Raw genomic sequence first — 47,376 nt, 5'->3', positions numbered from 1 at the left:
GGAACGACGCACGACCCTACGGGTCGTAAAGACGATAAAGCCCTACGGGCTTTCAACCCCATTCCTTCGGAATGGGGTTGGGAATTCCTCCGGAATTCTCGCACCACACCGCAAAGCGATGCGGCCGGGTCCGGCGCCTGCGGGCCCTGGGGGTGACGGGAGGTCAAGGGAGAGTGGAGGCCTGCCCGCACGGCTCCGCAGTGCGGGCAGGCCTAGCCTCGGACGACACGTACCGCAGCATTCGACCCGCTGTCACAGACAACTACGCACCAACACGAGGGGGTCGGTCGTCTCGACCGGAGCGTGAGCTGCGTGCATCATTCTCGGCCGTAGCTAAGAACTGGACTCAGCACGCACCACCTTGCATCACTAACAGTCCGGGGTAGAGACCGTTAATTTCGATGGTCCCCGCCGAATGCTCAGACGTACGCACGTGTGGTGAATCAGCGAACCTGCGCAGTACTCAACCAACCTGCGCAGTGCACCCCTGCTCCCAGTTTTTACAGACGGCGACGCTGGCGCCCTCATCCCCCGACAGGTATGCGATGCCACCTCAGTTAGCAGAGCCTGAGAGAGACTTCGGGATGCAGCGGCAGTTCTTCACCCCATCGTGTGGCTCGTCCTACCTGCGCATTGCTCAGATAGGTCGGCCGTCCTCCACTGAAGGAGAAGGCGGCCTGCCTGCGGCCTCGCCTTGGATCGACAGAGGGGGCGGGGTGCATCCGCGTCATGTGAGCGTGCGATTTGTGGGACCCGACGGGGGCATGGCCCAGCTGCCGTGGCGGACTAGGGCCGGGGAGCTCCGGCCCATGGAGTACCCGGCCGTACGCGGCTTCCCCGTACGGCGCGGACGGCTGCTGGCTCCGGGATGGTGGTGGTCCGCGACCACCGGCCGTCTCATCGGATACGGGAGCGCTGCGATGCGGGACGCGGTCATGCTGCTCGACCGGGATCCGCAGGTGGTGGGCATCGCATGCCGGCCGGTGGAGTTCGAGTGGGAAGAGCACGGAAGGCTTGTCACCCACGCCCCTGACCTGGCCGTGGCTCTGGCCGGCGGCACGGTGCACCTTGTGGATTGCCCCGGACGCGGCGGCCCCTCCAGGCGACTCGCAGGCCGGGCCCGGGTAATTGAAGCGTGTGCTCGGGAAGCAGGGTGGGAGCACCGGTTCGCGGTTGCTGCGGATCCGGTGGTCACGGCCAACGCACGGTGGCTGTCGGGCTACCGGCATCCCCGGTGCTCCGTCGGGATCTCCGCCGCCCGGCTGCGGCGGGCATTCCCCGTGCCCACCGCGCTGGGCACGGGCGCGCTCCGGCTCGGGGATCCGATCGCGACGCTCCCTGCCGTGTACCACCAGCTGTGGCACAGCCTGCTGACCATGGACTGGGACCGTCCCCTGAACGAGGAGACTCTCGTGACTGCAAGCCCTACCGGACGACGCCGGGGAGGGGAACGATGAAGCGGGTGGTGGACGTCGTCAAGGTCGGTGACCGGATCCGGTTCGAGGACCGGGTCCATGTCCTGGCCGGCCTGGACGGGACTCGCCGCCGGCTGCTCGCTGAGGGAGACGCCGGCGTGCGGGTGCTGCTGCTCACCCAGGTCCTCGGAGCTCCGGACTTCGATCTCCTGGACCAACCCCACTCCGCGCGCCAGCGAGTACCTGTCCACGGTCCGCTGGACGGGCTCGGCCTCGAAGTCCGTGAGAAGGCCCTGGCCTGGGAGCGGCACATCCTGGAAGTCGAGGCCGGACACGTCGGCCCTCGCCAGGACTGGCCGCCCCGGCCCGGGTACGACCCGGCCGTGCACTCGCTCGCCGAGCGGGAGGCGGCCAAGGCCGCCGAGCTGACCGCGGCCGGCCAGGCCGTCAGTGTGGCCACGGTGCGCAGGATGCGGGCCCGCTACCGCGAGGAAGGGGTGTGGGGGCTCGTCGACGGCCGCAGGAAGCGGGAGCGGTCGGTGTTTGGCCAGGCCGACCCTCGGGTGGTCGCCGCGATCACAAGGGCGCTGACAGAGCAGCGAGGGCGGTCTACCGGGACGCTGAGCCGGCTGCGGCGGCAGGTGGCCTGGCTGCTGCAGGACACCCACAGTCCCGAGGGCGTGGCCGTGCCGCCCGTGGCCACGTTCAACCGCCTGGCGCGGGCCGTCGCCGAGCAGCAAGGGCTGGCACTGACCGCAGCCGGCGAGCGGCGCAGGGCCTCTCGGCCCGTGCCGGTGTTCACACCGACGCACGCGATGGCACCCGGTGAGCTGGTGATGATGGACAGCACGCTGCTGGACGTGATGGTCGTGTGCGAGGACGGGCGGGCGCGCCGACCGGAGCTGACGATGGCGGTGGACGTGGCCACCCGCAGCATCACCGCGGCCGTCCTGCGTCCCAAGGGAACCAAGGCGGTCGACGCGGCCGTGCTCCTCGCGCAGACGCTCGTGCCGCAGCCGATGCGACCGCACTGGCCCCAGTACCTGTCCATGGCCGCCTCCGTCATTCCCCACACCCGGCTCGTCTCCATCGACGCCCGCATGCAGGGCGCGGCCGCCAGACCGGTGATCCGGCCGACGACCGTGGTCATCGACCAGGGCAAGGTGTTCGTCTCCCGCTGCTTCCTCGCCGCCGCCGAGCACCTGGGGATTTCCGTCCAGCCGTGCCCGCCCGCGTCCGGGCACGCCAAAGGACAGGTAGAGCGGGGTTTCGGCACGATCGGCACCCTGTTCGCGCAGTACGTCGCCGGATACACCGGCAACAGCCTCGCCACGCGCGGCAGCGCAGTCGAGGGCGAAGCGTGCTGGACACTGTCCCAACTCCAGGACCTCCTCGACGAGTGGGTCATCGACCTTTTTACCGACCGCAGGAGCTCGTGAATCGGCTCTGAACTGCGACGAGTCATAGACTACATGTCCGCTGATGGCGACTGAAAAGGACCAGGGACACTTCTCGCTCGACTCGGTCCGGTTCTCAGGGACTGGGGAAGCTCACCTTGCATCGCTGGCAGAGACTCAGGCGGTGCCCGCGTTCGGCTTGTCGAGGAGGGCCAATTCCTCTTCGGTCAATCGCAGGCTTCCGGCGGTGATGTTCTCGGCGAGGTGTGCCGGGTTCGTGGTGCCGGGAATGGCCAGCATGTGCGGACCGCGGTGGAGGGTCCAGGCGAGCCGTATCTGGGCCGGTGTCGCATGGTGGGCGCGGGCGACGGAGTGGACGCGCGCGTCCTGTTCCTGTTCTGCGGCTGCCTCACGCCGCAGGCCGGAGACCGCGAAGAACGGGACGAAGGCGATGCCCTGCTCCCCGCACAGGTCCACCAGCCCGCTCTCGTCGGCGCGGCGCCAGTCCAGGCCGTAGGAGTTCTGCACGCAGACCACGGGCGCGATCGTTTGGGCCTCGGCCACGTGCTCAGGCAGGACAGCGGAGAGCCCGAGGTGCCGGATCAGGCCGGCCTCGCGCAGTTCGGCGAGGGCGCCGAAATGCTCGGCGATCGAAGCTGTGCGGGGGCCGCCGGCGCGCAGGTTCACCACGTCCAGGCAGTCCCGGCCGAGCTGGCGCAGGTTCTCCTCGACCTGGCCACGCAGCTGGTCGGGGCGGACCGTGTAGAGCCATTCGCCTGAGGGATCGCGCGCCGGGCCGACCTTGGTCACCACGACCACGTCGCCGTACCAGGATGAGAGGGCGCGGTTGATGAGCTCGTTCGCTGACCGCAGTGGCGAGAAGTAGAAGGCGGCCGTGTCGATGTGGTTGACCCCCTGCTCGAACGCGCTGTGCAGCAGGCCGACGGCAACATCGCGGTCGATCGGCGTGCCGTCGGAGTTCCCCATCATGCCGTTGCCCGTCAGCCGCATCGCGCCGTAGCCGATGCGATTCACCTCCAGGTCCCCGAGCCTCCAGGTCCCTGCTGCCGCCGCTGTGCTCACCGTGCTCCTTCACCCGTCGGTTCGTCAGATCCCGGAGTATGGGGCCGTCACGGTGTGCTGCGACAGGTCAACGAGCTGGGCGAAACGTCACATCCCTATCGGGAACTAACGTTCTTCGCAGGGCCGTTGGACCTGACGAGAGAGCATCGGGCAGGGCGAAATTTCGGACCTTGTGCTGCTGTCCCGGCGAGGTGGCAGACGATGGTGGCTGCGTTCAGCGCGGCCGGACAAGGTGATCACCACCCCATGGGACGGCCCGTCCACCGGGACGGTGGACGGGCCGTGAAGTGCCTGGGCCGAAGGGATCAGGACTTTGGTGCTGGTTCGGTGATGTGGGCTTCGAGGTCGGCGACACGCCGGTCCTGGAAGCGCAGGTTGGAGCGGGCGGCCTTGAGGCGCTCGTCGAGGGTGCGGTTGTCGGTGGTGAGCTGGCGGACCCGCTGCTTGAGGGTGGTGTTCTCGGTGGTGATCCTTTGGATGGCTTCCTCGGTCCATTCGGCCTGCAAGTCTCGGATCTGGCCCAGGAGTTCGCCGATACGGGTGCGCTGGGCGAGGATCTCGGCGTGGGCGGCCCTGAGCGCATCCTCGGTGTTGAGGGCTCGTTCACGCCAGGTTGCCTCGTGCTCGTCGTCCTGGTCGGCGAGCATCTGGGACCGGCGTTCACCGGCCTCGGTCATCGCAGAGGCGACTGCCATCCTGGCCTCGACGTTGTCGTAGATGAAGGTGCGCGAGACGTCCGCTCGGCGGGCGACGGCGGCAACACTGACCTGGGCTTTCTCGCGTCGGAGCCGAGTGATGGCCTGGTGGACGCGCTCAAGGGCGGCTTCGGTCTTGCGTCGGCGGGCGGTCAGGGCCGCCGCGGTGCGGGGTTCGGGAACGGTGGCGGTGTTCATGCAGCGTCCTGTTCGGGGTCGTCGCCGTCGGCTGTGCACGTATCGCTGTACTCGTCCGGCTTGTCGCTGCCCGCGTGGGCGAGGTCGGTGGCGCGGAAGGCGGTGGACCACACGCGGTGGAAGTAGTCCTGGGGTTTGCGCAGGTCCAGGGCGAGGGCGTCGTCAAGAAGGCCAAGGCCGGCCAGGGCCTTCTCCAGGCCGTCGATGGCGCGGGCGGTCGGCTCGAAGTAGCGGTGGAGGTAGTCGGCGGTGGCGTCGTCCGGGGCACCCTCGGCCAGCAGCCGCCACTGCTCACGCTTGCGACGCCAATAGAGCAGGTCGGCGCCGGACAACACGAACTTGTCGCAGGAGTGGCAGTTGAGGCTCCAGGGGCAGTCGCCGCCGTCGACGACGGGCTGGAAGGTGCAGAAGCCGCCCTCGGCAGGGGTGCTGCGGCGACCAAGGTCGATCGCGAGGGCCATGGCATGCTCTCGGGTGAGCGGGGTGAGGTCCTCGGTGAGGACTTCGCCGGGGCTGGCGGCTCCGGGGCCGGCCACCCAGATGTGCTGGAGCACGCTCTCCAGGTCGGACTGCGCGAGATGGACGTAGTGCTCGGCCATGCGCTCGGAGACCTGACCGAGGTAGCGGCGGATGTGGGTCAGGCTCGCTCCGGCTTGCAGCAGGCTGGTGGCCAACGAGTGCCGGGCTTGGTGGGGCACCCACCGGCCGATGTCGAGATCGTTGATCCATGCTTTGAAGCCCCGGTGGAACCACTGGTAGGACAGGGGCCGACGGCTATCGCTGTTGCGCTGGTTGCTGGGGAACAGTGGCAGATGGGCGCGTTCCTCGAGGGTCGGCGGGCGGTTGTGGCGAGTGGCGAACAACGCCAGGGTCTTGCGTTGTCGAGCTTCCAGCCGCTGATGGAGCTGTTCGGGGATGCGGATCGCGGCGTCGTAGTTGCCGACCTTCGTCTGATCGTGCCAGAGCATCGGGAGCCCGCCGTAGCGACCCAGACAATCCAGACGCAGTTTGATCACCTCGCTGCAGCGCCGTCCGGTGACAACGATGGTCTCCCAGGCGTCTCGGAGTCCGCGGTCAGCAGGGTCGTGGCAGGCAGTGAGCATCTGCAGGTTCGTCTCCGCGGCGAGCGCTTGGGCGACTTCGTCGGAGAAGGGGGTCCGTGTCCGGGTGATGACCCTGCCCGGAGAAGGCATGGCGGTGACGAAACCCCGGTCGAGGCCGAGACGTCCTGCCTCGCCGGATTCCAGGGCTTCCAGGAGGATCCGCCGGGTGCGGGTAAAGACCATCTGACGGGTGTACGCGGTCACGATGGACGGTTTGCCATGCAAGCCTTTCACTCCCAGGGACGGCAACCCGTCCAGCTCGCGAAGCCGTTGGTCAGCGGCGAAGTCGTGAACGTGGTGCGGCCGAAGCAGCCGTGGGTCATGACCACCGCCGGGGGCCTGGATCTCCAGGAAGGCGCTGAGTTCGGTGCAGGCTCGCCGGGTGCCGTCGAAGGTGTGACCTGAGCGTGGGCAGCTCGGGGATCGCAGTATCGCGGCGAAATAATCCCAGGCCAGATCGCGGAGCCATCGCTGAGATATCGAGGTCAGGTCGATGCGTGGCGACCGGTTGTTCAGCCTGCGGCCGAAGTGCTCCGTGTTCAGGTAACCCTGCTCGCGGGTCTGCTCCGGCGTCACATAGAGCGGGGTGAGCAGGTCGATGAGGATCCCAGCGAGGTAGGAGGCATCCCGGCCGGCTGTGGTCAGCCGACCCCCTTCCTCGTCCGAGGATCCGCTGTCGGCAGTCAAGTCGGTGAGCGAGTGAAATCCGTGGTCGCGGCAGTAGTCCGCCAGGCTCTGGATCTGGGTGAGTTCCCAGCGCCTGGCCGATCCACGGGCATGGACGAACAGTCCCCACTGAATCTCGGCTCTCAGGAGCGGGTGCAGGCCGCGGAGGTTGATCTGACCCGGTCGGGATACCGGCGCCGTCCTTGAGCACCACCACCGGAAGTCCGACTCGTTGTCGTATTCGACCGGTACTGGTGACCCGACCCGCTCGTAGCGGTTGCCCCACTGCGCGGGCAGCACCGCCCCGCCCGGCCGTCCCTCTCTGAGATAGCGCCGGCGGTGCCGATAGCAGAGCCCCAGGGGCGATTCCGCCAGGTCAGGGCAGACCACGGCTTTGCAACGTCCATATCCGGGCCGGGGCATCTGCTTGGCCAGCCAGGCATCGAAGTCGGCGGCGTCTCCGTGCCGGTCGCGGTAGTGATACCAGCTGAACTGATGGTGGTGACACAATTCCAAGGTCAACTGGCGTGACGGCCGCTCGGGACAGAGCCGGCACGGTCGTTCGCGCAGTTCCTCACCGTGCCCGACCAGATCGGCGGTGCGCAGGAAGTCCGCCCGGGACTGCTCAGCGCGCAGCCGCCGCCATGCAGCCTCGTGGGCACCGCAGAGATCTCCACGGCCCGCCCTCGGCCGCTCACAATCGGTGACCAGACAGATCCATCGGTAGACAGGGTGGTCCGGTGGGATCTCGACGATCTCCGAGCGGAACACTGGATGGAAGGAAGGAGAGTTGACCAGCGCAGTCATGATCTCGAACCGGTCCCGTCCCTCCCGGACATCCCGCACCGGGGCCAGAGCTGTCTCGGTCACCGCGTCTCACCCCAGACCGCGCGCAGAGCGGAGTCGAAGGCGGGGTCGTGGACGTCGACGTGTCCGTAGACCTCGTCGACCGTGGCAGCCGAGGCCCAGCCGCCGGCATCCCGGGCGATCAGCAGGTTGCCGTCGGCAGCGTCGAGGACCGCAGAAGTGAACGAATGCCGGAAGGCATGGGGTTTCACCAGCCCGAGCCCGGCGCGTTTCCCGGCCCGGCCGAGCATCCGTCGGGCCCCGACCGTCGCCCACGGCTGTCCGGCGCAGGCGCCGTGCAACTGGACCAGGAGCATGCCGTGTCCGGCTTCGCGCGGGTACTCGCTGGTGAGGTACTCGAAGTAGGAGTGCACCATCGCCGGACTGACCCGCTTGATCAGCCCGCCGGTAACCGTGCTGTGCTCGACCCGCCAGGAGTGCTTGGTCTTGGCCTCGGCCCGGTTCGGATTACCGGGCCGGTGACAAACGTGAAGGTGAGGGGCGCGACACTCGCCGCAGGCTGCATTCTCGCGCAGGTGCAGGTCCACCAGGTGCAGCCCGCAGAGCTCGCCGATCCGCAGGCCACCGTCGGCCAGCCAGGTCACCACCATCCGGTCCCGGGCCGAGTTCACCGTCGCCAGCAGCTTCTCCCTCGCCCCGTCGGGCAGCATCTTCGGGTGCCGGCGGTAAGGTCCCTTCGGCGCGAGCGGGTTCGCCGGCATCACGGATTTCACGTGCCCGAGCAGCGAGCGGCGACGGTCCACCCGTGACGGCAGTCGCGTGCCGTCGAGCTTCTCACCGAGGTCCACGTTGACGCCGAGGGATGCCTGGTGCAGGTAGAAGCCCTTCAGGCAGGACGCCGCGATCGACAGCGCGGACCGGCCGTAAGGGCGCTTACCCACCCGCCATGGCTCCCCGAGCGGCATATGGACCTCGGCACCGACGACGCCCATGTAACCTTCCAGATCGCGCAGTTGGACCGTGTCGAAGGCCAGGCACTCGCGCTCCAGCCACCGCAGGTGGTCCACCAGGTAGTACGCGTATGTCTTCTGTGTGCCCGAGCCGTCATGGCGGCGCAGGAACCGGTCCGCCTCAGCGTGGAGGGTGCCCTCCGGCCAGACGATGGTCCACGACCTCCATCCGCCCTTTCGCTCGATCCGCTGGACCCTCAAGTCCCCGACCACAAGGTGCCGTACCACTCGTCCTCCGTACCGACTCCAGAACATGACGAACGTCCTGAACCCGGTCGGTAAACGAGCCCATGACGTCCACGCCACAGGCTCGAACGGACATCACGAACAGCACAAATCACGGTCGGTAAATGCGGGTGGCAGGAACGGCGCCACGAGCGACTGCGGCACCCGCTCATGCCCCGCCTGACCCTCACTCCTAACGAGATGTGGGCCGCGCTGACCGGCATCGCCGGCCACGTACCCGTCCCCTTGACCGGAGCCGACTGGATCGAGCTGCTGCCCTCCAGGCGGTGCGCGATCGGCGACGAGGGCATCCGGTTCGAACACCGCACCTACGACGGGCCCGCCCTCAACGGGCACCGCCACCGCTCCACCGCAGCAGACGGCAAGTGGGAGGTCCACCACAACCCCTACGAGCCATGGCAGTGCTGGGTCAGACTCCCCCACGGCTGGGAACAGGTCGTCTGGATCCACCAAGGACTGGTATCCAAGCCGTTCACCGACACCACCTGGCGACACATCCGCAACGTGGTCACACGACGTGGCAGCCGTGCAGAACACGAAGAACATCTCGCCCGTCACCTGGACGAACTCCTACGCCGCGCACACGCCGCAGACACAGGCATCAGCGACGCCGGCAGCTCTCCCCCGGCCACCAGCGCCCCGGGCATCCTCGACGCAGCCGCCCGTCCTGGCGCCACCGCCAAACGCGGCAAGACCGACCAGCCCGCACAGTCACGTCGGAAAGCGCAGGCGGAGCACCCGAAGCGACGGAACACGAACACGGATCTGCCAGGCAATTCCGCCGGACAGGTGCCGGACGAGGGCTCCGACACCGCCCCTGAGATCGCCGACTCCGCGACGCCAGCAGCAGCAGCAGCCTGGAACATCTTCGACGCACACAAGGAGGCGCAGCAGTGGTGACGCCCCCCGGCCACGAGACGCACGACGATCCGTATGCCTCCCCCACCACCTGGCGCGAGTGGACGCAGTTCGTCGACACCGAACCACCCTGCCTGCCCGGGACCGGCCCTTGGAGCGCCGAGGAACGCCTGGACTACCACTCAGGATTCGTGATCCTGTCCACCCCCACCATGGCCAGGATCTCCCTCACCCTGCGCCGGCTGATGATTCTCAACCGGCGGCACAACGGCACCGCCCGCCGGGGACTGCTGATCTCCGGGCCGCCGACCACGGGAAAGACCACCACCCTGCAGCAGCTCGGCCGGTCCTTCCACCTTGCCGACCGGGCCCGCCACGACGGCTTCGGCGAGCGACTGCCGGTGGTCTTCCTGTCCGTGCCACCCGCCGCGACCCCGAAGATGTTCGTCTCCGAACTGGGGCGATTCCTCGACCTGCCCATCGGCAAGGCGATGAACCAAGTGCGGATCACCGACATCGTCTGCGCCGCCCTGCACGATCTGGCGACCCAACTCGTCCTGGTCGACGACGTCCACCTGCTCAACACTCGCACCCGCACCGGTGCCGAAACTTCCGACCAAATGAAGCACCTCAGCGAACGCATCCCCGCCACCTTCGTCTACGCCGGCGTCGCCATCGAGGCATCCCCGCTCCTGACGGGAAGCCGCGGCGCGCAGTTGGCCGGGCGGTTCAAGATGGTGCGCAATCCACCCCTGTCGTACGGGAGCACCGCGCAGCGCACCGCCTGGGAAGGCCTGGTCCGCGGCATGGACCAAGCCCTGCGCCTCCAAGCACACCGCCCCGACACCCTCACCCGGCACGCCGCCTACCTCCACCAACGCACCGGCGGCAGGATCGGCAGCCTGTCCGCGCTCGTCCGAGAAGCCGCCATCGCCGCCATCCTCAACGGCAGCGAGAAGATCACCAAGCGGCTCCTCGACGACATCGATCTCGACGAACTCGCCGAACAGGCCACGCGCCCACCGGCACGGGCCTGACATGACCCGCGCGCACCGAACTCTCCCGCGCCCCAGCATCTGGCGCGTGGCCCCCTTGCAGTGGGAGACCACTACCTCCTACGTCCAGCGCCTGGCACGCCGACATCACATGAGCACCGCAGAACTGCTTCACGCCCTAGGTATCCCCTGGCCGACAGCCAATGCCGAATGCACCAAGCCGCACGGCCCCTACACCAGCATCGAGCTGTACCTCAACGCCCCCAGCCGCTGCCTGATCGCCGCTTTCGCCGGCATCCCCGACGAACACCTCGCCCACGCGCTCCCCGAATGGAACCGCTACCGCGACAGGCCCGACCCCCAGACCGCTCGTGCCCGGCTCCGACTCGCCTCCGCTCACGCCGTCCCCGGCTGCCCCCGCTGCACCCTCGCCCGCACCAGCGATCCCCACCCCGTCCCCCAGTACCTCCCCGACACCCACCTCATCTGCCGCCGCCACCACACCTGGATGCTCGGCCGCCACACCCTCGCCGGCATCCCACTGCCGGCCGAGCACGCCGACCTCGCACGCACCCCCGAAATCCTCGCCGCCCACCACATGCACCTCCGTTTCCTCCGGCGCTGGGGCGCAGCCGCCGACCATGCCCTCGCACTGGCCATAAACCTCACGGAGACCTGGCGGCGCGCCGCACCGACAGAGGAACGCATCTGGCCCGCACGCGCCCGCCGCATCGGCAACAACAAGCGCACTCGCCTCTGGTACGCCCTCGCCCGGGAAGCGATCACCTACCCCGAGACCATCGCCCTCGCCCAGTTCTTCGCCCGCCACCCCCGCGCGCTCCTCGCCCGCGAACGCCCTGGACGCACCCATCCCCTCCACACCGCCATCGCCGCTCTCCTCGGCCGGCCCTGGCTCGAGGACCCAGCCTTGTACCCGGACCAGTTCGAGAGCCGCATCAGATACACACCCGGCCGCCACCCCTACCCCCGTGGCCGGTGGCCCTACCGGCACAACCCGTACGGGCCGGGTCCCACCGAACTCACCGAACTCGGCTACCAACCACCCCGCCCAAGAGCGAAACCTCACGGACCACAGGGCCGGTAACCTCCAGCAGCTGCCACTTCGAGTCCGCACGGGACAGCATCTAACGTGCGTAACTATGTTCGATTAGTGTGGTGTGCTGGACAGATCAACATCGGAATCGGGAGACTGACGGCATGGCGTCCTCCGCACACGAGGCATCGGCGTCCGCCCTGGGCTACCTCTTCCAGGCGCAGTTCGCCCTGCTCGAGCTGCTGCGCGGACAAGAGGACCGGCCTGATGGGGCGATCAGCTTGGAGCTCCACGACGACGTGGCATGGGATAAGGATGGGCGGCCTTTTGACCTGTTGCAGGTCAAGCATCACATCCGCGGCGTGCGCACACTCGGCGACAAGGACGACGATGTCTGGCGGACTATCAAGTCCTGGATGGACACTCACGCTCCCGGCGATGAGAACGGCCCTGCACTGACACTGGTCACCACCCAAGAAGCCCGCCCAGGAACCGCTATGGCTGCGCTCAAGGCGCCGGCGCCAGCGCCCGCCGAGGCACTCAAACTGCTGACCGTCGCGGCCAAGGAGTCGACAGCCACAGGGACCGCGGCGGCACGAGCATCGTTCTTGCAGCTCCCGCCTTCGCAGCGCGCCGTCTTCGTGCAGCGGATGAGAGTCATCGACGGCACCCCGTCCATCGACGACCTCGACGCGCAGGTACGGGTGAAGCTCAGAGCCGCGCTCCCCGATGGGCACGCTGACTCCTTCATGAAGCAGTTGTGGGCATGGTGGTACGAACAGACCGTGGACATGCTGCAGAAGCGGCACACCAGCGTCTCCGTGACCCGGCTGATGCAGCGCATCAGCCGCATCCGAGACGACTACACCTCCGACAGACTGCCAACGACGGTGGACCGTGCGGACTTCCCCGCTGAGGCTGAGGCCGAGCTTTCCGACGCACACTTCATCCATCAGCTGCGCTGGGTAGGCGCCGGGCGTCAGCTGAACAAGGCGATGGTGGACTACTACCGCGCCTACACCCAGACCGTGGCCTGGCTCGAAGACGATCTGGTCGACATCGACGAGCTGGCACGGTTCGAGGGCGACCTCTCCGACGAGTGGCAGCGGGAGTTCGACTGGATGCTCGACGGCCTGGGCGAAGACGCCACCGACCGTGAGCAGGAACAAGCAGGCAAGGCACTGCTACGCAAAACCCTGGACCAGACCCGCTACCGGATCCGTGAGGCGTACGACGAGGCGTTTTTCTCCCGCGGCAAGCACCACGAACTGGCAGACCGCGGCCGGATCGGCTGGCACCCCGACTTCGAGGCACGGGTAAAGGACCTGATAAGAGCCGCGCGTGCCTAGCTGGACGCGGCGGCCGCAGGCCAGCGCCGCCTTCCTCAACCCCGCTCTCGTAGCCGGGATCGCCGCTACCGCGGCACGCGACTACGAGCGGGAGGCCTCCGGCAGGCTGATGCCGTGGCCCATGGCCTTCGTGGTGGCCCCGCTGGTTCTGCACCAGCCCACACGGCGGGCGCTGCCCACATCGACGCGCACCCATCTGACGAACTGGGTGGCGGACCATCCCGTGCTCGTCGCCGGCCTTGCCCCACGCGCCAGCTCGCTCGGACCCGCCGTACGGGAAGGCCTGCGCTTCGGGCTCCGCCACCAGATGCTCGCCATCGAACAGGGCTGCCTCAAGGGCAGGCTCGCGAAGTCCCGCACCGAGGGCGAACTCGCCGAGCTCATCAAGGCGGCTTCTCTGATAGGCCGTTGGACTGCGAAGTCCGACAATCCTTCCACCGTATTCGCGCTGCTGGGCGTGAGACCCTGATCGGGTGCAGATCCGGTCGATCATCCTCTACAGCAAGAGCGGCGAGAAGCGCGTCCTGGACTTCCGGCTCGGTGAACTCAACATCGTCACCGGGACCTCCGAGACAGGCAAAAGCGCGTTGCTCGACATCGTCGACTACTGCCTCGGCAGAGACGAGGCGACTCTCCCGGTCAGCCCGATCTTCACCACCGTCGCCTGGTACGCAGTCATCCTGCAGCTGACTGACACCCGCATCCTCGCCGCACGGCCAGCGCCAAGCCCAACGGCCAAGTCCGTTACCAACGCCATGTTCGAAGTCGGCATCGACCTTGGTGTCCCGGAGCTGGCGGACCTGCGCATCAATACCGACTCCGCCCAACTGCGTCAGCAGATCGGACGCCGGATCGGTATCGGAGACACCCGCAGTGAACCCGCGGCCGGCAGCCTGGCCGCCCCGCTCAGCGCCAATCTCGGTCACGCCGTCCTGCTCTGTCTGCAGAACCAGGACGAGGTCGCTTCCAAGAGGGTCCTGTTCCACCGCCAGAACGAGCGCGGGATCCCCGAGAGCCTGAAGGCCACGATCCCGTACTTCCTCGGCGCGGTCCCGGAAGACCAGGCGGCACTCCAGCAGCAGCTTCTCCAGGCCAAACGAGCCCTGCGCAGCGCGGAGAACCGCCTCAAAGCCGCCCAAGAGGCAAACCAGAACGTGGAATCACAGCTGCAGTCCCTCCTGGGCGAAGCACGCGTCCACGGGCTCCTGGTCGACGACGCCTTCAACAGCCCGGACCGGGACGCAGTCATCGAGGCACTCCAGCAAGCCTCCTCCTTCCGGCCGGCCCGGCGCGACGGAGACGAAGAGCAGCGCCGGCAGGAGCTCGTCCTCAACGAACAGACTGCCGCCCTGCGCCGGCAGCTGCGATCCCTGGCAGAAGAACGCCAACTCCTGAACGACCTGGGGAGCGAGGCCGTGGGCTACAGCGGAGCCGTCGCCCGCGGCATGTCACGCCTGTCCGCACTGAGCCTCGTACCCGACGGCTTCCCCGGAGAACACAACTGCCCCCTATGCGGAAACGAGCTCGCCGAGCCCGACCCCACCGTCGGCGACATGCACGCCACCCTCGAAGACCTCCGGGGCCAGCTCGACACCGTGCAAGCAGTCCAGCCCCGCCGTGAACAGGCCCTGCGCGAGATCGAACTGACCGCGACGCGCTTGCGTGAACAGCTCCGTGGCGTCGAAGGCGCCCTCAGCGTCATCGCCGAACAGCGCTCCGAACAGGCTGGCCTCCTCGGACAAGCCGAAACCCAGGCCTACACCCGCGGCAGGATCAGCGCCTACCTGGGCCAGATCAGCACCACAACCGGCAGCATTCACCTCCAGCGTCTCCAAGCCGATGTCGCCATCGCCAAGGAACTCGTCCAAGGCCTCGAAGAACAGCTCGACAGCGAAGCCATCGACGACAAGCTTTCCCACAGCCTCGGCTACGTCAGCGGCAAGATGACCAGCCACGCCAGATTCCTCAGGCTCGAGCACGGCGACGGCCTGGTCCGCCTGAACCCGAAGAAACTCACCGTCGTCACCGATACCCCCAACGGCATCACCGAACTGCTCCGTATCGGCAGCGGCAAAAACCACGTCGGCTACCACCTGGCCGCCCACCTCGCTCTCCACCAGTACTTCGCCGCGAACAGCCGGCCGGTACCCCGCTTCCTCATGCTCGACCAGCCAACCCAGCCCTACTACCCCTCCGACATGGCCAAGGCCCGAGGCCGCCTGGAAGACCTTGCCCTGGACGAAGACCGTGTGACAGTCACCGGCCTCTTCCAGCTCATGCACCAGGTCGTCACAGAGCTCTCCCCCCGCTTCCAGATCATCGTCAGCGACCACGCCGACCTGCCACACCCCTGGTACCAGGCATCCGTCCGCTACAACTGGCGCAACGGCGAAAAACTCATCCCCACCACCTGGCTCGACACCAACCCCACCCCATAGCCCCCGCCACCACATACCGGGGATCGCTGAAGCTGCGCAGTACTCAACCAACCTGCGCAGCCCCGCCGGCAGCCAAAAACACCACAGGTCAGACGGCTAGACCACCCCAACCCTGCGCAGATTCAGTGAGCCACCCACCCAAAAACCCGCTCACCCGAACTGCACAAAACGAGGTCAGAAGCATGACCACTGCGCAGGTTCACCGAGCCTCGACAAAAATTAAATGCTACGGGACTCGTGTGAGAGTTCGCCGCATCTCACTGCTATTCGTCTGTCAGGAATCTCGCGCGACCTCAAATTACCTCTCATGCAACTATTCCTGACGCTCAGCAAGTTCAGTAGATTTCCGTGCCGGGTGCCATCGCGAGAACGGAGCTCCGCGGGGCCGAGGGCGGCCGCGTATGGCGCTGGCCGCCCTGCCGAATCGCCAGCTGTCGGCCCGACGTCTCGTGACGGGCCTGACACCTTGGCCAGCGCAGCGCCGCCCCCTATTCCCGGGGCTGCACTCGCCCACCAGCCGCCACCCCGCCCCCCTACAGCAGGGCAGGGCAGTCATAGTGTCGATGTTTCGTCCCGCCTGATGCCCCGATCGGCACTGGGAGTGCCGGGGTACCTCGCTCCGCCCTGCCCTGACCGGAGGTCAACTCAGTGGTAACCGCACGTGTACTCGCCGCGGCCCCGTCGGTCTTTGGTGGTTCTCACCCTGTCTGGCTGCTCTTCCTGGCTCTGCACCGACACCACCGCGGAGCGCGGTGAGGCCGGTGTCAGGGCGCAGGTCGTGGACACGTCCGGGGCGCCTCTCGGCGTTACCGCCGAAGTCGTTGAGGGCGCCTTCAGCTCCACCCACAAGTGCCCTCCGCAGGCGATCATGTCCCCTTCCGCTACCGCTTCGGCGGCGGCGGCGGCGCAAGATCTGGCCCTGCCGTGGACGCCTGCGCGGTCGGCAAGGAGCGCATGGTGTTGGGGTGTCAGACGATCTCTCCGTCCCGAGTGCGGCCAGGAACAGGCGGTGCCCCCACGGGTGACAGCTGGCTCGACGTCGAGTACCCCGAGCACGTTGCAGAAGTGCTATTGATCCCCAATGACCAGTCCTACGCCGGCGGAGCAACCTGCGAGACGGATATCAAGGACGGTGGCGGGACGCATCCTCTGGAATCACCCAGTGTGGGGGGACCATCTTCCGTCCCCGACCTATGACGCAGACGGAAGATAAAGGACAAGTCGAGCAAAGGATGCCGGGCTTGGCTCGGTCACAGTAGGTCGGGCTGCTGCCATTCGGTGCCGAGGACGTGGTGGTCGAGGAAGTTGAGGCATGTCTCGTACCACAGGCGTGCGTGGTTCGGCTTGAGGATCCAGTGGTTCTCGTCCGGGAAGTAGAGATACTTCGCGGGGACTTGGTGCCGCTGCAGTTCCTGGAAGAGGGTGGCGCCCTGGCCGACGGGCACGCGGTAGTCCTTTGCGCCGTGGATGACCAGCATCGGAGTGCGGATCTCGGCGACGTCCAGGTGCGGCGAGTCGGTCTCGTACCGCTCGGGCCTGGTCAGCGGGTCGCCGAAGATCCGCTGGAAGTACCAAGGCGCATCGGTGTCGCCCTGAAACATCCGCAGGTCCCACAGACCTGCATGACTGATGATCGCCTTGAACCGGTCCGTGCTGGTGGCGACCCGGTTCGCCATGTATCCGCCGTACGAGCCGCCGGCGAGTGCCGTTCGCGAGGCATCGATGTCGTTTCGGGCCTCGGTCGCGTCGGTCAACGCGATCACATCCGTGTAGGGGCGACCACCCCACTGCCCCCAGCCGCGCTGGTGGTTGATCTGTCCGTAGCCGGTCGACAGGGCCGGATCCGGCAGCAGCACCGCATAGCCGCGCGCGGCGAAGGGCCAGGGGTTCCACCGCCAGGTCCAGCCGTTCCAGCTGAACTGGGGTCCGCCGTGGACTGCGACAAGCAGCGGAGCGGGCCGCTGGGCGGACGCGCCCTCGGGCATCACGAGCCAGCCGCGCAGCACGAACCCGTCGTCCGCCTCAGCGTGCACCTCGGTGAGTGTGCCGGGCAGTTCCCCGCCGCCGCCCGGGGCGGGCAGTGCGGCGGGGGTCTGGTCGGCGACGTGGGCGTCGATCCGGACGGGCGTCGGCGGCGCGTCGACCGCGTGGCGCAGGGCGTAGAACGTTCGCCCGTCGGGGGCCACGGTCAGCGAGCCGTACGCACCCGAGGCGGTCAGGCGTGTGACGCCACCGTCCGGATCACGCCGGAAGACGGGCGCGTGTCCCTGCTCGTCGGACGTGAAGAAGAGAGTGTCGTCCACCGGTGAACAGGCCACACCACCAGGCCAGTTGTCGAACTCGGGCAGCAGGTCCCGCACCGCGCCGTCGGCCAGGTCGATTCGGACGAGAGTCGCTTCCCAGGGGGTGTCGTACGTCGGGTAGCGCATCCGGCAGCACACGACGGCCGAGCCGTCGTGGGTGAACCGCGGCCCTTCGTAGAGGTGCTCCAGATCACCGACAACGTGGAGCTGCTCACCGCTGACCGCGTCGGCCACCACTACGGCGGTGCGATGCTCGTCAGGGACCCCCCCGGGCACGAACCGGCGGTACGCCACCCGTGTGCCGTCCGGCGACAACGCAGCGTCCCCCGGATCCTCCAGACCGATCCCCTGCCCACCGGCGACGACCGGCTCCGCATCGGCACCAGCACGGACGAAGGTGTGCGGCTCCGCCGGGCCGGTGTCGTGGTCCCAGGCACGCGTCGGGCCAGCCTCATACAGGATCGCGGTGACCTTCGCGTCCTTTCGCGCCGCACGCAGCTTGCCGTGCGCCTCGGCGTCGGCGGCACCCGGCAGCAGCCCTGCCGTGTGGCACACCGCGCCGGAGTTTCGGGCGATGGTGACCGCGGCGATCCCGCCCGGGTGCCGGGCCACGACGAGGGCCTCGCCGCGCGGCGGAAGCGCCCACAATGCGGCACCCTCGTCCTCGTCGCCGTTCGCCGCGCGGCTGGACAGGAAGTACAGCATCCCGTCCGGACCGAACACCGGCCCCGACTCACCCCTGTCGGACCGCGTCAGCCGCAACGCGTCGTGCTCCCCGGCCGGATCGATCTCCCACAGACCGGACACGAACCGCGTCCCGTCCCCGGACAGCGACTGCACGGCGGCGACGAGACGCGTGCCATCGACCGACAGGGCAAGGGAGTTGGCACGGGGGCAGGCGACGAAGGCGGACAGGTCACGGAAGGCGGGCAGGCTACCTGAGGACTCGATCATGCAGGCGATTGTCGCCCGTGCACGATACGCACGGCCAGGGAGCAAACGTGAGGCGCCCGTCTGTCAGGCCGGGCCCCCTCGCGAACCGGTTCGACGGCGGGCTGCAGGACCACTCAGGGCTCCCTGCGTGTGACCAGTACCTGATATTCAGGAGTCGGGGTGCGCTTCCGCCTGAAGCGCCCGTAGCCCCTGGAGCAGCCCGCCGGGAGGCGCGGGAAACGGTGGCCCTTCACATCGGTGCTCCAAAGATGGACCGCGCCGCAGTCACACGCGTACGTCCCGCTCTCCGGCGCGACCTCGCCCGGATGCCACGACGTCTGTTCCTCACTCTCCTCTCTGTGTACGACGCCCGGCCGGACTGCGCGACCCAGGGAGCCGCATGCGCACTGGTGTCCACCCTGAGTCACGGAAGACGGCGCGGTGACGAAGGCGATAGTTCTCCTTCCAGTGACGGTTCGGCGATTCTCGCTCCTGCTCACCATCACGTGCATGCACTACGGCGCCCACGTGTGGCGTAGGGGTCAGGGCAGGGTGCCGTCACACCAAAGCGGGCGTATTGTCACGGTATGAGTGACGTGCGCTACCGGTGTGGTGCGTGGCTGCCGAGGCCAGCGGTACGTGGGCGCCGGTACTGCCGGCCGGCACATCGACAGGCACCCTGGAGGACACGGCGCCGGTGGCGGGAGACTGCGCCCGCGCGGGACCAGGTCGCGGCAGCAGGAAATGTACTGCTGCTGCACGTCAAGAGCGTCGCGCACCCTCCAGTGGAACCGCCCTCGCCGGGTTCGCCTTCGTGGTGGCAGTGCGCTGCGGTGGCCGGGGTTCCTGACCTGGCCGGGCAGCTGGTCCGTGCGGCAGTGCTGGCAGACCGGCGGTTCGGGGCGAGATGGGAGCAGATCGGCGCGGGGCTGGACGTCAGCGTTAACGCAGCCCGCAGTCGCCTCGGGCGTTCGCGGAGCGCTGCGAGGGCCGTTCGGAGCGGATGATGTCCAAGCGGCGTCCCGTTGCCCCGGCCCCCGGTGCGGAGCTTCCCGAATCTGTGCTGGCCGAGGTGGTGCGGGGCACCGGCGCGTCCATTGGCCTGGCGTACGTGCTTCCGCCGGGGGAACGGGTGCTGCGCCTGGTGCTGGTTTCGGGTGTGTCCCTGCAGATCGCGGCTCCGTGGGCCCGCATCCCCATGGACGCTTCCATCCCCGTGATGGACGCCATGCGCGAGAAACGCCTGGTCTGGCTGGGCAGCCAGGAGGACGTCGCACGGCACTATCCCCAGGTCGGGATCGTCCTGCCATACGAGTTCATGCTCGCCGCAGTCCCGATCACCAGCAGCGCCACGGTGTGGGGCGGGTTTGTTCTCCTGTGGCCCGTTTGGCATGCGCCGCAGCTCAGTGCACCCGAACGAAAGACGATCAATATCTGCTGCCTGCGTGCGGCAGCCATTCTGCAACAGACCGCCGACAGCGGGCGCCCGCTGCAACTCGCAGACGAACCGCGCCTGCTCACGGCGCCGCACCCCCGTGAAGCGGACCCGGGCCAGGCGCTGGCCGCGCTGGGTTTCGCCGAGCGTCTGCCCGTGGGCTGCTGCTCCCTCAACCTGGAGGGGCGGCTCACCTTCATCAACGCCGCCGGTGCCGATCTGGTGGGGGCCGGGGCGGCATCCCTGGTGGGCAACAAGCCGTGGGAGGTACTCCTGTGGCTGCACGATCCGGTGTTCGAGGACGCGTACCGGGCAGCGATCGTCAGCCGCCAGCCCTCCTCTTTCACAGCAAGGCATCCACCCGATACCTGGCTGTTCTTCCAGCTCTACCCCGATGACACTGGCATCAGCGTCCACATCACCCCCGCCGCAGGGAAACCGGACGCCACCGAACCGGGCCCCGCGCACCCGTCCTTGGCCGAGCCGGTGGGCGCGACGGCGCTGTACCATCTGACGCACCTTGCCACCGTCCTCGCCGAAGCTGCCAATGTCCATGACGTGGTGGAGCTGGCTGCCGACCAGATCGTGCCAGCCTTCGGCACCAAGGCCATGGCACTGTTGACGGTGGAGGAAGGACGTCTGCGGATCAGCGGCTACCGGGGCTACAGCCCCGAGTTGATGGCCCGCTTCGACGCAATCCCCCTGGCTTCCGACGCGCCCGTCGTGCGAGCCATCACCACAGGTGTGGCCAGCTTCTTCCCCTCTCTCTCCGACCTCCGCAGGGCCTACCCTCAGGTAGTTCACCAGGACGGAATGGCCGCCTGGGCCTTCCTCCCGCTGATCGTCTCCGGCCGCCCGGTCGGCTCCCTCGTCCTCGCCTATGACACTCCGCGCCCCTTCCCACCCGCCGAACGGGCCCTCCTCACCTCGCTCGCCGGACTGATCGCCCAGGCTCTGGACCGCGCCCGCCTCTACGACGCCAAACAGGCTCTCGCCCGCACCCTGCAGACCGGCCTGCTGCCCCGCGCCCTGCCGCACATCCCCGGCCTGGATGCGGCCGCCCGCTACCGGCCCGCCGGCCACGGCATGGACATCGGCGGCGACTTCTACGACCTCATCCCTTGTACGGACGCGACAGCCACCGTGGTGATCGGCGACGTCCAGGGCCACGACACCGCCGCCGCCGCCCTCATGGGACAGGTCCGCACCGCCGTCCGCGCCCACGCCACCGACGGCTCCTCGCCCGGCGACGTCCTCGCCCGCACCAACCGACTCCTGACAGACCTCCGCCCCGGCCTGTTCACCAGTTGCCTCATCGCCCACCTCGGACCTGACCAACCACCGCGTCCGGCTGGCCACCGCAGGCCACCCCCCACCCCTGCTCCGCCACCCCGACGGCCACACCGAAGCCCTTCACCCGCCCCCCGGGCTCCTGCTCGGCATCGAGCCCGACTCCGACTACCCCACCACCGAAATCCCCCTCCCACCCGGCGCCGTCCTCGCCCTCTACACCGACGGACTCGTAGAAACCCCCGGCACCGACATCGACCACGCGACCACCGCCCTCGCCACCCAACTCGCACAAGCACAAAGCGAGAGCCTTGACGCTCTGGCCGACGTGCTCATCGACCACGCCGAACAATCCGCGCCCCGCAATGACGACATCGCCCTGCTCCTCATCCGCCCACACGACGAACCGTGACCACCCAAGCCGCACCCGCAGACCGGGGGACCCCCGCACTCTTACAAATGTTCATCAGCACAAGTTCCGCGACAGGTCACGCATTGTCGACGTGGCGGGCAGACCTGAAAGCAGCGTCCTACCTACGCAAAGACCGGCCCGCACGACGATGAGCACTGTAGGAGGGAGTACAGGGACAACAGTAGGGACATTCGTAGGGGAAAGCGTAAGCGGCGGCCAGGACGTACCCAACTCACCACGGACACGCACGCCTGGGCCTGCGCACCTGGGTGCGTGCGCAGGCAGAAGTGACCCCTGGGCCGGAGTAGTGACGTGTGCGCCTCGCTCACGCGTGGCGGCGCCTCGTGGCCGGCGTCAGGACGTAACGGTCGCAGCGGCTGGACGCTCCGCTCTGCCCGGCCGGCAGGGAGCGCCCGACCCGCTGTGGTTTCCGGAGCACCCCCATCCAGCCCGGAAGCCACAGCCTCCCAGCGCTGCCGTGGCGGGTACCCGAGAAACTCACCACGGCAAGCACACCCTCGCCCGGCCCACTCGCCACGGGCGGGAAGGCCTTTGGCATCCTTTACGGGTCGTACCAGCGATCACTCCTCGCCGGTGCGATCCCCTCAGCACAACGCAACGCATCTGAACTGCCATGGTGAAGCGTCGCGCAGCACGACCTCCGTCGCCGACCCACCTGCCCCCTCTTCCCGACCGTCTGCACACCGCAGGGGAGATTCGACAGGGACACCTTCCGACCTCGATGCGGGATCGTGGTGAGTGGTCGTACCCGCCGCTGACCTGCCGTGGTGAGTAGTCGGACGGAAAACTCACCATGACCCGCGGGCTTACTCACCACCACTCACCACGGCCCGCCGTGCGCACAACGAAAACTCATCAAGGCAGGTCAGCAGTGCTGACAGCGCAAACTGCGCGGTCGGGGCGGGGTAAGCATTACACGCTCGGCATGCTGCAACCGGCGTGGAGTCGCACCCTGGAGAGATGAGCACGCCGATAGTCATCCACCGCCTCTCCCCCACCGGCGGCCCGGTCACCATCCGCGGGCGGATCGTCGGCCTCGCCTACGACGACCACGACGTCGTGGAGTTCCTGCGCCGGGCCGGGCTGCCCAACGCGGAGCAGCTGCTGGACCGGCCGGAGTGGGTGGAGTGGCGGGGCGGGCGGGCGCATACGTACGTGGCCGCGTAGACCATGGCAGGCCGAGTGAGGCGCCGCCGGCTCAGCTCAGGCAGCCCGGTGTCCGGCCGGCAGATCACTCTGGTGCGCCGGATGACGATGGACGCCACTCCCGCGCACATCACGATGTTCCGCACCTCTCCCGATGCGCCTCCCGACGATGCCCGGCACTCTAGAACCATGAAGACACAGGAAGCGCTCTCCGTGCGATGCGGCAGCGCAGACACCTGCAACTGGGCTTGAGTCCACCCGTCTCTCCTCTTCGACCGCCATCCGGGGATGCACCTGCGGCAGGGCCTTCTCAGCAATGGCGAGCTCATCGCGCTCGGCCCGGACCTCTATCAGCTGCTTGGCCAGCTGCTCTTCGAGCTCATCCAGTTCCGCGCGCCGCGCGGTGATCCGTTCCAGTAACCCGGAATCCAGCATGTACCGGATCGTAGAGGGTCATCCGGCCCCAGCAGATGGGAATCGGTTGTGCGGGATAACGGGCGTCTGGATCAGCGGGGCGGGAGGAAAGCCAGAGAACGGTCCCATTGATCAGCCGCGCGAAGCAGCGCTGCGGCGTCCAACTTGACCTCCACGACGTACTGGTAGATGTCAGCCCTGTCCTCACCCTGTTGCCATGGAGGCGCCGACTCCAGGGACAGGTGAACACGAATCACCGCGGTCCCACCTGCGATTCGATGGCCGAGGCTGAAAGCCAAAACCGGCTCGATGAACGACAGGTCCGGCGACAGCTCACCTTCTGCATCAGGTTCGGTGACTTCCACCGTCCCTGCGGCCACCGCGCGCAGCCAAGCGGACACCTGGCGGGCCTCATCGGTGAGCAGACACGGATCGGCGAAGGACCAGTTTCCCTCAGGGGTCATCACCGTGCCGTCAATGACCAGCCAGTTGTCGTCGTACGAGTCGCCCCGAACGGTGGTGAACTGATAACGCACTGGGCGGAGGTCGACACTGCTGGAACGATTATTCAGGAGCACGGGGTCAGGATTGCATGCACCGGCCAGCAGAACGAACTGTGTTTTACGCCCAGGTACACGGACCGGAGCGCTGTTCCGGACTCCGTTTCGGAGACAATCCCGACCTCTGGCAGATGATCTTCTCTATGGGATCCCGCCCACGATCAGCACGAGTACCCGGAACACGGTCACACCAGCCCTGCTGATCAGGGATTTTCAGGTTGGCGGGGGGCTGACTGGATGCAGAACATCGCGGGCTCCACTCGGTGGCCGATGCCCGGCATCGTCACCACAGCCAGGCGGTGAAGTGCCGCACCCGGGACAAGACGCGGGCATCGCGGCGCGCGGCCGCGTTGCCGAGCCGGTTCTGCCGGGAGCGCGGCCGACGCGACTGCCCGGCGGCGCTTCCCCGCGTCCTGGAGCCGCCGCCGCTGCTTACACATCTCCTGCTTCTCCGCCGCCGTCGCAGATGAGGGTGCAGGCGATGCTGGTGAAGGCGAGGAAGTGCTCGGCCTTGCGTTCATAGCGTCGGTGGAGGCGGCGGCAGCCGGCGAGCCAGGCCATGGTGCGTTCCACGGTCCAGCGGTGGCGGCCCAGCCGCTGCGAGGACTCGACTCCCTTGCGGGCGAAGCGGTGGGTGATGCCGCGTTCGCGTAACCATCGCCGCAGGTGGGCGTAGTCGTAGCCCTTGTCGGCGTGGAGTTTTCCGGGCTTGCGCCGGCGGCGTCCGCGGCGCGAGCGGATCGGCGGGATGCCCTTCACGAGCGGGATCAGGGCCTGGCTGTCGTGCAGGTTGGCCCCGGAAATGCCGCGACGGATATGGGCAGGCCTGACCGTTCCGTGATCAGGTGGATCTTCGAGCCGTACTTGCCCCGGTCGACAGACATCCGATGCGGTTTATCTGTCAAGCGGCCTCGGTGAGAACGGGGTCGACGGTAGTAGGGAAGGCCGCTGATTCGTCGTAGTCGGTTCGGCTGGTGAGGCAGTGATGGAGACATCCCAGGAAGCGGTTGAAGAGATTTCGCTGGGCGGCGGTGTGCCGGTCGCCGGCCACTTTCCGGCGGTCGTAGTGAGCTCTGGCGCCGGGTGAGGCGGTCAGTGCGGCGAAAGCCCAGACGTAGCCGACGGCGGCCAGGCGCTGGTTCTTGACCCGGCGGGCCATGACCGCCACGCTCTTGCCGGACGCCCGGGTGACCGGTGCGGCCCCGGCGAAGGCTTTGAGGCCCTTGGCGTCGGCGAAACGGGATCGGTCGTCGCCGATCTCGGCGAGCACCCGGGCGCCGGTGAGTTAGCCGTTCGTGACCCCAGCTCCCCGCAGGGCCCCCAGTCTTGGCGAGCGCTCGAAGGCCCCGGGCGTCGTGAGAGGTGGTCCCTGCGGATGGCTCGGACCACGAACAACAACGATCCGATCATCGGTCCGGATACGACATGCTGGTCGGAAGGCGGGGCCTGCCCGTCACTGCAAAGCGCCACCGGCCCACCGCATGGGGAGTCGAGCCGAGTTGAGCAGCGACATCTTTGTTGGAGGCCCCTTCGGCGCAGGCCAGGATGATCCGACATCTCAAGGCCCACGCCTGCGGCGTGGAACGGCGCCGCACCCACCCCTCCAGCGCGGCCCGCTCCTCGTCCGACAGGATCAACTCGGCCTTCGGCCGCCCCGTACGCGCCATGCGGCAAGCCTATACATATGAACAGAATTCCCGACTCAGAAGACTAGGGGCTTTCGGGCTCGGCGGTGTGTGGCGCTGACGGGCTGAGGGCCGAACGGAAGTACTGCGAAGAACGCCCGCCGGACCGGAGAACGCGAGAGCGTGGTGGAGTGACCCATCATGCCGGCCTCCTGCGGACCGCTCCCCTGCACGGGGAGACGACCTCGTCGCTGGTCTGCCGCGTCGCGAGCCGTTACGGGCTGGAAGCGAAGGCGTTGCGGTCCTGCTGGAAGTGGTGCAGCCACCAGCCCCGGCACGACGGCGGGGGCGCGCGGGCAGACGCCGAGGTGCTGTTGAACACGGCTGGGCGGCAGCTCCTGGCAGGCTAGTGCGGCGTCGAGGAGGGTGTGCTGGCGCGGGCGTTGCCGTCCTGGGGGCGGGAGGATGCCAGGCTGCCTGCCGCGGATGCCGCCGGTGGCAGCGTGGCGGATCGGTGGTGCGGTCGCCGGGCCGGTGGCGTTCGGCTGTCGTCTGTGCACGGCCCGGCGTACGGGGACGGCTGGGCGGGCGGTGCTGTACGCCCCGCGGTGGAACCGTGTGTGTACGGCATGGGCGGTGGCTCCTTGATACGGATGCCGACCAGCCTCACGAGCATCTGGACGTGCGGCGTCTGCCGGAGGTGGTCGCGGCGCGTTGGCGGTGGGCGGGGGTGGAGCGGCGTGCGGTGCGGGCCGGGGCCGAGCCGGAGAGGGTGTTCGCGTTGGCGTATGCGGTGGTGGCCCGTTGGTGGGAGCAGGCCCTGAACTGGGAGCGGGAGAAGGTCTGGACGTGGCGGCTGCATCAGGTCGCGGGCGGTAACGCCGGGTCGGACTTTGAATGGTGGCGGATCGTGGGGCGGGACGCGGTCGTCTTCCCTGAGGTGGTGGCCGTCGCCGACGCGCTGCTGGATCCGGGCATGGCCGAGCTGGTGTGGGTGGACAGCGGTGCCGGGAGGCCGCAAGCGTTGCCCGTCGACGGGTTGTTCTGCCGTCGGCTCGGTGAGCGGGTGGGCCGGGAGTGGCTGGGGCCGCTGGCTGCGGCGGACCATGGCGGTCCGCTGATCGCCTGGATGGGCAGCGTGATCCGGCTGCGTCGCACGGCTGGTGGTCCGCCCGGGTACGACAACGACCCCTGGTGGCTGCGCCGGGAGCATCGGCCAGTGACGATGGCGGGGCAGTTGCGGGTACTGGGCAAGGAGAAACGGGCGCCGGGCTCGGGGACGATGTGGCGGACGGTGGTACCGCCCGAGCAGCGGATGCGGATCGGCAGTCTCATCGGCAGTGCCGAGGAGCAGCTGCTCCAGTTGCGCGGCGCGCAGAGCGGGCCGACCGCCGAGGTCGCCCGGCAGCTGCTGCAAGGCCTCGGTCACAGTGCCGGTCTGATCGAGGCGGCCTGGAAGCGGACCGCGGTGGCGGCGGTGAACGGCGGGGTGCCGATGGAAGAGGTCGCCCGGTGGGCGGACATGCCCGCAGAGTCGCTCAGGACCATGCTGACAGCGGGCAGGCGGGAAGACGACTGAGAACGGCCGCGGGCCGGGTGCGTTTGCTGTTCGCTGATAAAGCACTCGTCTGTGGCAGAAATCCTTGAAATCAGCGGCGCCCGCCGGCGGGACTCGCTTGGCTGACGCAGGTGATCAATACAGGAGCAGGTAGGGCCGGGGGCCGGGCTAGGCCCGTTGCCGTGGAGTGTGGGAGCGGATTCGAGGCCTGCTTCCATCTCGTGGGCGAGGGCGAGGCTGGGGGCGATGAAGTGGTGCTGGCCGGGCATCTGTTCGCCGATCCCGGCTTCGCGGTCCTGGGCGCGGAAGCGCAGCCGGCCCAGGCCGTGCCGCGCTGGGGGCTGTTCGAGACCGCCCCGGCCGCCGCCAGGCACAGGGCGGTGGCCTGGCTCGGCCACATCCGCGAGGTCGAGAGCGGCCTTCCCGGCGGGCCCGGCACCATGGGCGCGGTACGGGAGCAGTACGCCCCGGACCGGTGGACGCTGGCGCAGCGCGAGCAGGCCAAGGCCGCCGAGCTGACCGCGCTCGGATTCGGGAAGGTCTCGCGGACCACGGTGCAGCGCATGCGCCTGGCCTACCGCGCACAGGGCCTGTGGGGGCTGGTCGATCACCGGACAACCCGCGCTCCCAGCCCAGCCGGCCGGACCGACGAACGGGTCGCCGCCGCGGTCAAGGACGTGCTGCGCAGCCGCCGCGGTCGCTCCAAGGCACCATCAGCGCCCTGATGCCGCTGGTCGCGCAGGTGTTGAAAGACCGGCACGGCGACGCGGTACCGATGCCGGCGCTGGCCACCTTCTACCGGCTCGTCCACCACCTTGCCGGACCTGCCGACCACCCCGCCCGCCGGGTCAGCGCCCCGCCCATCACCGAGGACGGCCGCAGGCTCACCCCCACCATCGCGCTGCGGCCCGGCGAGCAGGTCCAGATCGACACCACTCGCCTGGACGTCCTGGCGCTGTCCGACGACGGAAGCACCGGACGTCCGGAGCTGACCATCGCCGTCGACGTCGCCACCCGCGCCATCCTGGCCGCTGTGCTGACTCCCGGTGTCGCCCAAGCTGTGGATGCGGCGCTGCTGCTCGCGGAGATGGCCGTCCCCCATCCCGCACGGCCGACGTGGCCCGAGGCCTTGCGCTTCGCCCACGCCCAGCTGCCCGCCCACCAGCGGCTGCTCACCTTGGACGAACGGCTCACCGGTGCGGCAGCCCGCCCCGTCGTCCCCGAGACGGTCGTCGTCGACCGCGGAAAGATCTACCTCTCGGGGGCGTTCACCGCCGCGTGCGAGACCCTCGGGATCAGCGTGCAGCCCGCCCCGCCCCACGCCCCCACCGCCAAAGGCATCGTCGAGCGCACCTTCGGCTCCATCAACACCCTCTTCTGCCAGCACCTGCCCGGCTACACCGGCTCCGACATCACCCGCCGCGGCCGCGACATCGAACGCGACGCCTGCCATACCGTCCCCCAGCTCCAGGACCTCCTGGACGAATGGCTCGTCCACTGGCACATGCGCCCCCATGAAGGGCTGCGTCACCCCGTCCTGCCCCGGGCCGCCCTGACCCCCAACCAGATGTGGGCCGCGCTTGTCTGCGTCGCCGGTCACGTCCCCGCCCCCCTGACCGCCACCGACTACCTCGAACTGCTGCCCGTGCGCTGGCAGGCCATCACCGAACGCGGCATCCGCATCCACCACCGCACCTACGACCACGACCTCCTCGCCCCCCATCGAGGACACGCCTCCCCCGTCACGTCCCGCGGCGGGAAATGGGAGGTCCACATCAACCCCCACGACCTGCGGCAGATCTGGGTCCGTCTCCCGGACGGTCAGCTCGCCGAGATCCCCTGGATCCACCGCGACCACACCCATCATCCGTTCAACGAGCACACCTGGAACCACATCCGCACCACGATCACTCACTACACCGGCCACGATTCCGACTCCCGCGAATCCGACGCCGCCGACGCCCTCGACCAGCTCATGCGCCGCGCCCGCGCAGGGACCGCAACCCGCATCGAACAACACCTCCTGGCCCGCACCGCCTCCACCCGTGCCCTGCCGGCCGGGCCCCACGAGCCCGGCCGACAGGGCCGACCCGACCCCGACGCCGGCCGGACCCAGCCCGCCACCGACCACGACAGCCTCGACAAACTCGACGACAGCCCGGACGAGACAACCATCGAAGACGACGGCGCCGACAGCCACGCCCCGCACACCGGATACGGCCTCTACGACGCGGAGGCGGAGGCCCTGAAATGGTGAACCACACCCCGGCGTCGGCCGCCGGCATTCACCCGGACAACAGCACGAACAGCGTGGGGGAAGCCTTCGACGACGACGCAGCCGACCAGCAGTGGCCGGTGACCACCTGGCAGGGCTGGCAGCACTTCGCCACCACCCCTCCCCCAGCCCCGCCGCACCCCGGCGACCCGCCCCGCACCACCCAACAGCGCCTGGCCTACCACTCCGCGTTCGTCACCCTGCGCACCCCGGCCATCGACACCCTGACCACCCAGGTACGCACCCTGATGGTCCTGGGCCGCCACCAGCAGCACACCGCCCGCCCCTCCCTGATCGTCACCGGCCCCCCGGCCGCCGGGAAGACCACCGCACGGCGCGGCCGGGGGCCACTACTTGTCCGCGCCCGCGGTGACGAAGCCCGACTCGTACGCCGTGATCACGGCCTGGACACGGTCGCGCGCACCGAGCTTCGTCAGCACCGCGCTCACGTGCGTCTTCACCGCCTCGGTGCCCAGGTGCAGCTCGGCGGCGATCTCCGCGTTCATCAGGCCGCGCGCGACGAACTGCAGCACCTGGCCCTCGCGTTCGGTGAGCGCGGCCCTCTCCAGTGCGCGCCGCGCCGATTCGTTGCCGTGCGCGGCGGCGAGGGAGCGCAGCGCGGGCGGGAAGAGCAACGACTCGCCCTCGGCGACGATCCGCACCGCGTGCACGATCTCGGCGGGCCGGGCGCGCTTCAGCAGAAACCCGTCGGCGCCGGCGCGCAGCGCCCCGTAGACGTACTCGTCCTCCTCGAACGTGGTGATGACGAGGATCCTCGGCGGGTCGGTGACCGTCCGCAGCATGGCCCGGGTCGCCTCGATGCCGTCCATCAGCGGCATGCGTACGTCCATGGCGACGACGTCCGGCTTCACCTTCCGCACCAGGGGGATGACGGCCGCGCCGTCCGCCGCCTCACGACGACCTCGATGTCGGGCTGCGCCTCCAGGATGGCGCGCAGACCGGCGCGTACGAGCGCGTCGTCGTCGACGAGCAGGACGGTGATCGGCATGCCGGTCACTGTAGCGGCAGAGTGACATGCACCCGCCACATCCCGTCGTACGGCCCGTACGCGGCCGCACCGCCGAGCAGGACGGCCCGCTCGCGCAGCCCGCGCAGCCCGGAGCCGCCGCCGCGGGACCCGCCGGACTCGGCCGGCTGCTTGTTGTGCACCTCCAACTCCAGCAAGCCGTCGAGGACCTCGATCCGCACGGTCACCGGCACCGAGCCCGCGTGCCGCAGCACGTTGGTGAGGCACTCCTGCAGCATCCGGTAGCCCTCGCGCGAGACCGGCCCGGGCACGGCGTCGAGGTCCCCGCCGATCCGGGTGGTCACGTCGGCCCCGGCCCCGCGCGCCGACTCCACCAGCCGACCGGCGTGCGCGAGCGTGGGCCGCTGCGCCGTCGGGTCGGCGTCCTCGCGCAACAGCCTGAGCACCCTTTCCAGTTCGGACAGCGCCTCGCGCCCGGTGTCCTCGATGGCGGCCAGTGCCCGGTCGGTGAACTCCGGCCTCCCGGCCGCGCGCGCCGCGCCCGCCTGCACCACGGCGATGGTGAGCGCGTGCCCGATGGTGTCGTGCAGCTCGCGGGCGAGCCCCGTGCGCTCCAGCAACCGCTCGGTCCGCTCCTCCAGTTCCGCGAGCTGCTCCGCCGGGGACGGGCCGAGCAGCCGGGGTGCGAGGTCGGCCATCAGCGCGCCGGCCCCCCATACGACGGCGACCAGCGCGGCGCCGGACAGCGGGGCCAGCAGCGGGTACCACCACCCCCATCGCCCGGGCAGCAGCATGGGCGCAGGCCCGAACGGCGGCCAGAGGGACGGCATCAGCAGACCCAGCGTCAGTACGATGCCGTTGAGCGTGACCACGGTGACCCCGAAGCCGAGCCACAGCCGCAGGGTCAGCCACACGAAGACCCGCCACCGGTCGCCCCACGAGGCCGAGGGCGAACCGGCGATCTCCGGCGCCGGATACTCGTGCGGTGCCTGCGGCCCGGGGTAGAGCAGCAGCCGCGCCTGCATCGTCTCGGCGACCCGGGTGCCGGGGATGAACGCGGCGAGCGCGAGCAGCGGGAACGGCACGAAGAGCAGCAGCAACATGTCCGCGCTGGGGTCATCAAGGCCCGGGAAGACCACCCCGAGCACCGCCACGGCGGCCACCGCGCCCATGAACAGGTGCAGCCACCGGGTGTACGTGACCGCACGCGACACGGGCCGCAGCAGCCGATCGAGACGCCTCATGAGGGCCATGATCCCAGCGGGGCGGGGCAGGTGCCTCCCCCACGTGGGGGAGGACGTTCCCTCCGCCGGGGGAAGCAGACACCCTCCTGTGCACGGCATCGTCGTCAGCATGACAGCCATCGATGTGAAGGACCTGACCAAGGTCTACGGACAGGTGCGCGCGGTCGACCGCCTCACCTTCTCCGTCCGGCCCGGCCAGGTCACCGGGTTCCTCGGCCCCAACGGCGCGGGCAAGTCCACCACCATGCGCCTCATCCTCGGCCTTGACCGCCCGAGCTCCGGCACGGCGACGATCGGCGGCCGCCCGTTCACGCAGTTCGACGAGCCGCTGCGGCATGTGGGCGCCCTCCTAGACGCCCAGGCGCCGCACGGTTCCCGCACCGCCCGCAGCCACCTTCTGGCTCTCGCCGCGAGCAACCGCATCCCCGACCGGCGGGTGGACGAGGTCCTCGAACTGACGGGCATTGCGAGCGCGGCGTCCCGCCGGGTGAAGACGTTCTCCCTCGGCATGCGCCAGCGCCTTGGCATCGCCGCGGCCCTGCTCGGCGACCCCCAGGTGCTGCTGCTCGACGAGCCGTCGAACGGCCTCGACCCCGAGGGCATCATCTGGATCCGCGAGCTGATGCGCCGCCTCGCACGGGAAAACCGCACCGTGCTGGTCTCCAGCCATCTGATGGGCGAGACTGCCTCCTTCGCCGACCACCTGATCGTCCTGGGCAAGGGCAGGCTGCTGGCGGACACGCCGACGAAGGACTTCATCGCGGCCCGCGTCAAGCCGCGTGTCCACGTCCGTACGACGGAGCCCGCACGGCTGCGCGAGGTGCTGCTGCGGCACGGCCACACCCCCGTCGAGTCGGACGACGGACGCATGCTGATCGACGACGCCGAGATCGACGCCATCGGCCCGCTGGCCGCCCAGGAGGGCATCATTCTTCTCGAACTCACCACCGAAGAGGCCACGTTGGAACAGGCCTACCTCGACCTCACCGCTGCCGCCACGGAATTCTCCGCACGAGCCCCGCAGGAGGCCTGAACATGTCCACCGCAGCCGTACTCCGATCCGAGTGGATCAAGATCAGGACCCTGCGCGGAACCGCGTGGTCGCTGCTGGCCGTCTTCCTGCTGACGGCCGGCTTCGCCGTCGCGGCCAACGCGGCGACCGGCGACTCCGAGACGGACAGCGCCGACTTCGACCCGCTCTTCTCCGTCTTCCTCGGCCTCAACCTGGGCCAGATCGCAGCGATCTCCTTCGGCACGATGGCCATGTCGTCCGAATACCAGGGGGGAGCCATCCGCGCGTCGCTGACGGCGGTGCCGAACCGGGGCCTGTTCTACGCGGCGAAGCTCGCGAACGTGGCCGGCCTCGCGCTGGCGATGGGCCTGGTGACGACGTTCGTGTCGTTCCTGGGCGGCAGCGCCTTCCTGGGCGACGCGGCGCTGAGCCTGGGCGACGGGGACGTGCTGCGCGCCTTCCTGGGCGGGGCCGTCTACCTCGCGCTGATGGCGCTCTTCGCGGCCGGCCTGACGGCGGTGCTGCGCAGCGGCCTCGCCGTGCTCAGCATCCTGATCCCGTTCATCCTCATCGTCTCCATGGTCCTGGGCGAGACGTCGGGTTCCATCGCCGACTACCTCCCCGACCGCGCAGGACAGCAAGTCCTGTACATGGACCCGCCGAGTGACCTGGCACCGTGGGCAGGCCTTGGAGTGACGGCACTGTGGACGGGCGCGGCGGTGGTGGCAGGGTGGTGGTCTCTGAGGCAAAGAGACGCGTAGGCCGCACAGAACGGGAGGGGCGCGGTGAGACCCGTACAACGCACCCGCGCGAGACGCCGCAGCCCTGAACGGGCTACGCCAGAAGCGTTCCATCGGGGTGATCATTCATCCATGACAGGCCGCCCAGATCGAGCCTGCGACAGGCACGGGTGACAGCGACATAGGCGAGGCGTGCTCCGGCTTCGTCGATGCGGACGGGGACAGGGCGGCGCAGAATCTCGAAACGGGCGGCCCGGTGTGTCGGTGCAGGCGGGAATGAGTGGGGAAGCCGAACGCCACCGCCGGCCTTTGCGCTCACAGCCGCACAGGTGTCCGGGTGCCCTTGTCTCGCGACTCCCTGGAAGGGCGCGTGGCGGCAACCGAACGGCAAGCGGCAACGTCGGAAATCACAAAGGTCGCAGCTGATCAGGTACCCGGCCATGATGCTCTTCTGTCAGCAGCGACGTCAGAACAGCGTGGGCCGGATGTCCCGCTGCGCCGAGTCCTGCAGGACCCGCCTCCTAACCCGCCGTCGCCTGGCCCGACACCTCCCAGAAGCCGCTACCGCTCAAATGGCGACAGAGCCCGGAAAGTGAGCCAGAACCGTGTGAGGTTCTGGCTCACTTTCCGTGGCGGGCTGACTGACTGGTGTGTGGTGGGATGGCCGGACTCTGCTGCCGTGACCTGCTGGGAGACCGCCTTCATGCCCGTGTACTCGTCTCTGACTCACGCCCTGGCCGCGGCCTTGGTCGATGTCCTCTGGTTCATCGAGGGCAGTGAAGATGAGCAGATGGATCCGGACGACGCCGTCAAGGTGCTGGAAGGTGTCACCCACCTGGTCAGTAAGCTGTCGAGCGAGCAACAGAGCGAACTGATCGGTCTGCTCGGGACGATGGCCGAGAGCGAGTCCGACCCCGCACGCCGGGAGTTCGTGGAAGGGTTTCCGGAAGGCTTCGGGCTCCTTGATGATGCGGTCTGACCTGTGCATCACGAGTAGAGCAGGACGCGTTTGCGGAGAAGATGGAAGCCGGCCCGGCCGACATCTGGCGTTTGAGCATCTTGATCCGGTTGACGTGGCCTTCGACGACGCCTGAGCTCCAGGGCAGGGTGAGGCCGGCGATGACTGTATCGCGGTCGCGGTCGATGCCTGCTGCGAGGGTATGGAGGCCGGGGAGGTCATCTTGCCGGACGGCATCGAGCCACTGCGGCAGCCGTTCGCCTTGGCGCTCGGTGAGCATCTGGCCGAAGGAGCGGACGTGGCCGGCGAGGGCGTCCAGTTCAGGGCAGTGGACCAGAACGGCCTTGAGTCGAAGGTGCTCCGTCTCGTTGAGAGTCTCCGGCCGGCGGAGGATCCATCCGGCGACGACGCGAGGTGATGGCGGCCGAGCGGTGACGGGGCCTGGCGAGAGCCGCTTCTCCCGGAAGTAGGCGCGAACCCGCTGATAGCTGCCCTGATAGCCGAGCGGCACGATCTCCTCCCATACCCTCCAGGCGTTCGTGCAGCCTTGGTTCCAGCGATCATCCAGGTAGGGCTTGAAGGCGTCGAGTTTGGATGGCCGGCCCTGCCACTGCCCGTGGAACAGTTCCTCCGGGGTGGGTGCGTCGGCCAAGAGCTTGACGGTGCGGGAGGTCATCCGAAGTTGGCGGCCGATCGCCCTCCGGCTGAGCCCAGCGGCCAGCAGTTTGTGGACGGTCGCGTGGTTGCCGCGGGTGCGGTCGGCGAAGAGGTGTCCCCTGGGCCAGGGTGAGCCGGAGGGGTCTTCGAACTTCTCCGGACCGGGGGGGCAGGCTGGGCTGGATCTGGCGCAAGTACCTGCAGGCATTCGCGGTGGTCTGCGACGCACCGCTCTGCAGCCTCGCTCAGGTTGTGCCAAAGATGCCACCTGCCCGCGACCTGCACCGCCTGCGGTGCCCCGGCCGTGGCACCTTCGGCGAAGAACGGTGCCCGATCGTGACAGACCACCCTCACCCCGGGCCGTTTCGCGAGCCAAGCGGCCAGGCTGGACGCCTCCCAGTCGGGCAGCAAGTCCACCGGACGCCGGCTTTCGACGTCGACCAGGACGGTCCCGTAGCGTCGGCCTTTGCGGGTTGCGTACTCATCGACGCCGACTACCCGCGGGGCTGGAACTTCGGGGTCGGGCAACGCTTCGACCAGCCTGAGCACCGTGCTCCGGCTGACAGACACGCCGAAGACTCTCGCCATGCGAGCACCCGAGCGCGAGGCCCATAGCGGCCAGCGTCGACCGCATGCGCTCGTTCCGCCGGCCGTACCGACGGGTCAAGCCCGGCAGCTGTTCGGCGAAGGTCCGCCGCCCGCACGAGGTGACCGGGCAGAGGAACCGGCGAACCCGTAAACAGAGAGCGACCCGTCTACCTCCGCTAGGCACATCCGCGGGAAACCGCAGGTAGGAGCTGTGAATCCGCCGTGACCAGACCCTGCATCCGGGACAGATAGCCCCAGCCACAGTACTTCGGGCCTCAATGTGAACCGCCTCGTCGTTCACGGCCACGGGCAGCACCACCACGTCGGATATCGACGGGAACAGCAACTCCTCCGGCCGAAGCGCCACTTCTTCCACGATCCGAACTGTCAGCCACACCACACCCCGTACGGATCAATTCCGGGCATCTTCCCGCGGACCGGCTCGCCCGACGATCGTCACTCAGAGTGCATGCTCCACGGGAAGTGAGCCAGAACCCAATCTCTCGTGAAACCAAGCCGGCCGGGAGATGCGATTCATCCCTTTCGCTGCCCTGTATGCCGGCCTCGGCCGCCTCGATGCCACTCTGCCCGATCTTGGGCACCAACTGGACTGGGCCCAGGTGCACAAGGCCCACCCTCGACCTCCGCTCATCTGCCCGCAGTGCGGGTGGGGCCTGCACGCCAAGGCTCCCGCTACGGAGTGCGGTTCTTCAGTCGGCCGACGCCCAGGCAAAACACGAGTCGATGCGGTGGCGCCAAAAGGCGGCCAGGGAGGAGCGCGAGGCGCTTCAGCGGCAGCGGGAAAGAGGCGGCGGCGCAAGGAACTGGAAGAGGGAGCGGATCCAGAGAGCGGAGGAAGCCGAACGCCGGCAGAAGAAGGCGGTGGAGGAGGCCCGTATCCGTATAAAGGAGTGGGATCGGAAGTGGGCCGAAGAGAAGGCCCTCCGCGACCGGGATGAGGCAGAGGAGGCCCAGCGCCTCGCTCGGAAACAGGCTGAGCGTGAGGAGCGGGAACGCCAGGCCGTGGAAGGGGCGACCGCTTTTGCACATGAGCTGGCACAGCGCGGCGCCGCCCTCGTAGCTCTCCGCTGTCAGCCGACTCGAAACGGAGTCGCCCGGAACGCTCTGCGTTCCGGGCGGCATGCTGGGCGGCTGCGAAGTTCTGGGAGAGGCCCTGGCCCTTTCAGGCCGCGGTCGGCGGGTTCGCCGATTCGGCGGAGCGGCGGTACTCGGCGTTGATCCGCTGCGCCTCTTCGAGCTGGTCTTCGAGGATGACGATGCGGCAGGCGGCCTCGATGGGGGTCCCGTTGTCGACGAGCTCACGCGCTCGGGCCGCGATGCGCAGCTGGTAGCGGGAGTAACGGCGGTGTCCGCCAGGGCTGCGGAGCGGGGTGATGAGGCGGGCTTCGCCGATGGCGCGGAGGAAACCCTGGGTGGTGTGGAGCATGTCGGCGGCCCGGCCCATGGTGTAGGCGGGGTAGTCGTCGTCGTCGAGACGGCCGAAGGAGTCGTCTGCGGTCATCGCACCTCTTTCTGGAGCACGTGGAGGGGCCCTGGCGCCTATGGCACCAGGGCCCCGAAGGAACTGCTACACCATCTGCCGGCCCTTATACTGCGCCGGCCCTCTGTTTCCGCTGACCCGACCTGAACTCTGTCGGGGATGCGGGGATCGCGGTTGCTTGACCGGAGACCACCTCACTAACGATGTCCTGCGGTACCCGGACTCAGCACTCCGTCCGGGCGATCCTGATGGCGCTCAACTCCCCCGTTCTTCCCTCTGGGGATCAACTGCGAACTGCGGGTACTGCTCATTCGGTACTGCTGGTGATGCGAACTGCTCGTGGCTGGTCAAGCGCCACTCTTCGGCAGCCAGCCCCGTCGCCCGTCGTGCGTCTGCTCTGGCTTGGAACCCCACTGCCGAACTTCCCGGTACGCGCGCCGCAGCCTGACGCCTTTTACCGAGGGACCACTGACACTGCGAACTGCGGTACTGCTCGCGGTGGCCCCTGATCACTGCGGGCCACCCGGTCCGGGGTCAGTCCCGTCGCCGTCCTGCAACAACCCTGGCTTCGCAACTCCACCGCCGCACCGACCTGCTGAACTGCAACTACTTGTACTGCTGCCCGGCAGTTCGTCTCTGCCAGGCTCTGCTGTCTCACTGGGCTACGAGAGAAACCATAACCACACCACCGCGCAATGTCTACTACGGCTGACATAGATTTCCGGGTGTTTCACAGTGAAGTAACCGACGTCGAGCAGTGGAGGGGACAGACGCAACGTCGCCACTGGGTTAACGGGCCACGGGCCGGGCACGAGCACCGAGTCGGCAGAGCCGGGCCGCCTTGACGATCCAGAAACCAGGGTGCCCCGATGGACATCATGAGCGTCAATATCGCACCCACCCGCTCCGCGGCATCCGTCGCCGACGCCCGCGAGAGCGCCCGGGACTTCCTCGAAGGTCTCCTCCACCCGATCGCGGCCGACACCGTGGTCCTGGTCGCCTCCGAACTCGGCACCAACGCCCTGCGCCATGGTGGCGGCACCTGTGCCCTGCACCTGAAGGAGCATCCGGACAGCATCGAGGTGGCCGCCCGCGACGCCAGCCCCCAGGCGCCCCGCATGCGTACCCCCGACCTGAACGGAGGCACCGCGGCTTCGGCTGGCCCATGGTCAACCGGCTCGCCCACGCCACCGCGGTCACCCCCGCCCCGTTTGGCGGCAAGACCGTCAGCGCCCTCCTTCCCCGGTAGCGCACCTGGCGTGGGGGACGGCCGAGATCAAAAACTCGGCAGCGAGCAGACGGCACCGTGCGGCGGTCACGCTCCCGCACTCCCACGGAGCGAATCACTAGGCCTCCTTGCTCCTCCTTCAGCGCCCCCTGACTTGCGGAAGTTGATCGACCGCGACCGCTAACCGCAGTGGCGGCCGTATCCGTCGCGCGGAGGAGGGCGAAGACCCCTCGCTCCGGCGATCCGCCAGGAGGTCGGTCGCTCCAGGATGAGTGGTGTTCCCGCCGGGCGCACCGAAGCACCGGCGAACCCTGGAGTTGGGTAGTTCATGATGAACCGTCGTATGGTCATGCTCGCGGTACCCGCGCTCACCTTCACCTACGGCCTGTTCCGGATCGCGGACGGACTGGACGGCGAGCGAGGCCCCGGCCCCGCCTGGACCATCGGGCATCTGGCGTTCTGCGCGGCGCTGGTTCTCTTCGCGGTGGTGTTCCGTTGGCTGAGGGGGCTCGCCCCCTCAGGCGACCGAGTCGCGGCGGTGGCGTACTGGGCGGCGACGGCCGGAGTCACCGTCCTCCTGATGCAGTTCGGGATCGATCTGGTGGCGGGGGCGGTGTCCGCGGACCACCTGGAGATGTCCCTGTTCACGGAACGGGCCTCGGAAGTGCCCGGTGTAGCACCGATCGTCTACGACTTCGGCCCGTACCTCTTCTATGTGGGGATGCTCGCCCTCATCGTGCGGCTGGCCGTCGTCAGGGTGGTCAAGCCGTGGACGGTGGTCCTCGTCCTTGCCGACCTGGTGATGCCGCTGGCCGACAAGGATCTGATCCCGGTCGGTGCGCTGCTACTGTCCATCTCCTTCGCGCAGATCGCGCGGGTGATGGAGTCGCAGCAGGCCGCCCCCGGTACGGCGGACGACCGTGGCAAGGGGCACCCGGCGGTGGGCGGTGCGCGGTGACGCGTCAGGGAGAACTGTGACCGGGGGATCTGTGATCTGGAGAGACGTTGGCGTGGGGGCGGACCGGATACGGGGGCGGCTTCGCGCCTTGTCCCCACGCGCGGTCGACACCGGGCTCACGGCCTTGGTGGCCGCCGCCCAGCTCTGGCCCTTCGCCGCGCGGGCCGGCGGGGGCGGCGGGCCGTGGAGCGGGTGGGGTGTCCTGGTCGTACTGGCCTCGGCAGTGCCGCTGTACTGGCGGCGGAGCCACCCGATACCGGTACTGCTGGTGAGCCTCGCGGCGACCAGTAGCTACGACTACGTCGGCGAGGTGCCGCCTCAACCGGTCTGGTACGCCGGTGTGGTGGCGATCCACTCGGTCGCCGAGCGGTCGGGGCGGTGGGCCCGTAACACGGTGGTCGCTGCGACCGTACTCGGCAGTTTTGCGCTCGCCTCTTCCGAATCCGGGCTGCGGATGAGCGTGCTGTGCGTCGCGGCTTACGCGCTCGGCAGGGCAGCCGCGGCCGGCCGGGCCCACGCCGAACGGCTTGAGCGTGAGCGTCTGGCGGAAGTGGAGAAGGCCGCACTCGCCGAACGGGCCAGAATCGCCCGGGACATGCACGACATCCTGTCCCATGCGGTGAGCCTGATGGTCGTCCAGGCCGAGGCCGGACCCGTAGTCCTGGCCACGGACCCGGCTCGCGCCGAGCGTGCCTTCGACGCCATCGCGGGTGCGGGGCGCGATGCGATGGTGCAGCTCAGAGGGATCCTCAAGGTGCTCGGCCCGGACCGGGCCCCACAGCCCGAGCGCACCCCTCAGCCCACCCTCGCCGATCTACCCGTCCTGACCGCCGGATCGGGCCTCACGGTCGAGTGCACGCAGACCGACGGCTCGGCAATCACCGTCGGGTACCCGCAGCCTGACGGGGCCGGCCACCCTCTGCTCGCCCCGCACGTGGAGACCGCTGCATTCCGTATCGTCCAGGAGGCGTTGACCAATATCGTCAGGCATGCGGGCACCGACCGCGCCCGGCTCCACCTCCACTGGCAGGAAGACCAAGGCATCGTGCAGTTCGACATAACCGACGACGGCGTGGCCACCGGACAGCGGCCCGTCCGTTCCCTGCCCTCCGGCGGCCACGGCCTGATCAACATCCGGGAACGTGCACGTTCGTGCGGCGGAACCGCCGAATGCGGTCCCCGTACCGACGGCCCAGGCTTCCGGGTCCGCGCCCGCCTCCCTCTCCTCCTTCCGTCATGAGCGGCGGCACGGCGGCCGGGCCGCTGCGCGTGGTCGTCGCCGACGACCAGGAACTGGTCCGGGCCGGCTTCACGATGATTCTGGACGCCCAGCCGGACATCGAGGTCGTCGCGGAGGCCGCCGACGGCGCCGAGGCGATCGCGGCGGTGCGGGCCCACGCCCCGAACATCGCACTGCTCGACATTCGTATGCCAGGCACCGACGGCCTCACCGCCACAGCCGAGATCTGCGCTACCACCGCCACCCGCGTGATCATCCTGACCACATTCGACCTCGACGCGTACGTGTTCGAGGCGCTGCGCGCGGGCGCGAGCGGTTTCCTCCTCAAGGACGTCCGGCGCGACGATCTCGCCCACGCGGTCCGGGTCGTCGCGGCCGGCGATTCCCTCCTCTCGCCTTCCGTCACCAGCAAGCTCATTACCCACTGCACCAGCGCACCCACAGCGGTGCCGCTGCTCCCCGACCCGCGCCTCGACTCCCTCACGTCGCGCGAGACCGAGACCCTGCGCCTGCTCGCCCTCGGCCTCACCAACCCGGAGATGGCCGTGACCATGGTCATCAGCGAACACACCGTGAAGACCCACGTCAGCAACATTCTTGCCAAGCTCGGTCTCCGTGACCGCATCCAGGCGGTGATCACGGCCTATGAGGCAGGGCTGGCGGTACCGGGCCGAAGGGACCCGATGAACTCCGTGGCCAGGGCGTCTTCTTCCGGCTCCGCCAGGGCGACGGCAGCAGCCCCACTTCGTGGGCGGCCTGGAGGCGTTGAGAGGTAGTGGCGACGCGAAATGGACTGTTCGCCGGTTTGGCGATGACCCGTACTGGGCTTGATCCGCTTTGACGGACATTCGAGATCTGGGGTTCAGCCCCGGGAGGATGTCCATCATGGAGAGCATGGGGAAGAAGAAGCCTCGACGCCCTCGTCGTTCGTTCACGCCGGAGTTCAAGGCCGAGATCGTCGGTCTGTGCCGACGAGGCGACCGCTCGGTCGGGCAGGTCGCCAGAGACTTCGAACTGACCGGGACCGCGGTGCGGGACTGGGTCAAGCAGGCCGAGGTGGACACGGGCGAGCGCAACGGGCTGACCAGCAGTGAGCGCGAGGAACTGGCCGTGTTGCGCCGGGAGAACCGCAGGCTGCGCGAGGAAGTCGACGTGCTGAAGCGGGCCACGGCTTTCTTCGCGAAGGAGACCCGGTGACGGTGCACCCGTTCATCGAGGCGGAGAAGCAGGCAGGTCACAGCGTCAAACGGGCGTGTGAGCTGATGAAGGTCTCCCGGACCGCCTTCTACGCCCGTCGCTCCGGCCTGCCCGGTCCTCGTGCGGTGCGGGATGCCGAGCCGACCGAGCAGATCACCGAGGTTCATGCGGGATCGCGCGGAACCTACGGCTGGCGTCGAGGAGCAGCTCGTAGTGGTTGTGGATCCCATGGAGCGTCCGGCCCACGATCCACTCACCGGCGAGAGGGACGACCGCGTTGGACCGGCTGCTGTCCCTACGCGAACGGCTGACGGTTGGCGGACCTGCTCATTCTCCTGCCCTCGGCCGATGCCGGACCCATCGCTGGCGTGCCAGGAGGGCGGGTGCGGGAACCAGCGCCGGGACGGCACCCTCCTGGAGCACATCCCGCGCGATGGCCACGAGTGCTACGACCCGTTCCCAGAAGGGGGCGTAGCACTCGTTGAACCGCTGGATCGCGTCCGCTTCGCCCCTGATCAGGTCCTCCAGCGCCTGGTAGCTGCCAGACGTCGAGCGCCGTAGCCGGTCGGCGGCCGCTGCGGCCTCCTGAGGCCCCCTTCCAGCTCCACCACTCGTACGAGATGGCGCAGCGTTGCGTATGCGTCGCGCAGCCGTAGCCGAAGGTCTTTTGAGCGTGGCCGTGCGCGACTCGGGATCCGGGTCTGCGTGGGCGTCGTTGACCTTCCAGTACAGGTCGCCAATCTTCTGCGCCTGCTCGATGACGTCGGCGTAGGCGGTACGCCGCGCAGTGCGCCGTTGATCCGCCCGTTGGACCGCAGCCGTCGTCTCAGCCTGAATCCGGGCGGCACGCGCCGTGCCCTGGCTGGTCACCCAGCTCGCCAGCACCGCGGTGCCTGCGGTCAGTACGCCTACTCACAGCGTGTTGTCGGCCATGGCGCCCATTCTCGGGGCCCGGATTTCACGATGTCACGCTCGGCCACCCGCACACTTCCAGAGAAGTCGACTCACATGGGACGGAAGGAGAGCTGCGGCGTCCAGGCTCACTGGGCGCGGCAGGTCCTGAGGTAGCTGAGGAACGATGCCTGCAGCCCGGTCACATGCGTCTCGTGCATGAGTGCGCTGGTGACTGATCCGCCGCGTGAGGTGAGGCGGTGAAGGAACGTGGCCGCGTTCTTCGCGAGATCCTGGTAGACCGCCAGGTCTCCGAGCATCTCCTGCTCGTTGAAGGTCACGTGCAGTTTGGTGTCGGGCAGGGTGTCACCCATGGCTTCAAGCCGAGCGAAGACCTGACTGTCCGCATTGACGATGCCGGGGCTGCCCGCGCCGATGCTCTCGAAGAAGGTGTTCTTGGTGAGCCAGGCGTAGAGGCTGAAGAGTCCGCCATAGGAGTAGCCGAAGAGACCGTGACCGCCCGGGGCTGTGCCGTAGTCGCGTTCGATTCGCGGGTGCAGGTCGTCGGTAAGGAAGTTCAGGAACATGTCCCCGCGGCTGTCGCTCAATTCAGCGAGGTAGGCGTCGGCTTGCTCGCGAGTCGTCACACCCCTTTCGACCCCCATTTCCACCGCATCGATGTACTTCTTCGCAATGGGTTCGCCGGGCGGCACAAGGTCGCGGTTGCGCAACCGCTCCCAGCGCTCGGCGTCCTCGCCCGCGTAGCCCACGCTGACTTGGACGTAGGGCTGAATCGCCTGCATGGGGTCCAGTTGCGTGACGATGAGTGGGGCGGTCATGCCCACGGCCCAGTTGCCGTCGAGCACGTACACGACAGGCGCTGGCGCTGTGGCAGGGTCGTAGTTCGGTGGCGTGGTGACCCAGACGCCGTAGTCGTGCCCACCGCTGGAGCGCATCTCGAAGTAGTCGGTGTGGGGGAGGCAGCCCTGCCACATGGTGCTCATCTGAAGTCCTTTACAATTCTGCCGGCCTGGATGACGAGGACGGCGTTGGTGGGGTCGGAGAACAGTTCCGGGTCTTCCAGCGGATTGCCGTTCCAAAGAACGAGGTCTGCCCGCGCGCCGGGGATGATGACACCGACCTGGCCGGACAGGCCGAGGATCTCGGCGTTGGTCCGGGTCGCCGCCACGAGCGCTTCCATCGGCGTCTCGAGGGCTGCGCGCAGGCTGAGTTCTTTGCCGCGACGGTCCCGGCCGGACCGATGAGATCGGAACCCAGCCCGATCTGTACTCCTGCGTGCTTGGCGACAGCGAGCGCATGCGTCATCTGCTCGCGTGCACCCTTTGCCCGGTCGCGGGTCGACTCGGCGAGGCCGGCTCCGGCGGTGTCGTGCAGCAGTTGCTGGACGGCGGCGAAGGTGGGCACGAGGACAACCTCGCGATCGGCAATAACGGCCGCTGTGGATTCGTCGAGGCTGGTGCCGTGCTCGGACACAGCGCACTCCGGCCTCGACCGCATCGCGTATGCCCTGGTTGTGGTGGGCGTGGACGGTCACATAGGTGTTCCGCGCCGCAGCTTCCTGAACTGCGACAGCGATTTCTTCGCCGGTGAACTGGGCTTCGGTCAGTCGATCGTGTCCGCTCACCACTCCGCCGGTCACGCAGAGTTTCAGGAAGGAGGCTCCGCTACGGAAGGCTTCGGGGACGTTGCGTCGCAGCTCGTCCGCGTTGCCCGCCATCATCGACAGGGCGCACGGCCCCGGGATGTGGTGGCTGCTCCACAGCTCGGTGGGTTCCCATTCGGCTCCGTAGAAGCCGTGCCCGCCGATCTGGCACTGAACAGGTCCGCACGACAGCACGCGCGGCCCTCTGACCTTGCCCTTCTCAATCGCGGTAACAACACCGCCGTCGATTCCCCCGGTGTCGCGAACTGTGGTGAAGCCGGCGTCGAGCGTCGCGCCGGCCGTGGCGAAGATGTCCGCCGCGACCTCGGCGGCGCTGATCTGAAACGAGAAGTGCGGCTGGATCGGGCTCGACAGGCCCAGGTGGACGTGAGCGTCGATCAAACCCGGCGTCATCGTCAGTACCTCGGCATCGAGACGCTCGCCGTGCGCGCTGGAGACGCCGAGGCGGGTGATTCGGCCGTTCTCGATCGTGAGGCCGAGCTTGCTGGGGTCGCTCCCTGATCCGTCGATGACCGTCGCGCCGGCCACATGAGCAGGTCTCATCGTCGATCCTCCGCCGTTGCGAACCTTCTTTTCCAATGGATAAACTGTGGAAGTGATCCTGTCAACCTCGCAATCCAACGGCAGCGCGCGCCAGCGACTCCTGGTACGGCTTCTCGACGTCTTCGGTGAGGCCCTTCCCCCGCCGGAGATGTCGCTCCGTGAGATCGCCGCACGGATCGAGTCCAGCCACGCCCTGTTGCGCTACCACTTCGGGTCACTCCCGGGCGTCTTGGCCGCCATGCTCACGGCCCAGCGATCCCGTGACAACGAGGCACTTCTGGAGGCTGCCAAGCAAGGCACCTTCGACGATTTCGTCGGGGCGATCTGGCGTGCTTACACCCGGCCGGAGCAGCTGTCGCGTGTCCGCGGCTTCTTCTACGTCGTCGGACTGGCCGCGTACGCACCCGACGACTTCCGTGAGTTCGTGGAGTCGATCGACGACCTGACCGTGATGCTGTCCTCACTCGCGGAACGTGAAGGGCTCGAGGCGAAGGACGCGCGGGAGGTGGCCACCATCACCATTGCCGCGATTCGCGGTCTCCTCCTGCAGGAACTCCTCACTCCCGGAACCCGCTCGGAGGACGCGGGCACCTTGATCTTGCGCATGCGCGAGGGCCGAGCCGCTCCACGATCACGTCCGGAACGTTGAGCCTTCGCGCCTCCGAGGCGGCCCGAAGCTGCGTGTCCTGCCCGTATGCCTCGTCGCCGGTCACCCACGGTGCCTCCACCCCGGCGCCCAGTGCGGCAGCGATCACCTCCCTGGCCAAGCGGGGTTTGGTCGCGAACTGCACCTCGCCGGGAATGCCGGCCGCCTGACGGCGTTCGGGATCGGTGCACCAGGAATGTGCCGATCTGACTGTTCTCGATACGTCCGGCGGTGCCGGTGTACTGCCGCTGCACGCCCGCCGAGGACCGGCCTTTCTTCATGAGAAAGTTTTGGTCCCTTCGGTACCTTGAGTCCCGATCGGATCGCTCTGACCTGTGGTTTTGTTCAGGGACTGAACGGGAGAGGGACCAAAGAAGTCCGGTCCCTGATGGGATTTGGAGCGCAGTGCATCTGCTCCCCGTGAGGAACGGGCGGGAGAACCGCTCCCCCGGCAGGCATCGGTGTACCGACGGTCGCTAGTCTGCCCGGATGCGTGATGGGGGAAGCAAGGACGACAGCCAGAGCTCGCTCGTCGACAGCGCCGGCGACACTGGCCGCGGCGGCAGGCTAGGCGGTTTCAGGGGGCACCGGCTGGCCCTCTGCGCGGCCGCGTTCGTGGTCCTGGCTGCAGGGGTGACGATTCCTCTTGTCATGCGCGGTTCCAATGACTCCGAGGACGCCTGCCATCAGGTGACGTCCGCAACTCGAGCTCTCGTGGACGACCCGCATGCAGCAACCGAGTTTCTCGACCCAGGAGATGGTCTTGCCCGGATCGGATCGGCACGGAAGCTCCTGAGGCACAACACCGTGTGCAATGACGGTGCCCAGGTCCTGGGGCGGCTCGTGGACGCCGCTACGGGCTCCCCTGCTCCTGGCAGGCCCCACAGCGAGGCCCAAGCGCGGGCAGCCTATGCGGTGGCTGCCGCCGTGCATGGCCTGGAGCTTCCGAAGGGCCTCGCGCCGGGTCTGGCTCGCATGGTGGCCGAGTACGTGGTGGATGCCGGGGAGAACCGAGGGTGGGGTGGGGATCGATTCCCCGGGCCGGCGGTTTCATCGGAGGAGGCACGACCGGACAGCCAGGGCTGGTCGAGGTACGGGCGTTTCCTTGCCCCTGGCGAGGCTCACGCCGTTTTCGGATACACCGACGGCAGTCCTGACGTGGAGGCGGACATTGAGTCCCTGGTCTCGGAACTCAGCAAGGATCCGGAGGCGTTCGCGATTCTCTACGACGCCGAGCGGGCCAATTTTGCCCACCTTCTCGAGCGTTTCACCGACAGCGGGGGGAACCCGGACTTCCGCCCCCCATCGCGCCCGGACAACCTTTCCAAGGCGACGAACGGGCCCGACCGTGACGTTCAGCATGCCGCCGATCACATAGGTTCGCTCATGAAGCACCGCGCGGGATATGCCACGGACGGCACCATCCCCGACCTCGCCGCGTTCGACAAGTCTGTCCGCCGACACACCCTCGGTACTTTTCGGCCTGCTGAGAAGCAGCTGAACTCCCGCCCTGTCATGGGAGACATAGCGGACCGTCCGGTGTCGGGGCCGATGGAAGGCGACCTTATGGACGGGCGGCACCAGCTGCTCCGTGTGCTGGATGGCTGGGCCAGGGACCGCGGTGTCCCTGCACGTCGTGCCGCCGCCATGAAGCAGTTGACGGACGACGCCTACGTCCGCGCCCTCTGGTTGCGGGTCTGATCCTGGCCGGGAGCACGTCCAGCCCGAATGCCCGTCAGAAGTGGAAACGCAGGCCGGTGCAGCCTCGCCGCCGCACCTCGTCCTGGGCGAACAGTTTCAGCATCCGCTGTCTGGCCGCGACATCGACCCCTGGAATGTCCTGCGTCCCCACGGCTGCGTAGTTGGCCGCCTCGCCCCCGCACTGCGCCGTAGCGGTCATGGACCCGGGCATACCGTGGTTGGGACTGCTGCACGCGTAGGTGACAGTGGGGTTATGCAGCCAGGGCTGCGGGTGGGGTCATGATGGCTTCGTACTCGACGGGGGTCAATCGGGC

36 protein-coding genes and 8 pseudogenes are annotated in these 47,376 nt (G+C 68.4%); 23 read left to right on the top strand and 21 right to left on the bottom strand.

Going from position 1 to position 47,376, the window contains the following annotated elements; translation table 11 throughout:
- The first annotated feature begins 764 nt into the window (after positions 1-764).
- Both JOC24_RS32220 and JOC24_RS32215 read left to right on the top strand, forming a co-directional pair.
- Positions 765-1,457 carry a TnsA-like heteromeric transposase endonuclease subunit gene (locus tag JOC24_RS32220; protein ID WP_205023986.1) on the top strand — a complete coding sequence of 231 codons (693 nt, stop codon included), beginning with the start codon at positions 765-767 and terminating at the stop codon, positions 1,455-1,457.
- The gene (locus JOC24_RS32215; protein WP_205023981.1) at positions 1,454-2,854 is read left to right on the top strand and encodes a DDE-type integrase/transposase/recombinase; all 1,401 of its coding nucleotides are present in this window, start codon (positions 1,454-1,456) and stop codon (positions 2,852-2,854) included. The genes JOC24_RS32220 and JOC24_RS32215 overlap by 4 nt, the downstream gene beginning before the upstream one ends.
- Positions 2,855-2,989: 135 nt before the next feature.
- On the opposite strand, the gene JOC24_RS32210 is transcribed toward JOC24_RS32215, so the two are convergent.
- The 4 genes from JOC24_RS32210 to JOC24_RS32195 all read right to left on the bottom strand — a co-directional run bounded on the left by JOC24_RS32210 (position 2,990) and on the right by JOC24_RS32195 (position 8,575).
- A complete protein-coding gene (locus tag JOC24_RS32210) occupies positions 2,990-3,895 on the bottom strand; it encodes an oxidoreductase (protein ID WP_205023980.1) in 906 nt (301 codons plus the stop codon).
- 305 nt (positions 3,896-4,200) lie between these two features.
- The gene (locus tag JOC24_RS32205; protein WP_205023979.1) at positions 4,201-4,788 is read right to left on the bottom strand and encodes a DUF6262 family protein; all 588 of its coding nucleotides are present in this window, start codon (positions 4,786-4,788) and stop codon (positions 4,201-4,203) included.
- A complete protein-coding gene (locus tag JOC24_RS32200) occupies positions 4,785-7,427 on the bottom strand; it encodes a tyrosine-type recombinase/integrase (protein WP_307792802.1) in 2,643 nt (880 codons plus the stop codon). Before JOC24_RS32200 ends, JOC24_RS32205 begins: the two co-directional genes overlap by 4 nt.
- Positions 7,424-8,575 (bottom strand): tyrosine-type recombinase/integrase, encoded by a 1,152-nt coding sequence (locus tag JOC24_RS32195; protein WP_239581346.1) that lies wholly within the window; start codon positions 8,573-8,575, stop codon positions 7,424-7,426. Before JOC24_RS32195 ends, JOC24_RS32200 begins: the two co-directional genes overlap by 4 nt.
- A gap of 195 nt (positions 8,576-8,770) precedes the next feature.
- Here JOC24_RS32195 and JOC24_RS32190 point away from each other — a divergent pair, with 195 nt between their 5' ends.
- From JOC24_RS32190 to JOC24_RS32165, 6 genes are all read left to right on the top strand, one after another.
- Positions 8,771-9,520: a hypothetical protein gene (locus JOC24_RS32190; protein ID WP_205023978.1), complete on the top strand. Its 750-nt coding sequence runs from the start codon at positions 8,771-8,773 to the stop codon at positions 9,518-9,520.
- Entirely contained in the window at positions 9,514-10,515 is a 1,002-nt protein-coding gene (locus JOC24_RS32185) for a TniB family NTP-binding protein (protein WP_205023977.1), read from the top strand. Before JOC24_RS32190 ends, JOC24_RS32185 begins: the two co-directional genes overlap by 7 nt.
- 46 nt (positions 10,516-10,561) lie before the next feature.
- On the top strand, positions 10,562-11,578 hold the full coding sequence (locus JOC24_RS32180) for a TniQ family protein (RefSeq protein WP_205023976.1): 1,017 nt from the start codon (positions 10,562-10,564) through the stop codon (positions 11,576-11,578).
- Between the two features lie 113 nt (positions 11,579-11,691).
- Positions 11,692-12,876: an ABC-three component system protein gene (locus tag JOC24_RS32175; protein ID WP_205023975.1), complete on the top strand. Its 1,185-nt coding sequence runs from the start codon at positions 11,692-11,694 to the stop codon at positions 12,874-12,876.
- Positions 12,869-13,345, top strand: coding sequence for a three component ABC system middle component (locus JOC24_RS32170; protein ID WP_205023974.1), 477 nt, complete (start codon positions 12,869-12,871; stop codon positions 13,343-13,345). The genes JOC24_RS32175 and JOC24_RS32170 overlap by 8 nt, the downstream gene beginning before the upstream one ends.
- 4 nt (positions 13,346-13,349) lie before the next feature.
- The gene (locus JOC24_RS32165; protein WP_205023973.1) at positions 13,350-15,314 is read left to right on the top strand and encodes a DUF3732 domain-containing protein; all 1,965 of its coding nucleotides are present in this window, start codon (positions 13,350-13,352) and stop codon (positions 15,312-15,314) included.
- Between the two features lie 1,250 nt (positions 15,315-16,564).
- Here JOC24_RS32165 and JOC24_RS32160 read toward each other — a convergent pair.
- The gene (locus JOC24_RS32160) at positions 16,565-18,571 is read right to left on the bottom strand and encodes an alpha/beta hydrolase family protein (RefSeq protein WP_205023972.1); all 2,007 of its coding nucleotides are present in this window, start codon (positions 18,569-18,571) and stop codon (positions 16,565-16,567) included.
- A 982-nt stretch (positions 18,572-19,553) separates the two neighbouring features.
- Here JOC24_RS32160 and JOC24_RS32155 point away from each other — a divergent pair.
- Positions 19,554-21,687: pseudogene (locus JOC24_RS32155) on the top strand (SpoIIE family protein phosphatase).
- 981 nt (positions 21,688-22,668) lie between these two features.
- The gene (locus JOC24_RS32150; protein ID WP_205023971.1) at positions 22,669-22,875 is read left to right on the top strand and encodes a hypothetical protein; all 207 of its coding nucleotides are present in this window, start codon (positions 22,669-22,671) and stop codon (positions 22,873-22,875) included.
- A 36-nt stretch (positions 22,876-22,911) separates the two neighbouring features.
- Here JOC24_RS32150 and JOC24_RS32145 read toward each other — a convergent pair whose 3' ends face one another.
- The 5 genes and pseudogenes from JOC24_RS32145 to JOC24_RS32125 all read right to left on the bottom strand — a co-directional run bounded on the left by JOC24_RS32145 (position 22,912) and on the right by JOC24_RS32125 (position 25,495).
- Positions 22,912-23,289: a hypothetical protein gene (locus JOC24_RS32145; RefSeq protein ID WP_205023987.1), complete on the bottom strand. Its 378-nt coding sequence runs from the start codon at positions 23,287-23,289 to the stop codon at positions 22,912-22,914.
- 71 nt (positions 23,290-23,360) lie between these two features.
- Positions 23,361-23,846, bottom strand: coding sequence for a WapI family immunity protein (locus JOC24_RS32140; RefSeq protein ID WP_205023970.1), 486 nt, complete (start codon positions 23,844-23,846; stop codon positions 23,361-23,363).
- Positions 23,847-24,260: 414 nt separating this feature from the next.
- Positions 24,261-24,751 (bottom strand): annotated as a pseudogene (locus JOC24_RS32135) (IS5 family transposase); the annotation flags it as partial.
- Positions 24,730-25,113: pseudogene (locus tag JOC24_RS32130) on the bottom strand (transposase); the annotation flags it as partial. The pseudogenes JOC24_RS32130 and JOC24_RS32135, both read right to left, overlap by 22 nt.
- 121 nt (positions 25,114-25,234) lie before the next feature.
- Positions 25,235-25,495 carry a helix-turn-helix domain-containing protein gene (locus JOC24_RS32125; RefSeq protein WP_239581344.1) on the bottom strand — a complete coding sequence of 87 codons (261 nt, stop codon included), beginning with the start codon at positions 25,493-25,495 and terminating at the stop codon, positions 25,235-25,237.
- Between the two features lie 149 nt (positions 25,496-25,644).
- On the opposite strand from JOC24_RS32125, the gene JOC24_RS33655 reads away from it, so the two are divergent.
- From JOC24_RS33655 to JOC24_RS32115, 3 genes and pseudogenes are all read left to right on the top strand, one after another.
- Entirely contained in the window at positions 25,645-25,863 is a 219-nt protein-coding gene (locus JOC24_RS33655) for a hypothetical protein (protein ID WP_239581343.1), read from the top strand.
- A gap of 272 nt (positions 25,864-26,135) precedes the next feature.
- Positions 26,136-27,032, top strand: a complete 897-nt coding sequence (locus JOC24_RS33650) for a DNA-binding protein (protein ID WP_239581342.1) — start codon at positions 26,136-26,138, stop codon at positions 27,030-27,032.
- Between the two features lie 161 nt (positions 27,033-27,193).
- A pseudogene (locus JOC24_RS32115) lies at positions 27,194-29,268 on the top strand (Mu transposase C-terminal domain-containing protein).
- Positions 29,269-29,636: 368 nt separating this feature from the next.
- Here the strand turns inward: JOC24_RS32115 and JOC24_RS32110 are convergent.
- Positions 29,637-30,295, bottom strand: a pseudogene (locus JOC24_RS32110) (response regulator).
- Positions 30,296-30,300: 5 nt separating this feature from the next.
- Complete coding sequence (locus tag JOC24_RS32105) at positions 30,301-31,518, bottom strand: sensor histidine kinase (RefSeq protein ID WP_205023969.1); 1,218 nt, start codon at positions 31,516-31,518, stop codon at positions 30,301-30,303.
- Positions 31,519-31,627: 109 nt separating this feature from the next.
- Between JOC24_RS32105 and JOC24_RS32100 the strand changes: the two genes are divergently transcribed.
- The 3 genes from JOC24_RS32100 (at position 31,628) to JOC24_RS34110 (ending at position 34,249) form a co-directional block, all read left to right on the top strand.
- Positions 31,628-32,551, top strand: coding sequence for an ATP-binding cassette domain-containing protein (locus tag JOC24_RS32100; protein ID WP_205023968.1), 924 nt, complete (start codon positions 31,628-31,630; stop codon positions 32,549-32,551).
- A gap of 2 nt (positions 32,552-32,553) precedes the next feature.
- Positions 32,554-33,291, top strand: coding sequence for an ABC transporter permease (locus JOC24_RS32095; protein WP_205023967.1), 738 nt, complete (start codon positions 32,554-32,556; stop codon positions 33,289-33,291).
- Positions 33,292-33,862: 571 nt separating this feature from the next.
- Complete coding sequence (locus tag JOC24_RS34110; protein ID WP_307792799.1) at positions 33,863-34,249, top strand: hypothetical protein; 387 nt, start codon at positions 33,863-33,865, stop codon at positions 34,247-34,249.
- A gap of 124 nt (positions 34,250-34,373) precedes the next feature.
- On the opposite strand, the pseudogene JOC24_RS34105 reads toward JOC24_RS34110, so the two are convergent.
- The 4 genes and pseudogenes from JOC24_RS34105 to JOC24_RS32080 form a co-directional block, all read right to left on the bottom strand.
- Positions 34,374-34,565, bottom strand: a pseudogene (locus tag JOC24_RS34105) (ISL3 family transposase); the annotation flags it as partial.
- Between the two features lie 335 nt (positions 34,566-34,900).
- A complete protein-coding gene (locus JOC24_RS33640; RefSeq protein ID WP_239581341.1) occupies positions 34,901-35,473 on the bottom strand; it encodes a transposase in 573 nt (190 codons plus the stop codon).
- The gene (locus JOC24_RS33635) at positions 35,367-35,735 is read right to left on the bottom strand and encodes a transposase family protein (RefSeq protein ID WP_307792804.1); all 369 of its coding nucleotides are present in this window, start codon (positions 35,733-35,735) and stop codon (positions 35,367-35,369) included. The genes JOC24_RS33640 and JOC24_RS33635 overlap by 107 nt, the downstream gene beginning before the upstream one ends.
- 921 nt (positions 35,736-36,656) lie before the next feature.
- Positions 36,657-36,995, bottom strand: a complete 339-nt coding sequence (locus JOC24_RS32080; protein ID WP_205023966.1) for a MerR family transcriptional regulator — start codon at positions 36,993-36,995, stop codon at positions 36,657-36,659.
- A gap of 848 nt (positions 36,996-37,843) precedes the next feature.
- On the opposite strand from JOC24_RS32080, the pseudogene JOC24_RS33630 reads away from it, so the two are divergent.
- From JOC24_RS33630 to JOC24_RS32060, 5 genes and pseudogenes are all read left to right on the top strand, one after another.
- Positions 37,844-38,223: pseudogene (locus JOC24_RS33630) on the top strand (ATP-binding protein).
- Between the two features lie 307 nt (positions 38,224-38,530).
- Positions 38,531-39,160: a hypothetical protein gene (locus JOC24_RS32075; protein WP_205023965.1), complete on the top strand. Its 630-nt coding sequence runs from the start codon at positions 38,531-38,533 to the stop codon at positions 39,158-39,160.
- A gap of 88 nt (positions 39,161-39,248) precedes the next feature.
- Positions 39,249-40,400, top strand: coding sequence for a sensor histidine kinase (locus JOC24_RS32070; RefSeq protein WP_239581339.1), 1,152 nt, complete (start codon positions 39,249-39,251; stop codon positions 40,398-40,400).
- Positions 40,397-41,176, top strand: a complete 780-nt coding sequence (locus JOC24_RS32065) for a response regulator transcription factor (RefSeq protein WP_205023964.1) — start codon at positions 40,397-40,399, stop codon at positions 41,174-41,176. Before JOC24_RS32070 ends, JOC24_RS32065 begins: the two co-directional genes overlap by 4 nt.
- A 109-nt stretch (positions 41,177-41,285) precedes the next feature.
- On the top strand, positions 41,286-41,597 hold the full coding sequence (locus JOC24_RS32060; protein ID WP_205023963.1) for a transposase: 312 nt from the start codon (positions 41,286-41,288) through the stop codon (positions 41,595-41,597).
- 327 nt (positions 41,598-41,924) lie between these two features.
- On the opposite strand, the gene JOC24_RS32055 is transcribed toward JOC24_RS32060, so the two are convergent.
- The 3 genes from JOC24_RS32055 to JOC24_RS32045 all read right to left on the bottom strand — a co-directional run bounded on the left by JOC24_RS32055 (position 41,925) and on the right by JOC24_RS32045 (position 44,751).
- Positions 41,925-42,467 carry a hypothetical protein gene (locus tag JOC24_RS32055; protein WP_205023962.1) on the bottom strand — a complete coding sequence of 181 codons (543 nt, stop codon included), beginning with the start codon at positions 42,465-42,467 and terminating at the stop codon, positions 41,925-41,927.
- Between the two features lie 170 nt (positions 42,468-42,637).
- A complete protein-coding gene (locus tag JOC24_RS32050) occupies positions 42,638-43,492 on the bottom strand; it encodes an alpha/beta hydrolase (RefSeq protein WP_205023961.1) in 855 nt (284 codons plus the stop codon).
- The gene (locus tag JOC24_RS32045; RefSeq protein WP_239581337.1) at positions 43,489-44,751 is read right to left on the bottom strand and encodes an amidohydrolase family protein; all 1,263 of its coding nucleotides are present in this window, start codon (positions 44,749-44,751) and stop codon (positions 43,489-43,491) included. Before JOC24_RS32045 ends, JOC24_RS32050 begins: the two co-directional genes overlap by 4 nt.
- A 16-nt stretch (positions 44,752-44,767) precedes the next feature.
- On the opposite strand from JOC24_RS32045, the gene JOC24_RS32040 reads away from it, so the two are divergent.
- Positions 44,768-45,364, top strand: a complete 597-nt coding sequence (locus tag JOC24_RS32040) for a TetR/AcrR family transcriptional regulator (RefSeq protein ID WP_307792798.1) — start codon at positions 44,768-44,770, stop codon at positions 45,362-45,364.
- Between the two features lie 4 nt (positions 45,365-45,368).
- Here JOC24_RS32040 and JOC24_RS32035 read toward each other — a convergent pair.
- A pseudogene (locus tag JOC24_RS32035) lies at positions 45,369-45,657 on the bottom strand (transposase); the annotation flags it as partial.
- Between the two features lie 193 nt (positions 45,658-45,850).
- Here JOC24_RS32035 and JOC24_RS32030 point away from each other — a divergent pair.
- Positions 45,851-47,062, top strand: a complete 1,212-nt coding sequence (locus JOC24_RS32030; protein WP_205023959.1) for a hypothetical protein — start codon at positions 45,851-45,853, stop codon at positions 47,060-47,062.
- A 34-nt stretch (positions 47,063-47,096) separates the two neighbouring features.
- Here the strand turns inward: JOC24_RS32030 and JOC24_RS32025 are convergent, their stop codons facing one another.
- Positions 47,097-47,261, bottom strand: coding sequence for a hypothetical protein (locus tag JOC24_RS32025; protein WP_205023958.1), 165 nt, complete (start codon positions 47,259-47,261; stop codon positions 47,097-47,099).
- Positions 47,262-47,376 lie beyond the last annotated feature (115 nt).

This window comes from Streptomyces sp. HB132 (assembly GCF_016909575.1).
Lineage (GTDB): Bacteria > Actinomycetota > Actinomycetes > Streptomycetales > Streptomycetaceae > Streptomyces.
The sequence above is the reverse complement of the archived record's forward strand: the minus strand, read 5'-3'. Positions and strand labels throughout refer to the sequence as shown.

Excerpts from the sequence above, each read along its gene's own strand:
- JOC24_RS33640 (WP_239581341.1), bottom strand. The coding sequence starts at position 35,473 with ATGGCGAGAGTCTTCGGCGTGTCTGTCAGCCGGAGCACGGTGCTCAGG.
- JOC24_RS32205 (WP_205023979.1), bottom strand. The coding sequence starts at position 4,788 with ATGAACACCGCCACCGTTCCCGAACCCCGCACCGCGGCGGCCCTGACC.
- JOC24_RS32150 (WP_205023971.1), top strand. The coding sequence starts at position 22,669 with ATGAGCACGCCGATAGTCATCCACCGCCTCTCCCCCACCGGCGGCCCG.
- JOC24_RS32190 (WP_205023978.1), top strand. The coding sequence starts at position 8,771 with ATGCCCCGCCTGACCCTCACTCCTAACGAGATGTGGGCCGCGCTGACC.
- JOC24_RS32125 (WP_239581344.1), bottom strand. The coding sequence starts at position 25,495 with ATGGCGCGTACGGGGCGGCCGAAGGCCGAGTTGATCCTGTCGGACGAG.
- JOC24_RS32100 (WP_205023968.1), top strand. The coding sequence starts at position 31,628 with ATGACAGCCATCGATGTGAAGGACCTGACCAAGGTCTACGGACAGGTG.
- JOC24_RS32160 (WP_205023972.1), bottom strand. The coding sequence starts at position 18,571 with ATGATCGAGTCCTCAGGTAGCCTGCCCGCCTTCCGTGACCTGTCCGCC.
- JOC24_RS32050 (WP_205023961.1), bottom strand. The coding sequence starts at position 43,492 with ATGAGCACCATGTGGCAGGGCTGCCTCCCCCACACCGACTACTTCGAG.
- JOC24_RS32175 (WP_205023975.1), top strand. The coding sequence starts at position 11,692 with ATGGCGTCCTCCGCACACGAGGCATCGGCGTCCGCCCTGGGCTACCTC.
- JOC24_RS32080 (WP_205023966.1), bottom strand. The coding sequence starts at position 36,995 with ATGACCGCAGACGACTCCTTCGGCCGTCTCGACGACGACGACTACCCC.
- JOC24_RS32105 (WP_205023969.1), bottom strand. The coding sequence starts at position 31,518 with ATGAGGCGTCTCGATCGGCTGCTGCGGCCCGTGTCGCGTGCGGTCACG.
- JOC24_RS32095 (WP_205023967.1), top strand. The coding sequence starts at position 32,554 with ATGTCCACCGCAGCCGTACTCCGATCCGAGTGGATCAAGATCAGGACC.
- JOC24_RS32220 (WP_205023986.1), top strand. The coding sequence starts at position 765 with ATGGCCCAGCTGCCGTGGCGGACTAGGGCCGGGGAGCTCCGGCCCATG.
- JOC24_RS32215 (WP_205023981.1), top strand. The coding sequence starts at position 1,454 with ATGAAGCGGGTGGTGGACGTCGTCAAGGTCGGTGACCGGATCCGGTTC.
- JOC24_RS32030 (WP_205023959.1), top strand. The coding sequence starts at position 45,851 with ATGCGTGATGGGGGAAGCAAGGACGACAGCCAGAGCTCGCTCGTCGAC.
- JOC24_RS32065 (WP_205023964.1), top strand. The coding sequence starts at position 40,397 with ATGAGCGGCGGCACGGCGGCCGGGCCGCTGCGCGTGGTCGTCGCCGAC.
- JOC24_RS32145 (WP_205023987.1), bottom strand. The coding sequence starts at position 23,289 with ATGCTGGATTCCGGGTTACTGGAACGGATCACCGCGCGGCGCGCGGAA.
- JOC24_RS32075 (WP_205023965.1), top strand. The coding sequence starts at position 38,531 with ATGATGAACCGTCGTATGGTCATGCTCGCGGTACCCGCGCTCACCTTC.
- JOC24_RS32060 (WP_205023963.1), top strand. The coding sequence starts at position 41,286 with ATGGAGAGCATGGGGAAGAAGAAGCCTCGACGCCCTCGTCGTTCGTTC.
- JOC24_RS32025 (WP_205023958.1), bottom strand. The coding sequence starts at position 47,261 with ATGACCGCTACGGCGCAGTGCGGGGGCGAGGCGGCCAACTACGCAGCC.